At 72.3% G+C, this 57,329-nt stretch carries 50 protein-coding genes, 1 rRNA gene and 1 pseudogene (1 of these 52 running past the window's edge); 14 read left to right on the top strand and 38 right to left on the bottom strand.

The window, feature by feature from the left end:
• The 3 genes in view from IE267_RS28425 to IE267_RS28415 are tightly spaced (at most 38 nt apart) and all read right to left on the bottom strand, a layout consistent with a single transcriptional unit that may run on beyond the window.
• Positions 1-271, bottom strand: partial view of an amino acid ABC transporter permease gene (locus tag IE267_RS28425; RefSeq protein WP_167154319.1) — the start only. Its footprint begins 614 nt before the window's first position; only the first 271 of its 885 coding nucleotides appear in the window; it begins with the start codon at positions 269-271; its stop codon lies beyond the left edge, outside the window.
• 38 nt (positions 272-309) lie between these two features.
• Complete coding sequence (locus IE267_RS28420) at positions 310-2,082, bottom strand: FAD/NAD(P)-binding protein (RefSeq protein WP_189765192.1); 1,773 nt, start codon at positions 2,080-2,082, stop codon at positions 310-312.
• Complete coding sequence (locus IE267_RS28415) at positions 2,079-2,933, bottom strand: amino acid ABC transporter permease (protein WP_189765191.1); 855 nt, start codon at positions 2,931-2,933, stop codon at positions 2,079-2,081. Before IE267_RS28415 ends, IE267_RS28420 begins: the two co-directional genes overlap by 4 nt.
• A gap of 509 nt (positions 2,934-3,442) precedes the next feature.
• Here IE267_RS28415 and IE267_RS28410 point away from each other — a divergent pair.
• Together IE267_RS28410 and IE267_RS28405 are read left to right on the top strand one after the other, a co-directional pair.
• Positions 3,443-4,411: an ABC transporter substrate-binding protein gene (locus tag IE267_RS28410; protein ID WP_373304603.1), complete on the top strand. Its 969-nt coding sequence runs from the start codon at positions 3,443-3,445 to the stop codon at positions 4,409-4,411.
• Between the two features lie 449 nt (positions 4,412-4,860).
• Positions 4,861-5,298 (top strand): cell division protein SepF, encoded by a 438-nt coding sequence (locus IE267_RS28405; RefSeq protein WP_161249792.1) that lies wholly within the window; start codon positions 4,861-4,863, stop codon positions 5,296-5,298.
• 127 nt (positions 5,299-5,425) lie between these two features.
• Here IE267_RS28405 and IE267_RS28400 read toward each other — a convergent pair whose 3' ends face one another.
• Both IE267_RS28400 and IE267_RS28395 read right to left on the bottom strand, forming a co-directional pair.
• On the bottom strand, positions 5,426-6,619 hold the full coding sequence (locus IE267_RS28400) for an acyl-CoA dehydrogenase family protein (RefSeq protein ID WP_189765190.1): 1,194 nt from the start codon (positions 6,617-6,619) through the stop codon (positions 5,426-5,428).
• A 73-nt stretch (positions 6,620-6,692) separates the two neighbouring features.
• On the bottom strand, positions 6,693-8,369 hold the full coding sequence (locus IE267_RS28395) for an MFS transporter (RefSeq protein ID WP_189765189.1): 1,677 nt from the start codon (positions 8,367-8,369) through the stop codon (positions 6,693-6,695).
• Positions 8,370-8,895: 526 nt separating this feature from the next.
• On the opposite strand from IE267_RS28395, the gene IE267_RS28390 reads away from it, so the two are divergent.
• Positions 8,896-9,897, top strand: coding sequence for a phosphatase PAP2 family protein (locus tag IE267_RS28390; protein WP_189765188.1), 1,002 nt, complete (start codon positions 8,896-8,898; stop codon positions 9,895-9,897).
• Between the two features lie 171 nt (positions 9,898-10,068).
• On the opposite strand, the gene IE267_RS28385 is transcribed toward IE267_RS28390, so the two are convergent.
• Positions 10,069-10,284, bottom strand: coding sequence for an I78 family peptidase inhibitor (locus tag IE267_RS28385; RefSeq protein WP_161256253.1), 216 nt, complete (start codon positions 10,282-10,284; stop codon positions 10,069-10,071).
• A gap of 459 nt (positions 10,285-10,743) precedes the next feature.
• Here IE267_RS28385 and ctaD point away from each other — a divergent pair, with 459 nt between their 5' ends.
• Positions 10,744-12,450 (top strand): aa3-type cytochrome oxidase subunit I, encoded by a 1,707-nt coding sequence (gene ctaD, locus IE267_RS28380; protein ID WP_229861472.1) that lies wholly within the window; start codon positions 10,744-10,746, stop codon positions 12,448-12,450.
• 73 nt (positions 12,451-12,523) lie between these two features.
• Here ctaD and IE267_RS28375 read toward each other — a convergent pair whose 3' ends face one another.
• The 3 genes from IE267_RS28375 to IE267_RS28365 form a co-directional block, all read right to left on the bottom strand.
• On the bottom strand, positions 12,524-13,357 hold the full coding sequence (locus tag IE267_RS28375; RefSeq protein WP_189765187.1) for a hypothetical protein: 834 nt from the start codon (positions 13,355-13,357) through the stop codon (positions 12,524-12,526).
• A complete protein-coding gene (locus IE267_RS28370; protein ID WP_189765186.1) occupies positions 13,354-14,634 on the bottom strand; it encodes a glycosyltransferase family 4 protein in 1,281 nt (426 codons plus the stop codon). Before IE267_RS28370 ends, IE267_RS28375 begins: the two co-directional genes overlap by 4 nt.
• Before the next feature lie 229 nt (positions 14,635-14,863).
• Positions 14,864-15,538 carry a LysM peptidoglycan-binding domain-containing protein gene (locus IE267_RS28365; protein WP_189765185.1) on the bottom strand — a complete coding sequence of 225 codons (675 nt, stop codon included), beginning with the start codon at positions 15,536-15,538 and terminating at the stop codon, positions 14,864-14,866.
• 505 nt (positions 15,539-16,043) lie between these two features.
• Here IE267_RS28365 and IE267_RS28360 point away from each other — a divergent pair.
• Positions 16,044-16,823 carry a DUF8842 C-terminal domain-containing protein gene (locus tag IE267_RS28360; RefSeq protein ID WP_161256267.1) on the top strand — a complete coding sequence of 260 codons (780 nt, stop codon included), beginning with the start codon at positions 16,044-16,046 and terminating at the stop codon, positions 16,821-16,823.
• Between the two features lie 178 nt (positions 16,824-17,001).
• Complete coding sequence (locus IE267_RS28355; protein WP_202520027.1) at positions 17,002-17,337, top strand: hypothetical protein; 336 nt, start codon at positions 17,002-17,004, stop codon at positions 17,335-17,337.
• 62 nt (positions 17,338-17,399) lie between these two features.
• On the opposite strand, the gene der is transcribed toward IE267_RS28355, so the two are convergent.
• The 6 genes from der to IE267_RS28325 form a co-directional block, all read right to left on the bottom strand.
• The gene (gene der, locus IE267_RS28350; protein ID WP_161256273.1) at positions 17,400-18,854 is read right to left on the bottom strand and encodes a ribosome biogenesis GTPase Der; all 1,455 of its coding nucleotides are present in this window, start codon (positions 18,852-18,854) and stop codon (positions 17,400-17,402) included.
• Between the two features lie 70 nt (positions 18,855-18,924).
• Positions 18,925-19,575 carry a lysophospholipid acyltransferase family protein gene (locus IE267_RS28345; RefSeq protein ID WP_167154290.1) on the bottom strand — a complete coding sequence of 217 codons (651 nt, stop codon included), beginning with the start codon at positions 19,573-19,575 and terminating at the stop codon, positions 18,925-18,927.
• Positions 19,572-20,279 carry a (d)CMP kinase gene (gene cmk, locus IE267_RS28340; protein WP_167154286.1) on the bottom strand — a complete coding sequence of 236 codons (708 nt, stop codon included), beginning with the start codon at positions 20,277-20,279 and terminating at the stop codon, positions 19,572-19,574. Before cmk ends, IE267_RS28345 begins: the two co-directional genes overlap by 4 nt.
• Before the next feature lie 100 nt (positions 20,280-20,379).
• Positions 20,380-21,465, bottom strand: coding sequence for a prephenate dehydrogenase (locus IE267_RS28335; RefSeq protein WP_167154284.1), 1,086 nt, complete (start codon positions 21,463-21,465; stop codon positions 20,380-20,382).
• The gene (aroH, locus tag IE267_RS28330) at positions 21,462-21,824 is read right to left on the bottom strand and encodes a chorismate mutase (RefSeq protein WP_189765184.1); all 363 of its coding nucleotides are present in this window, start codon (positions 21,822-21,824) and stop codon (positions 21,462-21,464) included. Before aroH ends, IE267_RS28335 begins: the two co-directional genes overlap by 4 nt.
• 110 nt (positions 21,825-21,934) lie before the next feature.
• Positions 21,935-22,423: a YidB family protein gene (locus IE267_RS28325; protein WP_373304602.1), complete on the bottom strand. Its 489-nt coding sequence runs from the start codon at positions 22,421-22,423 to the stop codon at positions 21,935-21,937.
• Positions 22,424-22,502: 79 nt separating this feature from the next.
• Here IE267_RS28325 and IE267_RS28320 point away from each other — a divergent pair, with 79 nt between their 5' ends.
• The 3 genes from IE267_RS28320 to IE267_RS28310 all read left to right on the top strand — a co-directional run bounded on the left by IE267_RS28320 (position 22,503) and on the right by IE267_RS28310 (position 24,309).
• Positions 22,503-22,838: a DUF952 domain-containing protein gene (locus IE267_RS28320; protein ID WP_167154278.1), complete on the top strand. Its 336-nt coding sequence runs from the start codon at positions 22,503-22,505 to the stop codon at positions 22,836-22,838.
• 226 nt (positions 22,839-23,064) lie between these two features.
• Complete coding sequence (locus IE267_RS28315; protein ID WP_189765183.1) at positions 23,065-23,550, top strand: Rieske (2Fe-2S) protein; 486 nt, start codon at positions 23,065-23,067, stop codon at positions 23,548-23,550.
• Positions 23,551-23,568: 18 nt separating this feature from the next.
• Positions 23,569-24,309 (top strand): nucleotidyltransferase domain-containing protein, encoded by a 741-nt coding sequence (locus IE267_RS28310; RefSeq protein ID WP_189765182.1) that lies wholly within the window; start codon positions 23,569-23,571, stop codon positions 24,307-24,309.
• 125 nt (positions 24,310-24,434) lie between these two features.
• Here the strand turns inward: IE267_RS28310 and IE267_RS28305 are convergent, their stop codons facing one another.
• The 11 genes from IE267_RS28305 to pyrG all read right to left on the bottom strand — a co-directional run bounded on the left by IE267_RS28305 (position 24,435) and on the right by pyrG (position 37,464).
• Positions 24,435-25,448, bottom strand: coding sequence for an ADP-ribosylglycohydrolase family protein (locus IE267_RS28305; RefSeq protein WP_161256296.1), 1,014 nt, complete (start codon positions 25,446-25,448; stop codon positions 24,435-24,437).
• Positions 25,445-26,224: an NUDIX hydrolase gene (locus IE267_RS28300; protein ID WP_189765181.1), complete on the bottom strand. Its 780-nt coding sequence runs from the start codon at positions 26,222-26,224 to the stop codon at positions 25,445-25,447. Before IE267_RS28300 ends, IE267_RS28305 begins: the two co-directional genes overlap by 4 nt.
• 294 nt (positions 26,225-26,518) lie before the next feature.
• Complete coding sequence (locus IE267_RS28295) at positions 26,519-27,670, bottom strand: pseudouridine synthase (RefSeq protein ID WP_100576946.1); 1,152 nt, start codon at positions 27,668-27,670, stop codon at positions 26,519-26,521.
• Entirely contained in the window at positions 27,670-28,302 is a 633-nt protein-coding gene (scpB, locus tag IE267_RS28290) for an SMC-Scp complex subunit ScpB (protein ID WP_161249820.1), read from the bottom strand. Before scpB ends, IE267_RS28295 begins: the two co-directional genes overlap by 1 nt.
• Positions 28,299-29,357, bottom strand: a complete 1,059-nt coding sequence (locus tag IE267_RS28285; protein WP_189765180.1) for a segregation and condensation protein A — start codon at positions 29,355-29,357, stop codon at positions 28,299-28,301. The genes scpB and IE267_RS28285 overlap by 4 nt, the downstream gene beginning before the upstream one ends.
• A gap of 54 nt (positions 29,358-29,411) precedes the next feature.
• Positions 29,412-29,960 (bottom strand): hypothetical protein, encoded by a 549-nt coding sequence (locus IE267_RS28280; RefSeq protein ID WP_167154268.1) that lies wholly within the window; start codon positions 29,958-29,960, stop codon positions 29,412-29,414.
• Positions 29,945-31,150: a ParA family protein gene (locus IE267_RS28275; protein WP_167154266.1), complete on the bottom strand. Its 1,206-nt coding sequence runs from the start codon at positions 31,148-31,150 to the stop codon at positions 29,945-29,947. Before IE267_RS28275 ends, IE267_RS28280 begins: the two co-directional genes overlap by 16 nt.
• A gap of 350 nt (positions 31,151-31,500) precedes the next feature.
• Complete coding sequence (gene ald, locus IE267_RS28270) at positions 31,501-32,616, bottom strand: alanine dehydrogenase (RefSeq protein ID WP_167156378.1); 1,116 nt, start codon at positions 32,614-32,616, stop codon at positions 31,501-31,503.
• A gap of 162 nt (positions 32,617-32,778) precedes the next feature.
• The gene (locus IE267_RS28265; protein ID WP_189765179.1) at positions 32,779-34,806 is read right to left on the bottom strand and encodes a tetratricopeptide repeat protein; all 2,028 of its coding nucleotides are present in this window, start codon (positions 34,804-34,806) and stop codon (positions 32,779-32,781) included.
• 259 nt (positions 34,807-35,065) lie between these two features.
• Entirely contained in the window at positions 35,066-35,692 is a 627-nt protein-coding gene (locus IE267_RS28260) for an NUDIX domain-containing protein (RefSeq protein WP_189765178.1), read from the bottom strand.
• Between the two features lie 95 nt (positions 35,693-35,787).
• Positions 35,788-37,464: a CTP synthase gene (gene pyrG / locus IE267_RS28255; protein ID WP_161249810.1), complete on the bottom strand. Its 1,677-nt coding sequence runs from the start codon at positions 37,462-37,464 to the stop codon at positions 35,788-35,790.
• A 425-nt stretch (positions 37,465-37,889) separates the two neighbouring features.
• Here pyrG and IE267_RS28250 point away from each other — a divergent pair, with 425 nt between their 5' ends.
• Both IE267_RS28250 and IE267_RS28245 read left to right on the top strand, forming a co-directional pair.
• A complete protein-coding gene (locus IE267_RS28250) occupies positions 37,890-39,695 on the top strand; it encodes a glycoside hydrolase family 15 protein (protein WP_189765177.1) in 1,806 nt (601 codons plus the stop codon).
• Positions 39,696-39,831: 136 nt separating this feature from the next.
• Entirely contained in the window at positions 39,832-41,469 is a 1,638-nt protein-coding gene (locus IE267_RS28245; protein ID WP_189765176.1) for a PucR family transcriptional regulator, read from the top strand.
• A 76-nt stretch (positions 41,470-41,545) separates the two neighbouring features.
• Here IE267_RS28245 and IE267_RS28240 read toward each other — a convergent pair whose 3' ends face one another.
• A complete protein-coding gene (locus tag IE267_RS28240) occupies positions 41,546-42,625 on the bottom strand; it encodes a glycosyltransferase family 4 protein (RefSeq protein WP_167154258.1) in 1,080 nt (359 codons plus the stop codon).
• A gap of 282 nt (positions 42,626-42,907) precedes the next feature.
• Positions 42,908-44,626 (bottom strand): DNA repair protein RecN, encoded by a 1,719-nt coding sequence (gene recN / locus IE267_RS28235; RefSeq protein WP_189765345.1) that lies wholly within the window; start codon positions 44,624-44,626, stop codon positions 42,908-42,910.
• A 181-nt stretch (positions 44,627-44,807) separates the two neighbouring features.
• On the opposite strand from recN, the gene IE267_RS28230 reads away from it, so the two are divergent.
• Positions 44,808-46,160 (top strand): FtsX-like permease family protein, encoded by a 1,353-nt coding sequence (locus IE267_RS28230; protein WP_189765175.1) that lies wholly within the window; start codon positions 44,808-44,810, stop codon positions 46,158-46,160.
• A 63-nt stretch (positions 46,161-46,223) separates the two neighbouring features.
• Here IE267_RS28230 and IE267_RS28225 read toward each other — a convergent pair whose 3' ends face one another.
• Genes IE267_RS28225 through IE267_RS28215 form a run of 3 tightly spaced genes read right to left on the bottom strand, consistent with a single transcriptional unit; the run spans position 46,224 to position 48,326 of the window.
• Complete coding sequence (locus tag IE267_RS28225) at positions 46,224-47,153, bottom strand: NAD kinase (RefSeq protein WP_161245932.1); 930 nt, start codon at positions 47,151-47,153, stop codon at positions 46,224-46,226.
• On the bottom strand, positions 47,150-47,965 hold the full coding sequence (locus tag IE267_RS28220) for a TlyA family RNA methyltransferase (RefSeq protein ID WP_189765174.1): 816 nt from the start codon (positions 47,963-47,965) through the stop codon (positions 47,150-47,152). The genes IE267_RS28225 and IE267_RS28220 overlap by 4 nt, the downstream gene beginning before the upstream one ends.
• A gap of 7 nt (positions 47,966-47,972) precedes the next feature.
• Entirely contained in the window at positions 47,973-48,326 is a 354-nt protein-coding gene (locus tag IE267_RS28215; RefSeq protein ID WP_229861471.1) for a hypothetical protein, read from the bottom strand.
• 42 nt (positions 48,327-48,368) lie between these two features.
• On the opposite strand from IE267_RS28215, the gene IE267_RS28210 reads away from it, so the two are divergent.
• Positions 48,369-48,716, top strand: a complete 348-nt coding sequence (locus IE267_RS28210; protein ID WP_161245930.1) for an SCP2 sterol-binding domain-containing protein — start codon at positions 48,369-48,371, stop codon at positions 48,714-48,716.
• Positions 48,717-48,909: 193 nt separating this feature from the next.
• Here the strand turns inward: IE267_RS28210 and IE267_RS28205 are convergent, their stop codons facing one another.
• The 4 genes from IE267_RS28205 to IE267_RS28190 form a co-directional block, all read right to left on the bottom strand.
• Positions 48,910-49,710 (bottom strand): ABC transporter ATP-binding protein, encoded by an 801-nt coding sequence (locus tag IE267_RS28205; protein WP_189765173.1) that lies wholly within the window; start codon positions 49,708-49,710, stop codon positions 48,910-48,912.
• An 86-nt stretch (positions 49,711-49,796) separates the two neighbouring features.
• Positions 49,797-50,771 carry a FecCD family ABC transporter permease gene (locus tag IE267_RS28200; RefSeq protein WP_189765344.1) on the bottom strand — a complete coding sequence of 325 codons (975 nt, stop codon included), beginning with the start codon at positions 50,769-50,771 and terminating at the stop codon, positions 49,797-49,799.
• 50 nt (positions 50,772-50,821) lie between these two features.
• Positions 50,822-51,877 carry a FecCD family ABC transporter permease gene (locus IE267_RS28195; protein ID WP_373304607.1) on the bottom strand — a complete coding sequence of 352 codons (1,056 nt, stop codon included), beginning with the start codon at positions 51,875-51,877 and terminating at the stop codon, positions 50,822-50,824.
• 93 nt (positions 51,878-51,970) lie between these two features.
• On the bottom strand, positions 51,971-52,999 hold the full coding sequence (locus IE267_RS28190) for an HAD-IIA family hydrolase (protein ID WP_189765171.1): 1,029 nt from the start codon (positions 52,997-52,999) through the stop codon (positions 51,971-51,973).
• Positions 53,000-53,070: 71 nt separating this feature from the next.
• Here IE267_RS28190 and IE267_RS28185 point away from each other — a divergent pair, with 71 nt between their 5' ends.
• Positions 53,071-54,354, top strand: coding sequence for a DUF1015 family protein (locus IE267_RS28185; RefSeq protein WP_189765170.1), 1,284 nt, complete (start codon positions 53,071-53,073; stop codon positions 54,352-54,354).
• A 199-nt stretch (positions 54,355-54,553) separates the two neighbouring features.
• Here IE267_RS28185 and IE267_RS28180 read toward each other — a convergent pair whose 3' ends face one another.
• The 3 genes and pseudogenes from IE267_RS28180 to rrf all read right to left on the bottom strand — a co-directional run bounded on the left by IE267_RS28180 (position 54,554) and on the right by rrf (position 57,194).
• The gene (locus tag IE267_RS28180; protein ID WP_229861484.1) at positions 54,554-55,444 is read right to left on the bottom strand and encodes a tetratricopeptide repeat protein; all 891 of its coding nucleotides are present in this window, start codon (positions 55,442-55,444) and stop codon (positions 54,554-54,556) included.
• A 411-nt stretch (positions 55,445-55,855) separates the two neighbouring features.
• Positions 55,856-56,941, bottom strand: a pseudogene (locus tag IE267_RS40590) (hypothetical protein); the annotation flags it as partial.
• A gap of 136 nt (positions 56,942-57,077) precedes the next feature.
• Positions 57,078-57,194, bottom strand: a 5S ribosomal RNA gene (gene rrf / locus IE267_RS28170).
• Positions 57,195-57,329 lie beyond the last annotated feature (135 nt).

Below are 57,329 nucleotides of genomic sequence, written 5' to 3'. Positions count from 1 at the left end.
CGAAGCCGAGGGCCGTCCCGTAGAAGGTCAGCTGAAGGGTGATCCAGACGGCCTTGAGGATGGTCTCGGTGGTGAAGAAGCGGGCGAAGACGTCCCACTCCCAGGCCGGGTTGGTGAGCAGCCCGTGCCCGAACTGGGCGACGAGCACCGCGGTGACGGCGACGGCGACCCAGCGCCAGGGCCGGCGCACGGGCACCACCTTGAGCGAGGCGTAGTCGGGCCGCACGGCCACGGCGGCCGGGGCGAGGGGTGGATCGCTGGTGAGAGACATGGGGGTCCTTCGGGAACGCGGGGCGACGGGGACGGCGGTCAGGCGCTGACGGGACGACACGCGAGATCGCGCAGGAAGCTCAGCGCGGCGCGGGCCGTGGCGTCGTTCTGCCGGAACGCGGCGCCGCCGGTGCGGGGCCGGGTGAAGGCCCCCGAGGCCCGGGCGACGGTGAACGGGCCGAGCGCGAACCGGCGCGGATGGGGCTGCCCGTCGCGTCCGACGACCCGGCCGTCGGCGGGGTCCACCTGGAGCAGGCCGGTCTCGGCGGCGGCCGCCCCCTCCTCGTACAGGGCTTGCAGCAGGGGGCTGCCGGGGCGCTCCGCGCTGGGTTCGGGAAGCCGGGCCTCGATGAGGGCGGCCGTCTCGATCCACTGCCCGGGCACACTGGCGCTGCCCGCCCGGAAGACCCCGGCCGCCTCGTCGGCCTCGACGGTGACGCCCGCGCCGAGGAACCGTACGACGCCCGCGTCGGACAGGGCGAGCAGCTGCCGCAGCCTGGGCCCGGGCGGGCCGGAGGCCAGGAAGCTGAAGAACCCGTGCCACCAGCCGCCGACGTCCCCGATCCGCTGCAGCTGCCCGTAGACCGAGAGCAGGCCGAGGAACACCGCCAAGTCCACGCTGTGTTCGTCGTCATGACGCCGCGTCAGATCGTCGCCGATGTACGTCCGCAGCCCGTCCTGGAGGCTCGCGTACGAGCCGAAGCGCAGCCCGTCGAGCGGGTGGTCGAGCGCTTCGAGGTCGAGCCGGTCGGCGGGGTCGGGCACGGAGGCCGCGGTCAGGGCCTGGAGTTCGGGGCTGCCGGGGTCGGCCGCGGCGTACTTCTCCTCGAAGTCGGCCCAGCGGACCGCGGTGCGCTCCGGGTGGGCGTGGAAGAGGCGGTGGTAGTGCGCGAAGCCCAGCTCCTTGTCGATGAGGGGCCAGATGTCACGCCGGAAGTCGGGCCGGTCCGGGCGGCTCAGGAGCGCGTCCACCTCGGCGGGGCCGAAGAAGCGGGGCAGCGGCGGTCGCTCTCCGGTCCAGGTGTAGCCGATCTTCGAGTGGTAGGGCACTCCGCGCCGGGAACCGACGTACAGCACGGGTTCGCGGCCCGAGGGGTGGTAGGTGCCGTCCGCGTCGTAGCGGCCGCCGCGCCCTTCGGTGAGCAGGGCCATGAGGTCGACGAAGGCGAGCCCGAAGCCTCGGACGATCACCGGTTCGCCGGGCCGCACGGCCGACAGGTCGCTGTCGGCCGTGAAGGCGGGTGGCAGGTGGAGCAGGCCGTGGCGCTCGGCGAAGTGCGCCAACTCCTGCTGCTCCGGATCGAGTTCGGCGTCCAGGTGGCCGAGGGCGAGGACGACCAGGTCGGCGACGAGCGGCTCGGGTCGGCCCTCAAGCCACACCCGCTGCCGCCCGGCGCGCGGCCCGCCGACCCGGGTGGCCCGCGTGCGGTGCTCGTGCACGGTGACGTTCGGCGGCAGTGCGGCCACGGCGCCCTCGTACACCCAGCGCAGGTATGCGCCCTGGGCCCGCCTGCTGGGGAAGCTCCGGGCGTCCAGGCCGGACCATTCGGCGAGGGTGGGGCCCGGGCGGACCGGGCCCTCCTGCTGGACGGTGTCGTCGGTGAACATGGTGACGTCCTCGGCCATGGAGTTCATCCACAGCAGCGACGACTGGTCGGCCCGCCAGATCCGTCCGGCGCCCGCGGGATGCGGGTCCACCAGGTGGATGTCCAGGGGCTCGTCCCCGTACAGCAGGGGCAGGCTGGCGGCGAGCCGCTCCAGGAACCCGGTGCCGCGGGGTCCCGCTCCGACCACGACGAGGGAGGCGTTCACCGGGCGTCCGCCGAACCGCGCGCGTAGTGGCGCTCGACGTAGTACTGGACCACCGAGAGGAGCGAGGTCACCACGACGTACCAGAGCGTGGCGACGAGCAGCAGCGGGACCACCTGGTAGGTGCGGTGGTAGATCAACTGGGTCGAGTACAAGAGGTCGTTGACGGCGATGATGGAGACGATCGAGGTGCCCTTGAGGGTGCCGATCAGCATGTTCCCGGCGGGCGGCACGATGGAGCGCATGGCCTGCGGCAGCACGATCCTGTGCAGCCTGCGCAGCCGGCTCAGGCCGAGCGACTGGGCGGCCTCCAGCTGGCCGCGCGGCACCGAGAGGATGCCGCCGCGGACGACTTCGGCGGCGTAGGCGGCCTCGTGCAGGGTGAGTCCGACGACGGCGACGGTGACCGGGCCCATCAGATCGACCGTCCGCACCCCGAGGATGCGCGGGTACAGGGCTCCGATGTTGAACCAGAAGAGCAGCTGCACCAGGATCGGCGTCGACCGGAACAGCCAGACGTAACCCCAACTCACCGCCCGCAGAACGGGGTTGGTGGAGAGCCGCATGACCGCGAGGAGCGTGCCGAGCGCGAAGCCGAGGGCCATGACGAGGGCGGTGAGCCACACGGTGAGCCAGAGCCCGCGCAGGACGGCGGTGGTGGCGAAGTAGTCGGCGACCACGCCCCACTGGAAGGCCTCGTTGCGGACGACGGAGTTGATCGCGAGACCGAGCAGCACGAGGACGACAACGGCCGTGATCCGCTGGCCGGTTCGGCGTGCGGGGACGATGCGCGGGACTTCGGGGGCGTCGTCGTCGGCCGCCGTGGACGGGCGTTCGGGGAGGGTGAGGGACATGCGAAGGCTCCGTGGATACAGGGATCGAACACGGGAAAGGCCTTCACGGACACTTGGCGCGGTGGTGCGGGACCGAGCCCCTCAGCACGGTTTCCGGTCCCGAGGCTATGCGGTGCATGCTGGAGGTTGTCAAGCTTGTCCGCACTGTGGGCGTTACGTCTCAGCGCAGTTGACGCGGAAACGGATGCCTGTTCCACTTGGGCCATGCATCCGCAGCAGTGGCTGGTCACGCGCTCCCACATCGACTTCGGTCGAGTGTGGTCCTCTTCCTGTTGAGCTGACTCCCTGCGCGGTCTTCTCCGCGTCCCGCGCCCCGGCGCGCCCCGCGTCCTTCGTGCGCCTTCGCGCCGACCTTTTTCCGCGCCTTCACATCTCCGCTCACTCGCGCACCCCTCCCCTCGTGATGTACCGCGACGCCCCGTCGCCACGCACCGCGACGCCCCCGTCGCGCTGCCGCCCGTGCCACTCGGCCCTTTGGCCTGCCCTGAAACCCTGGAGCACACCCCGTCATGAGCCGGTCCCGAAGCCTGAGCAGATCGCGCAACCTCGCCGCGTTCGCCCTGATCACCGCCGCGGCCCTCGGTCTGACCGCCTGCGGGTCCGGGGACCCGGGCGGGACGGAGCCGGCGGGCGGCGCCGCGCCGGCCGCCGGCCAGAAGGGGAAGATCCCCACCGCCGACGTGGTGTCGGCCGTGCGGAAGGACGAGGCGGCCGCCGCGCTCCTGCCCGCGGACGTCCGCGCCTCGGGCACCCTCACCATCGCCACCAGCGTGGGCACCCCGCCGGGCGCGACCTACCTGGAGGACGGAAAGACGGTGGTCGGCCAGGACGTCGACTTCGCGGACGCCGCCGCCAAAGTGCTCGGCCTGAAGCTGAAGCGCGAAGTGGCCGCGTTCGAGGTGATCCTGCCCGCGCTCGACAGCGGCAAGTACGACCTGGGAACCGGCAACTTCGGCGTCACCGACGCCCGCCGCAAGACCATCGACTTCGTGACGTACATCAACGACGGCCAGGGCTTCGCCGTCCGCAAGGACAGCAAGCTGGCCTCCGTCACCGACCTCGCGCAGCTCTGCGGACTGAACGTGGCCACCGGGGCGGGCACCACGTTCGAGGCGACCCTGGAACAGAACAAGGCCACGTGCGAGGACGCCGGCAAGAAGCCGTACGAGGTGCAGACCTACAGCGACCAGGGCGCCCTGTGGATCTCGCTCCAGCAGGGCCGCAGCGATGTCGTCATGTCGACGATCAACGGGCTGCGGTACGCGGTGGGGCAGCAGGAGGGGCTGAAGTTCCTCAACGAGTACCACCGCCTCGACGTGGGCTTCGCCTTCAAGAAGGGCACCCCGCTGGCGCCGGCCTTCCAGGCCGCGGTGAACCGGCTCAAGCAGGACGGCACGTACGACAGGATCCTGGCGAAGTGGGGCACCACGGGCTCGGGCATCGAGCAGTCCCAGATCTCCCCGCCCGAGCACAAGTAGCTTTTCGCGGGGACGGATTGGGGGTGCCTTTCGGCCGCTCGCGCGGACGGCCGGGGCACCCTCGGCCGTTTCCGGACCCGTGCCCGCCCGCCTGAGCCTCCGTCAGGACCGGCGCGGGCAGGCCGCCCTGGGGTCTTCGGGGCCTGCCGGGGCCCCGACCAACCCCTCGTTCTTCAGTACGGCAGGCACCGTATCGAGCCATCCGTTCACCCGTACGACCCCTGTGTCACTCATGTGGAGGGACATACATAATTTTGTTACTCCGGGCTTCACGTACCGGGCGTATCCCAGAAGATTCCTGACGAATCGCCACATGATCTGTGCCAGTACCGTCACGAATCACCTGCGCGGCGACTATCCACTTGGCGCGGTATCCGCATCATGGACGACCATAGGGATAGGGAACTGAAGAAGCAGCAAGAAGCTGACCGCAGTGAGAGGAGGCGTCCATGGGATCGGTGCGCAAGGCCAGTGCCTGGCTGGGGCTTGTCGAGGACAACGACGACCGCTACTACGACGACGAGTACACCGAGGGTGCCGCCGAGTCCGGCGAGGCCTGGGTGACCGACCCGCGGGTGCGGGTGGCCTCCGAGTCGGCCGAGGAGCAGGGCCGCCGGATCGCCACCGTCACACCGGACGGCTTCCGGGACGCGCGGGGCATCGGCGAGCTCTTCCGTGAGGGCGTGCCGGTCATCGTGAACCTCACGTCCATGGACGCCGGCGACGCCAAGCGCGTCGTCGACTTCGCGGCGGGGCTCACCTTCGGGCTGCGCGGTTCCATCGAGCGCGTGGCGACGAGAGTCTTCCTGCTGACCCCGGCCGACACCCAGATCGTCAGCGGCGAGGCCGCGGGCCGCCAGACCGGCGGCTTCTTCAACCAGAGCTGAGCCCCGGTGCGTTCGGGGCGGGGGCCCTGGGTCGCTCTCCGGGGGAGACCGCGACCAGGGCCGAACCCCCCGGGGATTCCCCGGGGATTCCCCGGGGGAGACGGGCGGTCGCCGGGCCCGGGCGTTCCTAGCGGAACGCGTCGAGTCCGGTGAGCGCCTTGCCGAGCACCAGCTGGTGCATCTCCACGGTGCCCTCGTAGGTGAGCACCGATTCGAGGTTGGTGGCGTGCCGCATCACCGGGTATTCGAGCGAGATCCCGTTCGCGCCGAGGATCGTGCGTGAGGTGCGGCAGATCTCGATCGCCTCGCGCACGTTGTTGAGCTTCCCGAAGCTGACCTGCTCCGGCCGCAGCCGCCCCGCGTCCATGCGGCGCCCGAGGTGGTGGGCGAGCAGGATTCCCTTGTGCAGTTCGAGCGCCATGTCGGCGAGCTTGGCCTGGGTGAGCTGGAAGCCGCCGATGGGCCTGCCGAACTGCTCGCGGGTCTTGGCGTAGTCGACCGCCGCCTCGAAGGAGGCCCGGGCCGCGCCCATCGCGCCCCACACGATTCCGTACCGCGCGTGCGAGAGGCAGCTGAGCGGACCCTTGAGTCCGGTGACGTCCGGCAGCACGGCGTCGGCGGGCAGCCGCACCTCGTCCAGGACCAGCTCGCTGGTGACGCTGGCCCGCAGCGACCACTTGTGCTTGATCTCGGGGGCCGAGAAGCCGGGGGTGTCGGTCGGCACGGCGAAGCCGCGGATGCCGTCGTCGGTCTGGGCCCAGACCACGGCGACCCCGGCCACCGAACCGTTGGTGATCCACATCTTGCGGCCGTTGAGGACCCAGTCGGTGCCGTCCTTCTTGGCGTACGTGCGCATGCCGGCCGGGTCGGAGCCGTGGTCGGGCTCGGTGAGGCCGAAGCAGCCGATGATCTCGCCCGCCGCCATGCCGGGCAGCCAGCGCCGCTTCTGCTCCTCGGAGCCGAACCGCCAGATCGCGTACATGGCGAGCGAGCCCTGGACGGAGACGAGCGAGCGGATGCCGGAGTCGGCGGCCTCCAGCTCCAGGCAGGCGAGCCCGTACTGGACGGCACTGGCGCCCGCGCAGCCGTAGCCGGTCAGGGACATGCCGAGCGCGCCGATCGAGCCGAGTTCGCGGGCCAGTTCACGGATGCCGGGCAGCTCGCCGTTCTCGTACCACTCGGCGATGTGCGGCAGGACCCGGTCGGCGGCCCAGGAGCGCACGGTGTCGCGGACCGCGAGGTCCTCGGGGCTCAGCAGGTCGTCGATGCCGATCGGGTCGGCGGGATCGAAGGGGGGCAGCTTGGAGGAAGGAGCGGACATGGGGGCGCCTCCGCGGCTCTCGCTCAACTAAAACTAGCAGTGTTAGTTATTACCTGAGCGCTGACGTTACGGGTCAGTGTCGCGTGCGTCCAGACTCCGCGGTCGCCACATCGCCGGGCCGGGCCGGGGCGGGGACCTTCAGGGTGTGCTGCGCCGGGCGCGCCTGCTCCCCGCGGCCGGGCTCCGGCTCGGCGTCCCGGTCCTGCCCGGCCACCGAGCAGTCCATGATCCGGGGCAGCCGCAGACCGGCCACCGCGCCGAGGAGCAGCAGCGCGGCGCTGACGAACAGCGTGACGTGCACGCCGTGCACGAAGGAGGTGCGGGCCGCGGCGCGGAGCGCCTGACCGGCCGGGCCACCGAGGCGTTCGGCGACGTCGTAGGCCTCGCCGAGCGAATGGGCCGCGTCGGCGGAGGACTCGGCGGGGACTCCGCGCACGGACGTGAGCCCGGGCGCGTAGGCGGCGTTCATGACGCTGCCGAGGAGCGCGATGCCCATGCCGGCGCCGAGCTGGTAGGAGGTCTCGCCGATGGCGGCCGCGCCGCCGGCCCGCTCGGGCGGGGCCTCGCTGAGCATCGATTCGTACGCGGCGAACAGGGTCGTCTGAAGCCCGAAGCCGAGCATCACGAACGAGACGACCATCAGCGCCGGCCAGTCGGTCTGGCCCATCAGGACGAGGAGGAGCACGGCTCCCGCGGTCAATACGAAGCCCGTACAGACCATGCGGCGCGGGCCGAGCCATCGGATGGTGTACGACCCGGTCGCCCCGGCCGCCATTGCGGCGAAGGTCAGCGGCAGCATGCGCAGACCGGTCTGGAGCGGGGAGAGCCCGAGCACGAGCTGGAGGTACTGGACCGCTATGAGCTCCAGGCCGACGAGCGCCAGCATGGCGACGATGATGCAGCCGACCGAGGTGGAGAAGGCGGGCCGGGAGAACATCCCGATGTCGACGAGGGGGTGCTCGCGGCGGCGCTGCCTGCGGACGAACAGGACGAGCAGGGCGGCGCCGACGCAGAGGGCGGCCGGCGCGCGGCCGTCGAGGAGACCGGCTCCGGTGCCGAGCCGCTTCACGCCGAAGACCACCGCGAGGATGCCGCCTGCCGCCATCAGCGCGCCGAGCACGTCCCAGGGTCCGTCGGAGCTGCCCTTGGACTCGGGCAGGAGCCAGCGGCCCAGGGGAAGGATCAGCGCCATCAGCGGGATGTTGATGAGGAAGACCGAGCCCCACCAGAAGTGCTGCACGAGGAAGCCGCCGAGCACCGGGCCGGTGGCGGCACCGATCGCGGCGACCGCGGTCCAGATGCCGATGGCGGTGGCCCGCTCGCGGCGGTCGGGGAAGACGACGCGCAGGATGGAGAGGGTGGCGGGCATGATCATCGCGCCGCCGATGCCGAGCAGCGCGCGGGCCTCGATGAGCACCGACGCCGACTCGGCCAGGGCGGCGACCGCGGAGGCGGCGCCGAAGATCCCGTAGCCGAGCAGCAGCACCCGGCGCCGCCCGACCCGGTCGCCGAGGGTGCCGAAGAGAATGAGGAGGGCGGCGCAGACCAGCGGGTAGGCGTCGACGATCCACAGGAGTTCCACCGGGCCGGGCCGCAGATCCTCGGTGACCGAGGGGATCGCGACGTGCAGCACGGTGGCGTCGAGCGCCACGAACAGCAGGCTCACGCACAGGACGACGAGGATGACCCAGCGGTTGGCGCCGCCGGCACGGGCGCGCGGCTCCGCACCGGTCATGGTCGTCCCTGTCATGTACGTACCTCCCAGTACTGCGGACCCAGCGGATCCGGGACGGTTCGGCCGGTGCGGACCGTGCCGTCACCTACTCTCGCGGTCGGCGGGCCCGGTGGACCAGTGACCAGCCCCGATCGGGATTCCCGAAGGCCCGGCATCGACGGGCGAGTGGTTCGTCAGCGTACGCGAGTTCGCACCCGTGGCGCGTGGTCCACCTCTCACCGCACAGCCGGCCCCGGTGTGGCGTGCGCCACGCCCACCCGCGGGTCCGCGCCGGACCCCGCCGGCCCCGTGGGGTGATCTTTACGCTCCGTGCAGGACCGGTGACCGAAGCATGAATTCCGCCCGCCCGCCCGGCTAACGGAATTCCGCCGGATAGAAACAGACCTTCGGAGGGTGATCCGAATGAATAGAGGAGAAGGTCCGGGGTATTCGCAAGGGCTCGGGAATAAAGTGGGCCGTGAGACATACTCCACATCACGGCGGCATCACAAAGACCCGGGATCGGCCTGGGCCGTCACTCACTCGCTGTAACGTCGATTGAGTGCGTACTGACCGAATCTTCGCCCGCCTGGACCGGGAGCCCGAGCCACCGAAGATAGAGATCCCGCGGATGAGCCGTCACCGCGTGGTCCTCTTCGGGGCGACGATGGCGTTCTACCTCGCCATCGTCGTCGCTGTGCTGGGCTCCTCCTGGCTCGTCGAGCTGGACTGGAAGGTCATGCTGTACCGGCCGTACGAGCAGTGGCCGCAGCTGCACGCCTTCCTGGACTACTTCGTGGTACTCGGCCAGCGCGGTCCCACCGCGGTGATGGTGATGGCCTGGCTCGGCTGGCGCTCCTGGCGCCAGCACACACTGCGGCCGCTCCTGACCCTCGGGGCGGCCCTTCTGCTGCTCAACATGACGGTCGGTTCGGTCAAGCTCGGCCTCGGACGCCTGGGGCCGCACTACGCCACGCAGATAGGGTCCGCCGAGCTCTTCGCCGGCGGCGACATATTCCCTTCGGGGCACACCGCCAACGCGGTCGTGACCTGGGGCATCCTCGCCTACCTCGCCACCACCCCCCGCGCCAGACGCTGGCTCTCGGTCATTTCGGCCATGGTCGCCCTGGGAGTCGGGGCGACCACCGTGTACCTGGGCACCCACTGGGTGAGCGACGTGCTCCTCGGCTGGGCGGCCGGGCTGCTCATCCTCCTCGCCCTGCCCTGGTTCGAGCCGCTGATCGCCCGCGCGGAGGCCCTCGTCTTCGCGGTGCGCGCGAAGGTGCGCGAGCGCCGTCGGCCCAGCACCACCACCGCGCCGGCCCCGGTGCCCGCCCCCGCGGCGCCCGCGATGGTCCCCCAGCGCGGCCACGACGAGGACGACGTCCCGGTGCGCGAGCCGGTCGGCGCCGCCAGCGGGCGCGGCTCCGGCCGCCCGCTCCCGGCCCGGCCCTACCAGCCGGCCCGTTCGGAGCGGCCCCCGGTCATCCCCTCGGGCACCCGGCGCCCCCCGCACACCGAGCGCTCGCCGCGCACCGCCCCGGCCCGCCCCCTGGGCGGCTGACGGCACCGCGAGCGACGCGCACGGCACCCACGCGGCACGAAGGCCCCCGGCAGCTCGCCGGGGGCCTTCGTCGTGCTCCGCGGGACAGCGGGGGTGGAGGGGCGGAGGGGCGGAGCCCGGCGGGTGGGAAGCGCCGGCGCCGGGCGGGCCGTGCCGGCGGCCGGGGAAGCCTCAGCCGTGCCAGCAGCGCCGCACCCTGCCGTTGTCGACCTCGAAGTTCAGCCGGCCCGCGAGGTACTCCATGGTGATGATCGAGCCCGGCGGCAGCGACCTGACGGTGGACCAGCCGCGCTCCCCGGCAAGGCGCTCGGCCTCCTCGGCGTCGAGGCCCACATAGGACTCGGGGGCGTCGTCGGGATGGGCGGAGTGGGACGGTATGGGTGCCATGCACCCCACCGTAGGCGGGCCGCGGTGCGGACGGAAGCGCGGGGCCCGGCGGGCCGCCGGCCCCGGACGAACCTGCCGGTTGTCCGTCCCCGGTACCCCACCAGTCACACTTCTGTCACAGGATCGGGGGTCGAGTTCGCCTCGAACTCCGTCACTCGTACGGGCAGTTCCTGACCCCTTGCCCAGTTATCGCACGCCATGGTTCCGGCCGGTCGAACGCATTCCCCGAATTGATTCAATTCGCCCGCGGAGCATTGGATCAATTCCCACGCGGCGGCTCCGCGGGCGAAATTGACGGGGCGTAGCCAATTCGCCGCCCCCTTATACGATCCCTACTTCCGACCCCCTGCCCGGCACGGGTCCGCAGCCCTGGCCGGATGACGTACGCCCTCTGTTGCGCCGGCCCTGAGCGCGAGCATCATGTCCCCTGGCCTGACGCCAGACACCTCTGGGGGTGCGATGGGTACGGAGACGGTGACCCCGGCGGCGGAGCCCGCACGGGCCGGCCGGCCGGGTGCGGTGATCGTCGACTGGCTGACCACCACGGACCACAAGAAGATCGGGCACCTCTACCTGATCACCTCGTTCGTCTTCTTCCTGATCGCGGGCCTGATGGCGCTCCTGATGCGGGCCGAACTGGCCCGGCCCGGGCTCCAGCTGATGAGCAACGAGGAGTACAACCAGCTCTTCACCATGCACGGCACGATCATGCTGCTGCTGTTCGCGACGCCGACCTTCGCCGGGTTCGCCAACGCGATCATGCCGCTGCAGATCGGCTCCCCCGACGTGGCCTTCCCGCGCCTGAACATGCTCGCGTACTGGCTGTTCCTGTTCGGCGGCCTGATCGTGCTCGGCTCGGTGCTGCTGCCGACGGGACCCGCGAGCTTCGGCTGGTTCGCCTACGCGCCGCTCAACTCGCTGACCCGCTCCCCCGGCGCGGGCGCCGACCTCTGGATCATGGGCCTCGCGCTCTCCGGCTTCGGCACGATCCTCGGTGCGGTCAACTTCGTGACCACCATCATCGGGATGCGCGCCCCCGGCATGACGATGTTCCGGATGCCGGTCTTCACCTGGAACGTCCTGTTCACCTCGGTCCTGGTGCTCATCGCGTTCCCCGTGCTGGCGGCGGCACTGCTCGTCCTGGAGGCGGACCGCAGATTCGGGTCGATGGTTTTCGAGGCGCAGTACGGAGGCGCGCTGCTGTGGCAGCACCTCTTCTGGTTCTTCGGCCATCCCGAGGTCTACATCATCGCGCTGCCGTTCTTCGGCATCATCACGGAGATCATCCCGGTCTTCTCGCGCAAGCCGATCTTCGGCTACACGACCCTGATCGGGGCGACGGCGGCCATCACCGGGCTCTCCGTCGTGGTGTGGGCGCACCACATGTTTGCGACCGGGGCGGTGCTGCTGCCGTTCTTCTCGTTCATGTCGTTCCTGATCGCGGTGCCCACCGGCGTGAAGTTCTTCAACTGGACCGGCACGATGCTGAGGGGCTCGCTGAGCTTCGAGACCCCGATGCTGTGGGCGGTCGGCTTCCTGGTGAGCTTCCTGTTCGGCGGCCTCACCGGAGTCATCCTGGCCTCGCCGCCGCTGGACTTCCACGTCACGGACTCGTACTTCGTGGTGGCCCACTTCCACTACGTGGTGTTCGGCACGGTGGTGTTCGCGACCTTCGGCGGCTTCTACTTCTGGTGGCCGAAGCTGACCGGCCGGATGCTCGACGAGCGGCTCGGCAAGATGCACTTCTGGACGCTCTTCATCGGCTTCCACACCACCTTCCTGGTCCAGCACTGGCTGGGCGCGGAGGGCATGCCGCGGCGGTACGCGGACTATCTCGCGGCGGACGGCTTCACGGCGCTCAACACGATCTCGTCGATCGGCGCGTTCCTGCTCGGCCTGTCCACGCTGCCGTTCTTCTACAACGTCTGGAAGACGGCGAAGTACGGCACGAAGGTGGAGGTCGACGACCCGTGGGGGTTCGGCCGCTCACTCGAGTGGGCGACCTCCTGCCCGCCGCCCCGGCACAACTTCGTGACCATCCCGCGCATCCGCACCGAGTCCCCGGCGTTCGACCTGCACCACCCCGAGTTCGCGCCGTTCCGCGACGACTTGGAGCCGCCCGCCGAGCCGGTGGCCGTGCCGGGGCCGGAGAAGCCCGTGGCCTAGCCGGGTGGCCGCACCCGGGCCGAAGGAGCGGGGCCCGAGGGGCGCGAGCGGGGCCCGGGGGCGCCGCTCCCGCTCAGGTGCGGACCGCGTCGACCCGCACGCTCAGGTCGTTCGCACCGGTGTAGTACGGGCGCACCACGGCGGAGCCGGCCTTCGTCCCCGGGTACACGAAGATCGCCTGCTTCAGCGGGACGTCGTCGAGGATGCGGGCCAGGCGGACGGCCGGGCAGCCCGAGCCGGGCAGCAGCCACAGGTCCCAGAGCCACTCCTTGGCGTCGAGCCCGTCGGCGAGCGGCGCGTAGGGCAGCGTGAAGGTGAAGTCCCCGCCGCCGCCCCCGGTGCTCGCCGCGACCCGGTGGACGCGGCCGCTGCCGCCCCGCAGGCGCGCCTCGACGGCCGCGTCGGGTCCGAACTCCGATCCGTACAGACGGCCCTGGACGGTGACCGAGGGCCCCTCGAAGCCGAGGGTGCCGGTCTCGGCGTGCGGCCTGCGCAGCCAGCTGCGGACCGCGAGTTCACCGGAGCGGACCGGGTAGGGGATGCGGACCGCGATCCGCTCGGCGTCCGGCCCCGGCTCCCGGTCGACCAGCGCGCGCAGGTCCCGTACGCCGGGCTGCAGGCGCTGCCCGGGGCCCGTGCCGAAGCTCAGGCACACGTCCCAGAGGCCTTCGGCGAGGTCGACCGTGCTGGGCAGGACGGCCCGCAGCAGTCCCTCGGCGGCCGGGGTGAGCGGCAGCCGTACCTCGCCGCCGGGATTCGCGCCGTGGCGGCGCAGGACGAGCGTGGCGTCCGTGTCCGAGGTCGCGACGACGTCGAAGGTCAGCCCGCCCGCGGAGTCGGCCGTGCAGTCGACGCGCGGGGCCGCGGAGGTGCTGCCGGTGTCCGGCGACTCAGCTGTGGTGGTCATGCGGTCTGCCCTTTCCGGAGCACGGAGGCGGCCTTGTGGCGCAGGGCGTAGGCCCCGTCGAGGGCCGCGCCGCGGGCCCGGTGGAGGCCTTCGCGCAGCGGCCCGGCGGAGCGGTCGCCCGCGCCGCGGGCGTGCAGTTCGCCGAAGACCGCCTCGTGCCGCTCGGCGATCGCGGCCGGGTCGAAGCGCCGGGAGCTGTCCAGGGCCGCCTTGGCCATGCGCAGGCGCAGTGCGTCGTCCTGGATCAGTTCGAGCAGGCCCGCGGCCACCGCGTCGACATTGCCGCTCTCGACGAGCCGGCCGTCCACCCCGTCGTCGATGATCTCGCGTGGACCCTGGGGGCAGTCGGTCGAGACGACCGGGAGGCCGCAGCGCATGGCCTCGACGATGGTCATGCCGAAGGACTCGTGGCTGGAGGTGACGGCCGCGAGCGATCCCTTGATCCACTCGCCGTCGAGGTCGCCGGCCACACCCATGAGGAACACATGGTTGTAGAGGCCGAGATCGTCGATCAGGTTGCGCAGGGCGCCCCGTTCGTTGCCGAAGGCGTCGCCGGCGCCGTGGATGCGCAGCCGCCAGTCCGGCCGTACGGCGACCACCTGCGCGAACGCCCGTACCAGCAGGTCGTACCGCTTGACCGGAGTGAGCCGCCCGGCCGCCACCACCAGCTTGCTCTCGCCGGAGGCGGGCTGTACGCGGGGCGTCGGCACCGAGTTGGGCACCGCGTCGACGCGGACGCCGCGCAGCCGCAGGGCCCGGTAGGCGTCGGCGTCGGCCCGGGTGACCGTGGTGATCGCGTCGAGCTGCGGATAGGAGTGGGCTATCTCGCTGCGCAGCCGGTAGCTGTGGCCGGTCAGGGTCAGGTGTTCCTGGCCGACGCGGACCACGCCGGGGCGCGTCTCGCGCGCGATGTGGACGTTGAGGCCCGGCCGGGTGCCTATGACGACGTCGGCCTCGATCGCCGCGAGGTGGGCGCCTATGCGGGCGTCGGTGAGGCGGCTGTACTGGCTGTGGCGGCCGTCGCCGCGCGGGAAGACCTTGGCGGGCCGCAGGTGATCGGGGTGGTCGCCCTCGTATCCGGGGCCGTTCTTGCGGAGGTCGATGAGGTGCCGGAGACGGACGCCCTCGGGGGCGGGCAGGGTGGGCTCGTCGTGGTGGCGGAAGACGGAGACGATCTCGACGTCGTGCCGCCGGGCGAGCTCGCCCGCGAGGTTGAAGGTCGACCGTATGGTGCCGCCCAGGCTGTACGCGTTGTGCAGCAGGAACGAGATGTGCATGGGCCGGGCATCCCTTGGTCGTTCGATCGGTCGGTGGATCGCGGACTTGATCATTTGACCATCAGCGCGGACGGAAACCGAAATCCAACGGTCGGATACGGACTGTACTTGGCCAGTCCGTCCTCCGTACTCCAGAACCGGGTCCCCACTGGTCCACCCGGGACCGGGGCGCGCGGTGGCCGGGGCGGCACCGGGCCCCGTCCGGGCGGCCGGACGGGACCTTCGGGCCTCAGAGCCTGAGCTGCTGCCCGGGCAGGATGAGATCCGGGTCGGCTCCGATGACGGCCCTGTTGGCCGCGTACAGCGCCTCCCATGCCGTGCCGTGGGCCGCGGCGACGGCGGACAGGGTGTCCCCGCTCCGGACCGTGTAGGAGCCGGCGTGCGCGCTCTCGGCGCGGAGCGGGGCGACGGACTGTTGCTCGGCCTTCGCGTGCCGCTGCGGCGCCGGCGCCTCGTGCTGTTTCGGCGCCGCCCGGCGGGGGCGCTCGGCCTGCTTCTTCGGCCGGGCCGGTGTTCCCGCCCCGGGTGCTCCGCCGGACGCGCCCGCCCGGCGCGAGCAGACCGGCCACGCCCCCCAGCCCTGTGCGTGCTGAACCTTGGCGGCGATGGCGATCTGCTCCGCCCTGCTGGCCCGGTCGGCGGTGGCGGCGTAGGCCCCGCCGCCGTGCGCCCGCCAGGTCCCGGCGGCGAACTGGAGCCCGCCGTAGTAGCCGTTTCCGGTGTTGATGTGCCAGTTTCCACCGCTTTCGCACTGGGCGATGCGGTCCCACACACCGGCGTCAGCCGCGGCGGCCGGGCCGGTCGCGACGCCGAGCAGGGCGACCGGGGCCGCGACCGCGGCGCCGATCAACGCTGCCGTGGCACGCCTGCGTGCGGAGCTGGAACCACTGGTACCAACGGACATGAAATCCCTCTCGAAGGACCCGGGGTCCCCCTGGGCGGTCCGGCCCTCGGCGCGTCCGGCGCCTCGTTCCGTGCCGCCCCCGCCCGCCGGAGGGTCGTAGCTGGCTGTGCGGCCGGCGGGCGGTCCCGGGCGGTGCGAGATGCACACGGCGCTGGAATCTAGGGACCCGCGGGACCCGCCCACAACCAACTCCCCGTCCTGCAAGGCCAGTTGCCCGTTACCAGCAGTAGCGGCTGTTTCAGGTCACCCACTGAATCGCAGGATTTCACCATTTGTCGACCTGTCGGTGAAGTGATCTGTGAGCCAGCTCACCGCCCCAACTTCCATGTCCCCCGCATGCGTTGACGGGGAGTGAGCGGTTCCGGGGGTGAATTCACCCTCCGCTGGGCGCGGTTCGATTCCGTCCGGCGCCGCGCGTGACTCCTGCCACAGATCACCCGTTGTCGTTTGTACGAGAGAAGCCGGGAACCGCCCGGCGCATCCACTCAGTTCCTAGGAGCCACCCGTGCCGCGCATGCTCGACGTCAGTGAGGACGTCCGCGCCGAGATCGGCGACGAAGAAGCCGAGCGGCTGCTCGCCGGTGAGAACGCCCCGGGCAGCTACGACTGCACCTCCTGCCGCACGCCGGGCGACTCCGAGCAGGAGCGCACCAGCACCGTCCTGTTCGTCGGCGAGGAAACGGCCGTGCTCGCCTTCGCCCACGCCAGCTGCATCCCCTCCCAGGTCGTCCAGGTCGCCGAGGAGCAGCTCCAGGGCGCCGTACGCTCCATCACCGGCGAGGACCCGGCGGCGGTCGGCGGCTCGCCCGAGCAGGCCGTGCTCGGCATCACCAGCGGCCTGGTCCTGATCGAGGGCGATCTGCATCCCGCGCTCGTCGTCGAACCGACCGGCCCGATCGCCCGGGCCGGTTCGGGCGGCAGCACCGACGAATTCCTGCCGCTCCTCATCGAGCAGGGCTTCGTGCCGGTGACCGACATGGCCCGGCTGCCCGCGGTGCTGCCGGGCTGGTCCGTACTGCTCGCCATGGGCCAGCTGCACGCGGTCCTGCAGCCCGGTACCGGCGGCGGCAGCAGCTCGGTGTCGTGGTGGCAGGCCCACCAGCCGCTCCAGGTGACGGAGGGCTGGCGCGCCGCCGCCAACAAGTCGCAGCGCGTGCTCGTCTTCGCGGCCCCGGTCGGCATGATCGGCCAGCAGCCGCGCGAGGACCTGCTCAGGGACGCCCTGGAGAAGGCCGCGGCCGACGGCCGCCTGGTCGCCGCGGCCATGCCGCTGGCCGGCACCTGACGGTCCCCGCGCGCCCGTCCCGGCAGGCCCGGGGCGGGCGCGGAAGGGGCGTGGAGCGCCCGGCGGCGCGCAACCGATAAGCCGGAACGCCCCGCATCCCCGGGCGTACGGGGTCGTTGGCACATACGTGCACACATACGACTCCCCCCGCCAGCCGTACCCGTCACAGATCCCCGCCATGCGCCCCTCGGGCGAGGCGTCGGGAACCCACTCCCCCACGCCGATCTACGACGCGTTGTACTCGGAGTACCTCCGGTCCTTCCGCGCCCTGCCCGGTGACCGGTCCGGCGAGGAGGATCTCGGCTTCACCGGGTTCGGTGCCATCGGCGGGTTCGGGACGGGCACGCACGGCGCCCGCACCGGTCACCAGACGGGCCACCAGACCCAGCACTTCCCGGCCACCTACGTCGGCAACTGGCACGTGCACCCCGCGATGAACGCGAACGGGCGGCAGTACGCCGGGCAGCACCAGCTCCCGGCGGCACTGCCGCCCGGCCCCCGCAGGGGGCTCTGAACCCGCTCCCGCAAGGGAGTCGCTCCCTTGCGGACCCCGTGCGGACGGGGCCCGTGAGGGAGTTACTTCTTGTTGTTGCGGCCGCGCTTCTCGCGCACCCGGACCGAGATGTGGATCGGGGTGCCCTCGAAGCCGAACTCCTCGCGCAGCCGGCGCTCGATGAAGCGCCGGTAGCCGGCCTCGATGAAGCCGGAGGCGAAGAGGACGAACCGCGGCGGCTTGGTGCCGGCCTGGGTGCCGAACAGGATGCGCGGCTGCTTTCCGCCGCGGATCGGGTGCGGGTGGCCGGCCACGAGCTCACCGAGGAAGGCGTTGAGGCGTCCGGTGGGGACCCGGGTCTCCCAGCCCGCGAGCGCGGTCTCGATCGCCGGGACCAGCTTCTCCATGTGGCGGCCGGTCAGCGCGGAGACGTTGACCCGGGGCGCCCAGGCGACCTGCTGCATCTCGGTCTCGATCTCGCGCTCCAGGTAGTAGCGCCGCTCCTCGTCGAGGGTGTCCCACTTGTTGTACGCGATGACGAGCGCGCGCCCGGCGTCGACGGCCATCGTGATGATGCGCTGGTCCTGCACGGAGATCGACTCGCTGGTGTCGATGAGGACGACCGCGACCTCCGCCTTCTCGACGGCGGCGGCGGTACGCAGCGAGGCGTAGTAGTCGGCGCCTTCCTGGAGGTGGACGCGGCGGCGGATGCCGGCCGTGTCGACGAACTTCCAGGTGATGCCGCCGAGTTCGATGAGCTCGTCGACCGGGTCGCGGGTGGTGCCGGACTGGGCGTTGACGACGACCCGGTCCTCCTTGGCGACCTGGTTCAGGAGCGAGGACTTGCCCACGTTCGGACGGCCGATGAGGGCGATGCGGCGGGGGCCGCCCACCGAGGTGCCGAAGCGCTGCGGCGGGGCCTCGGGCAGGGCCTTGAGGATCTCGTCGAGCAGGTCGCCGGTGCCGCGGCCGTGCAGCGCCGAGATCGGGTAGGGCTCGCCCAGGCCGAGCGACCACAGGGCGGCGGCGTCGGACTCGCCGGACATGCCGTCGACCTTGTTCGCGGCGAGCACGACGGGCTTGCCGGCCCGGCGAAGCAGCCGGACGACGGCCTCGTCGGTGTCGGTGGCGCCCACGGTGGCGTCCACGACGAAGACCACGGCGTCGGCGGCCTCGATGGCGTACTCGGCCTGGGCGGCGACGGAGGCGTCGAGGCCGAGGACGTCCTGCTCCCAGCCGCCGGTGTCGACGACCTTGAAGCGGCGCCCCGCCCACTCGGCCTCGTAGGTCACGCGGTCACGGGTGACACCGGGCTTGTCCTGGACCACGGCCTCGCGGCGACCGATGATGCGGTTCACCAGGGTCGACTTGCCGACGTTGGGGCGGCCGACCACGGCGAGGGCCGGCAGCGGGCCGTGGCCCGCTTCGCCGAGGGCCTCCTCGACGTCCTCGACGTCGAAGCCCTCTTCGGCGGCGAGCTCCATGAACTCCGCGTACTCGGCGTCGCCGAGCGCTCCGTGTTCGTGCTGGTCGTTCATGAAGTCCGTACCTCGTTCATCGTGGTGATCGGTGGATCGCGATCGAGCGGTCCACTACTGAAAGTCTGGCCTAGCGCCCGGTCAGGCGCCTGGCGGTCTCCAGGTGGCCGGTGAGCCGGTCCTGGATGCGGACGGTGGCCTCGTCCAGGGCTTTGCGGGTGCGTCTGCCGCTGCCGTCGCCCGCTTCGAAGGGGTCGCCGAACACGACGTCGACCCGGCTGCGCAGCGGCGGCAGCGCCTTTATCAACCGGCCGCGGCGCTCGGTGCTTCCCAGGACCGCCACCGGCACGATCGGCGCCCCCGACCGTACGGCGAAGTAGGCGAGGCCCGCCCGCAGCGAGGCGAAGTCGCCGTCGCCCCGGGTGCCCTCGGGGAAGATCCCGAGGACGCCGCCGCCGTCGAGCACGGCGAGCGCGTCGGTGATCGCGGTGCGGTCGGCGACCGCCCGGTCCACCTTGAGCTGGCCGATGCCTTCGAGGAACGGGCCGAGCGGCCCGACGAAGGCTTCCTTCTTGATCAGGAAGTGGGTGCCGCGCGGGGCGGTGCCCATGACCATGGGACCGTCGATGTTGTGCGAGTGGTTCACGGCGAGGATCACCGGGCCGGCCGACGGAACCCGCCAGGAGCCCAGCACGCGCGGCCGCCACAGGCCGTACATCAGGCCGACACCGATGCGGCGCCCGATCTCCGCGCCCCGCTCGGAGACAGGAACTGCTGTCACTTGGCGGCCCGCTTCTCCTCGATGAGGGTGACCACGCACTCGATGACCTGGTCCAGGGTGAGCTCGGTGGTGTCCACCTCGACCGCGTCGTCCGCCTTGGCCAGCGGGGAGGTCTTGCGACCGGAGTCCGCCGCGTCCCGCTTGATCAGGGCTTCCCTGGTGGCTGCCACGTCGGAGCCCTTGAGCTCGCCGCTGCGGCGGGCCGCCCGCGCCTCGGGGGACGCGGTGAGGAACACCTTGAGGTCGGCGTCGGGCAGCACGGTGGTGCCGATGTCACGGCCCTCGACCACGATGCCCTGACCGGCGGCCGCCGCGATGTCGCGCTGGAGCTGGGTGATCAGGGCCCGCACCTCGGGCACGGCGCTGACCGCGCTGACCTTGGAGGTGACGTCCTGGGTGCGGATCGGCCCCGAGGCGTCCTCGCCGTCGACCGTGATGGTCGGCGCCGACGGGTCGGTGCCGGAGACGATCACGGGCTTGGCCGCCGCGACGGCGATCTCCGCCGGGTCGCCGATGTCGATCCCGTTGCTGATCATCCACCAGGTGATCGCCCGGTACTGGGCGCCGGTGTCCAGGTAGCTCAGGCCGAGCTTGGCGGCGACGGCCCTGGAGGTGCTGGACTTGCCGGTGCCGGAGGGGCCGTCGATGGCGACAATCACTGCTGCCGGGGCGGTCCGGGCGGCGGTTTCCACGGTGACGGACACCTTCCTGGTACGGGGCGGGGATGCTCGGGGCGCAAATCCGCCCCCCACAAGGTTACTGGCTCGTGCGAGCCCCCCGTCCCGCCCGGTCGGGACGACCGCGTCACTGCCGGATGGACCAGCCCCGCTCCCGCAGTGCCGCGGTCAGCCCCGGGGCCGCGGCCGGCTCGACCATCAGCTGGACCAGGCCCGCCTGCTGGCCGGTGGCGTGCTCGATGCGGACGTCCTCGATGTTGACCCCGGCCCGCCCCGCGTCCGCGAACAGCCGCGCGAGGCCGCCCGGCTCGTCGCTGAGGAGCACGGCGACGATCTCGTACGTGGCGGGCGCCGCCCCGTGCTTGCCGGGGACCCGGACCCGGCCCGCGTTGCCGCGCCGCAGCACGTCCTCGATGCCGGCCGCGCCGCCGCGCCGCTTGTCCTCGTCGGCGGACTCCAGGGAGCGCAGGGCCCGCACGGTCTCGTCGAGGTCGGCGGCGATCCCGGACAGGACGTCGGCGACCGGGCCCGGGTTGGCGGAGAGGATCTCCACCCACATCCGGGGGTCGGAGGCCGCGATGCGGGTGACGTCCCGGATGCCCTGCCCGCACAGCCGTACCGCCGTCTCGTCGGCCTCTTCGAGCCGGGCGGCGACCATGGAGGAGACCAGCTGCGGGGTGTGCGAGACGAGCGCGACGGCCCGGTCGTGGGCGTCGGCGTCCATGACGACCGGCACGGCACGGCACAGCGCGACCAGTTCGAGCGCCAGGTTGAGCACCTCGGTGTCGGTGTCCCGGGTCGGCGTGAGCACCCAGGGCCGTCCCTCGAAGAGGTCGGCGGTGGCCGCGAGCGGGCCGGAGCGCTCCTTGCCCGCCATGGGGTGCGTACCGATGTAGGAGCTCAGGTCGCAGCCGAGCGCGAGCAGCTCGCGGCGCGGGCCGCCCTTGACGCTGGCGACGTCGATGCAGGCGCGGGCGATCCCGCCCCGGATCGCCTCGGCCAGGGTCGCGGCCACGTGCGCGGGCGGCACGGCGATGACGGCGAGGTCGACGCGCCCCTCGGGCGCCTCGTCCGTGCCGGCTCCGAGGGCCGAGGCGGTGCGGGCCTGGTCCGGGTCGTGGTCGACGAGGTGGACGGTGACGCCGCGGCCGGCGAGGGCCAGGGCGACGGAGGTGCCGATGAGTCCGGTACCGATGACGAGGGCGGTTCTCACTGGGCGATGTCCTTGCGCAGGGCGGCGGCGGAGCCGAGGTAGACGTGGGCGATCTCGGAGCGGTCGAGATAGGTCTCGACGTGCGCGAGGATCCGCACCACGCGGGGCATCGCGCCCGCTATGTCGAGCTCCTGGGCGCAGATCAGCGGCACGTCGGTGATGCCGAGGCCGCGCGCGGCGGCGGCCGGGAAGTCGCTGTGCAGATCGGGGGTGGCGGTGAACCAGATGCTAATGAGGTCGTCCGGGGTCAGGCCGTTGCGCTCCAGGACCTCGGTGAGCAGTGCGCCGACCTGCTCGTCCATGTGTCCGGCCTCGTCCCGTTCCAGCTGGACTGCCCCCCGGACCGCTCGTACCGCCACGACGTGCTCCTAGCCTCGGTCTTCGTTCCCGTTCAGCGTAGTCAGCGCCGCCGGAGGACGTACGCGGCGGCCGCCCTCCGGACGAGGACGGCCGCCGGATGGGGTGCTCGTTACAGGTTCTGCTGCTTGATCAGGTCCTCCAGCGAGGTGCCCGCCTGCGGCAGCTGCCCGCCCGGGGTCAGTTTGTCGACGGCCTGCGGCAGGTGCTGCGCGATCTGGTTCGCGGCCTCCTCGGGGGAGACGCCGGCCTGCTGGGCGGCCTGCTGGAGCGCGTCGTTCGGCAGCGCGTCGGCGATCTGGGCGCCGCTCACCGGCTGGTTGTCGCCGTTGCCGACCCAGGACTGGGCCTGGTCGACCAGCCCGGACTTGGTGAGCATGTCCATGAGGCCGCCGAGCGGATTGCCGCCGTTGCTCTGGCCGCCGCCGCTGCCGCCGAGAGCGCCGAGCAGCGCGCCGAGGATGTTCCCGGCGCCGCCGGAGCCCGAGGCTCCGCTGCCGCTGCCGCCGAGGAGGCCGCCCAGAAGGCTGCCCAGGTCATTTCCCGCCATTGTCGTGCCTTTCGGATGGGGGGGTACGCAGGAGAACAGGGCCAATCTCACCCAAGCGGGGCGCCTGCGCCACCTGGGCGAACCGCCCCCGCCGGGAGCGCCCGGGCCGGGTCCGGGGTAGAACCGACGGATGATCCTGCATGTGGTTCCCCTGGTCGAGTGGTCGGCCCGGCCCGACCGGCTTTACCGCCCGCCCTCGCTCGCCGCCGAGGGTTTCGTGCACTGCTCGGCCGACGAGACCTCGGCCCTGGCCGTCGCCGACGCCCGCTACCGCGATGTGCCGGGTCCCCTCGTGGTGCTGTGCATCGAGGAGTCGGCGCTGGCCGCCGAGGTCCGCTGGGAGGGCTCGGGGGACGTGCTGTTCCCCCATGTGTACGGGCCCGTCGAGCGGGCGGCCGTGACGGCGGTCCTGGAAGTGCGCCGGGATGCCGAGGGGCGTGCGCTGGGCCTCGCGCCCCGGGCGTGACGCACCTCGGACCCGGCACACCCCGGGTGTGACGTCCCTCGAACCCGACGCGCCGCGGGCGTGGTCGGCACGGGGGACATGCGACCCGTCGGTGCTTCGCCCCGGGCCCCTTCGGCGCCAGGATGCTCCTGGCCGCGTGCGTCGCCCGGGCGCCCGGTCCGACGGCTTCACGTGCGGCGTGCCGGTTACGCGCCCGGCGTGACCACGACTTCATGAGGAGCACACGGTGGACGCAGTCAACAGCCGCAGGACGGTACTCGTGGCGGCAGCAGGGGCGGCGGCCCTCGCCGGTTGCTCCAACTCCGGTGACAGCGCCGGGAGTTCGACCCCCACGCCCGGCGCGCCGAGCGGCAGCGCGTCCGCCACCCCCAGTGCGTCGAGCCCGCCCGCGGCCTCCGGCGAGTCGAGCCCGCCCGCGCAGGCCGGGCAGGTTCTCGCCAAGGTTTCGGACATCCCCGTCGGCGGCGGCAAGATCTTCGCGGAGCAGAAGGTCGTCGTCACCCAGCCCACGGCCGGCACCTTCAAGGGCTTCTCGGCGATCTGCACCCACCAGGGCTGCACGGTCTCCACCGTCGCGGACGGCACCATCGACTGCCCCTGCCACGGCAGCAAGTACCGGATCGCGGACGCCTCGGTGGCCAACGGCCCGGCCACGCGTCCGCTGCCCGCCCGGCGGATCACCGTGGATAAGGATTCGATCCTGCTGCCCTGACCGGCCACACTGACCGCCATGATGCCCGAGGAGTTGATCGCAGACCACACCGTGTACTCCTGTGTCATGGGCTCGCGCGCCTTCGGCCTCGCGACCGAAGGCAGCGACACCGACGTGCGCGGGATCTACCTCGCACCGACCCAGCTGTTCTGGCGCTTCGAGAAGCCCCCGACCCACATCGAGGGCCCGGCCGACGAACAGTTCAGCTGGGAGCTGGAGCGCTTTTGCGAACTGGCCCTGCGCGCCAATCCGAACATCCTGGAGTGCCTGCACTCCCCGCTGGTCGAGCAGCTCGACGACACCGGGCGTGAACTCCTGTCCCTGCGTGGGGCGTTCCTCTCGCGCCGGGCCCACGGGACCTTCGCGCGCTACGCGCTCGGCCAGCGCAAGAAGCTCGACGCCGACGTACGACAGCACGGCGCGCCCCGCTGGAAGCACGCCATGCATCTGCTGCGGCTGCTGATGAGCTGCCGCGATCTGCTGCGCACGGGGGTGCTCAGCATCGACGTGGGCGCCGAGCGCGAGCCGCTGCTCGCGGTCAAGCGCGGCGAGGTCTCCTGGCCGGAGGTGGAGTCGTGGATGGCCCGCCTCGCCGCCGAGTCCGACGAGGCGGCGTCCGCCTCTCCCCTGCCGTCCGAGCCCGACCGGGCCCGGGTCGCCGACTTCCTGTACCGGGTGCGCCGCGCGTCAGCCCTGAAGGCGGACGCGTACGACGAAGTCGTGCAGCGCGTCGTGCCCGGCGGCGGCCTCGGGCAGTAGCGAGGCGGCCCGCACCACGTACGGGACCGCCCGCGGCGCCCCGACGTCCCCGGCCACTCGCTCCCGCCCCGGCCCGCCCGCGCCCGCCCGCTGCGCAGGCCGGCGGCGTGGAGGTCGATCATGACTCAAGCGTCCCAGAGCGCCCCCAGGGTCAGGAGTTCGCTGCGGTACTCGATGCGCTCGGCCCACTCCTTCGGCCAGGCGGCGGCCCCCAGATGGGCACCCGCGAACGCCCCGGCCAGGCAGGCTATGGAGTCCGAGTCGCCCTGGGTGCAGGCGGCGCGGCGCAGCGCTGTGAGCGGCTCGTCGGGGAAGAGCAGGAAGCACAACAGGGCGGTGGCGAAGGCCTCTTCGGCGATCCAGCCGTCGCCGGTCTCCAGGCACGGGTCGGTCTCGGGCGAGGGGTCGCGCAGCGCCTTGAGCACCCGGTCGAGGACGTCCAGGCACTCGTCCCAGCCGCGCGCGATGAAGTGGCCGGGCGTCGGGTCGTGCGAGTGCGCCCACAGGTCGCCGAGCCAGCGGTCGTGGTAGCGGGTGCGGTTCTCGTACGCGTACGAGCGCAGCTGACCGACCAGGCCCGTCGGGTCGGCACCCTGGGCGAGCAGGAACACCGCACGTGCGGTGAGGTCGGACGCGGCGAGCGCGGTGGGGTGGCCGTGGGTGAGCGCGGACTGCAACTGGGCGGCGCCCGCCCGCTGTTCCTCGCTCAGGCCCGGCACCAGGCCCACGGGCGCGACCCGCATGTTGGCGCCGCAGCCCTTGGAGCCGTGCTGGCTGGCCTGCTGCCAGGGCAGCCCGCTGTCCAGCTGCGCGCAGGCGACCAGGCAGGTCCGGCCGGGTGCCCGGTTGTTCTCGGGCGAGTGGTACCAGTCGATGAACTCGGCACGGACCGGACCTTCGAGCCGCTCGGGGCCGAGCAGCCCGCGGTCCATCGCGGTGCGGATGCCCCGGCCGAGCGCGAGCGTCATCTGGGTGTCGTCGGTGACGACGGCCGGGGTAGGCAGCGCCATCTCGCGCCAGGGTCCGCACTTGGTGAGGATCGCCGGCACGTCGTTGAACTCGGTGGGGAAGCCGAGCGCGTCCCCCAGTGCGAGGCCGATCAAGGCGCCGGTCGCCGTCTGCTTGGCAGCGCGGTTCATGTCTGTCGTCCCTCCGGGCGCAGAAGGGGCGGGTGCAGCGCGGTGGCCGGACCCGCCCGGTGGAGCGCGGCCGGCTTGCCCCGGCCACCGGTCAGCCGTGAGGCGCCTGCCACTTGCTCGACGAAGCCGGGCGTGGCAAGCACCTTGCGGCGGAAGTTGGGGCGGTCGAGGACGGTGCCCCAGACCGTCTCGTACACCTGCTGGAGCTCGCCGAGGGTGAACTCGGGCGGGCAGAACGACGTGGCCAGGCAGGTGTATTCGAGCTTGGCGCCGATGCGTTCACGGGCGTCGGCGAGGATCTCGGCGTGGTCGAAGGCGAGTTGCCCGCAGCCGCCGAGGGCGACCCACTCGGCATGCGCCGCGTCGCCGCCGCCGTGCGGTTCGGGCAGGTCGGGCACGAGCGCGGTGTACGCCACCGACACAACCCGCATCCTGGGGTCGCGGTCCGGCTCGCTGTAGGTGCGCAGCTGTTCCAGGTGCAGACCGGCCACCAGGTCGTCGGGCAGGCCGGTCTCCTCGGCCAGTTCGCGCCGGGCCGCGAGCTCGGTGGACTCGCGCGGCAGCACGAATCCGCCGGGCAGCGCCCACGCCCCCGCATACGGCTCCTGGCCGCGCCGGATGAGCAGGGCGTGCAGGACACCCTCGCGCACGGTGAAGACCGCGAGGTCGACGGTGACCGCGAACGGTTCGAAGGCGTGCGGGTCGTACCCCTGCGGGGCCGTGCCCCGGGGCCCCCGGGCTCCCCCCTCCCGGGCCCGGGGGCCGACCGCGGTCATCGTCGCCCCGCGCTCGCGGCCGGGCCGGCGCCGGGACCTGGTCCACCCCCGTGGGCCCAGGTCCCCCGGCCGTGCCCGGCGGGGCCGAGGGCCCGGCTCCAGGTGAGGCTCATCGCCGTACCCCCTTAATGGTCACTGTGACTATAAAGGCGTTCGGGCCGGGCGCACAAGGCCGTTCGGGCGGGCGCGCAGGCCTTCGGGGGCGCACGGGGCCTCGGGGGGCGCACACGAGAAAAGAGCCCGGCTCCCCCGCGAGACGGGGGAACCGGGCTCTTCGCCGGGTGTGCGGGACGCCTAGAGGTCGACCTCGCGCATCAGCATGCCGACCTCGGTGTTGGTGAGGCGGCGCAGCCAGCCGGACTTCTGGTCGCCGAGCCCGATCGGGCCGAAGGCGACGCGGACCAGCTTCTCCACCGGGAAGCCCGCCTCGGCCATCATGCGGCGCACGATGTGCTTGCGGCCCTCGTGCAGCTCGATCTCGACGAGGTAGTTCTTGCCGGTCTGCTGGACGACGCGGAAGGCGTCGGCCCGCGCGTAGCCGTCCTCCAGCTGGATGCCCTCCTTGAGCCGCTTGCCGATCTCGCGCGGCAGCGGGCCCGTGATGGCGGCCAGGTAGGTCTTCTTCACGCCGTACTTGGGGTGGGTGAGACGGTGGGCCAGCTCGCCGTGGTTGGTGAGCAGGATGATGCCCTCGGTCTCGGTGTCGAGCCGGCCGACGTGGAAGAGCCGGGTCTCGCGGTTGGTGACGTAGTCACCGAGGCACTGGCGGCCGTCCGGGTCCTCCATGGTGGAGACGACACCGGCCGGCTTGTTGAGCGCGAAGAACAGGTACGACTGGGTGGCGACGGTCAGGCCGTCCACCTTGATCTCGTCCTTCTCGGGGTCGACGCGCTTGCCCTGTTCGAGCACGATCTCGCCGTTGACCTCGACGCGGGCCTGCTCGATCAGCTCCTCGCAGGCGCGGCGCGAACCCATGCCGGCCCGGGCGAGGACCTTCTGCAGCCGCTCGCCCTCCTGCTCGGCGCCCGGGAAGGTCTTCGGCGTCTTCACGTCCGGCTTGTCCGCGTACCGGTCGCGGTTGCGCTGCTCGATCTTGGCGTCGAGCTCGCGCGGGCGGGCCTGGCCCAGGCGCTGGCCGTGCGGGCCGCGGCGCACCGGGGTGCCGCCCTGCGGCGACTTGGGGCCGCCCTTGGCGCCGCCGCGCGCCGAGGCGCCGCGGCCGCTGCGGGGGGCGTCGTTGCCCACGTCGTAGGTGCGCTCCTCGGGGCGCAGAGGGCGCGGCTTGCCGCTGCCGCTCTGGCGCGGGCCGCCGCCCTGGCGCTGGCCGTCCCGGCCACCTCCGGAACCGCCCCGGCCGCCACCACTGCTGCTGCCGCGGCCGCCGCTGTTGCCACCACGGCTCCCGCCGTTGTTTCCGCTGCTGTTCCTGCCGCTGCTGCTTCGCATCACATTTCCGTCTTGTCGTCTGCGTGGGTTTCCGGGGCGTCAGGCGCGTCCGGATCGAACGACGGAACACCCTCCAGCGTCTCGGCCTCGATGGCGTCCGCCTCGGGGAGGAAGGGCGCCAGCTCCGGGAGCTCGTCCAGGCCGCGCAGGCCCATCCGCTCCAGAAAGTAGTTCGTCGTCCTGTACAGGATCGCACCTGTTTCGGGTTCCGTGCCCGCCTCGTCGACCAGACCCCGCTGGAGCAGGGTCCGCATGACCCCGTCACAGTTCACTCCGCGCACCGCGGAGACCCTCGACCGGCTCACCGGCTGGCGGTACGCGACCACCGCCAGGGTCTCCAGGGCCGCCTGGGTGAGCCGGGCGTGCTGGCCGTCCAGGACGAAGCCCTCGACGGCGTCCGCATAGGCGGCCCGGCTGTAGAAACGCCAGCCGCCCGCCACGAGCCTCAGCTCGAAGCCGCGGCCCTGGACGGTGTACTCGTCCGCAAGCTCCCGCAGGGCGTCCGCCACGGCCCTTCTGGGCCGCTCCAGGACCTTGGCGAGGTGTTCCTCGGTGGCGGGCTCGTCGACGACCATGAGGACGGCTTCCAGGGCCGGTTTCAGCTCCAGCTCTTCACGCAGGCCCTCGCTCACGCCTTCTCCTCCGTCACGACTCGGTCGAACTCGTCGGTCACCGTCGGCACCCCGTCGCCCTCGCCCCCGCTCCAGCGGACCATCAGCTCCCCCAGCGCCTCGTCCTGGTCCAGGACGACGGCCTTCTCCCGGAACAGCTCCAGGAGGGCCAGGAACCGGGCCACCACGGTGAGGGTGTCCGGGGCGTCCTCGGCGAGCACCCGGAAGCTGGTCTCGCCCGCCTCCCGCAGCCGGGCCACCACGATCTCGGCCTGCTCCCGCACCGAGACGAGCGGGGCGTGGATGTGGTCGACGTACACCTGCGGCTTGGCCCTGGGCTGCATGGCCTTGACGGCCAGCTTCGCGAATCCCTCGGCGCCGATGCTGATGACGACGTCGGGCAGCAGCTCGGCGAGGTGCGCCTCCAGGCCGACGGTGCGCGGGTACCGGCGCGCCTCGGTGTCGAGCCGTTCGCTGAAGATGTCCGCGATCCGCTTGTACGCCCGGTACTGGAGCAGCCGCGCGAACAGCAGGTCCCGGGCCTCCAGGAGAGCGAGGTCGGCCTCGTCCTCCACCTCGGCGACGGGCAACAGCCGGGCCGCCTTGAGGTCGAGCAGGGTGGCCGCGACGACGAGGAACTCGGTGGTCTGGTCCAGGTCCCAGTCCGGCCCCATGCCCCGGATGTGCGCCATGAACTCGTCGGTCACCTTGGAGAGGGCGACCTCGGTGACGTCCATCTTGTGCTTGGAGATGAGCTGGAGGAGCAGGTCGAAGGGCCCTTCGAAGTTGGCCAGCCGAACGGTGAACCGCCCGTCACCGGGTTCGGCTTCGGGTTCGGGTGCGGTACCGGCTTCGGAACCATCCGGTTCGGCTTCGGCATCCGGTTGAGCTTCGGCTTCGGCTTCGGCGAGCATCAACTCGTCCTCGGCCGCGGGCGGTTCAGCCCCGGCAGGCTCAAAAGGAGTCCCTCCGGCGTCCGAGGAGCGGGGGTCTGGGGGCGGCGCCCCCGCCCCCCGCCCCAGCGCACGGCGTGCCGCACGCGCAGCGGGAACGGGGGGCTCGTCAGCAGTCGGCAAGAGTGGTCCAGGGGAGAAACGGCGGGCGGAGAAGGCTCCGCCGCAGGCTAACGGCTACCGCCCCCGAAGACGCCGTACGAGAATGCTCGCGTCGCCCCGCGACTCCAGGTCGGCGAGGACGACCGCAACCGCCTCGCGGACGATTCGCCCGCGGTCGACCGCGAGCCCGTGCTCCCCGCGCAGGACCAGGCGCGCGTGCTCCAGATCCATCAGCTCCTCGGCGGAGACGTACACCGTGATCTTCTCGTCGTGCCGCTCCCGCCCGCTGGGTCGCCGGTTGGCGGCCCGCTGGCGGCGCCGCTGCTGCGCGGTGCCGGAACCGGAGCCGGACCCCGTGCCGGAGACCTGGGCCGTCGCCCGGCGGGCCTTGGCGGCCTCCTCCGCGGCACCCCGGCTGCGCGGCTCGCCGGAGCCGGAGTCCTCGTCCGCGGCGGTGTGCTCCGCCTCGGCGGGCTCGGCGGCGACGGAGTCGCTCTCGCCCGCCGGGGACGGCACCCGGGCCTCGCCGTTGGTCCCCCGGCGCGGGGCGGACGGCGAGAGCGCCATCCCCCCGGTCGTACGGAACAGTTCGTCGGCCCCGGGCAGACTCACTCGGCGTGACACCGGGCGAGCACCTCCCTGGCGAGCTGACGGTAGGCGGCCGCGCCGACGGAGTTGGAGGCGTACGTCGTGATCGGCTCGCCGGCGACCGTGGTCTCCGGGAAGCGCACGGTCCGGCCGATGACCGTGTGGTAGACGTGGTCGTCGAAGGCCTCGACCACACGGGCCAGGACCTCACGGCTGTGCACCGTGCGGGAGTCGTACATCGTGGCGAGGATGCCGTCCAACTCCAGGTCGGGGTTGAGGCGTTCCTGGACCTTCTCGATCGTCTCGGTGAGCAGCGCGACACCGCGCAGCGCGAAGAACTCGCACTCCAGCGGCACGATCACCTTGTGAGCCGCCGTCAGGGCGTTCACGGTGAGCAGGCCGAGCGAGGGCTGACAGTCGATCACGATGTAGTCGTAGTCCTGCATCAGCGGCTTGAGCGCCCGCTGGAGCGTGGACTCGCGCGCGACCTCGCTCACCAACTGCACCTCGGCGGCGGACAGGTCGATGTTGCTCGGCAGCAGGTCCATGTTGGGGACCGCGGTCTTGAGCAGCACCTCGTCGGCCGACATGCCCCGCTCCATGAGCAGGTTGTAGACGGTGAGGTCGAGTTCCATCGGGTTCACACCGAGGCCGACCGACAGGGCTCCCTGCGGGTCGAAGTCGACGAGCAGCACGCGCCGTCCGTACTCGGCGAGCGCGGCACCCAGGTTGATGGTCGACGTGGTCTTGCCCACGCCGCCCTTCTGGTTGCACATCGCGATGATCTTCGCGGGACCGTGGTCGGTCAGCGGACCCGGGATCGGGAAGTACGGCAGCGGCCGTCCGGTCGGGCCGATCCGCTCGCGGCGCTGGCGGGCGGCGTCGGGGGCGAGGGTGGCCGCGTACTCGGGGTCGGGCTCGTACTCGGCGTCGGGGTCGTAGAAGTGCCCCTGGGGCACCTCGTCAAAGTCGGCGAGAGCGGCGGTGTCCCGGCCGCTCTCGTTGCCGGCCGTGGCGTTCACGTGTAGGCCGTCCATCATCCGTGGGGCTGTCGTCATGTGCTGGGTGGGGACCATCCCCGCGTGGGCGGGGAGCGGAGTGGTTTCGAAGGTGCGGACCGCGACGGAGCCGACAGCCTCGGGCCCCGAAGGGCTCTGGCCCCGTACGGACGTCCCCGCAGGGAATCCTGGCTGACCACCTCCGGGAGTAAATGTCGACTCATTCACAAGTCGTCTTACCTCCTTGGACGTGACCAGGAAACTTTATCGATAGGTCAGCGTGGCACCATGCCGACGGTTGGCGACTCTATGGCGTGTCACCGGTCCGCAGCAACACAATCCGCCGGACCCGGCCCGATGTGTCGGCAACCGAACACCGCTCTGTCAAGGGCGTACGGGCACTCAGGCACACGTTTCACCAGTGCGCGAAACGGTTAAAGGGTTACGTTCGAGGCGAGTTGAGCAAGCCCGGCGCAGGGGGGCGGAAGTGTCGCGACACACATCCGGCCGGACCTTGGTCGACAAGGTCCGGCCGGATGTACGAGGTTGACGGTCCGGGTTGACGAACCGGCTTTTGACTAGCCGATGAGCGTGTGCAGGTCGGTCTGCTCCAGGCCGTGCGCCTCGGCGACGGGGCCGTAAACGACCTGGCCGTCATGGGTGTTGAGGCCCAGGGCGAGGGCGGCGTCGCGGCGCAGCGCCTCGGCCCAGCCGTTGTTCGCCAGCGACACGATGTAGGGCAGCGTGGCGTTGGTGAGCGCGTAGGTGGAGGTGTTCGGCACCGCGCCCGGCATGTTGGCGACGCAGTAGAAGACCGAGTTGTGGACCATGAAGGTCGGCTCGGCGTGGGTGGTCGGACGCGAGTCCTCGAAGCAGCCGCCCTGGTCGATCGCAATGTCGACAAGAACACTTCCGGGCTTCATCTTGGCGACGAGCTCGTTGGTGACCAGCTTCGGGGCCTTGGCGCCGGGGATGAGCACCGCGCCGATGACGAGGTCGGCCTCGACGACGGCCTTCTCCAGCTCGAAGGCGTTGGAGACGATCGTCTGCACCTTGGTGCCGAAGACCTTGTCGGCCTCGCGGAGCTTGTTGATGTCCTTGTCGAGCAGGGTCACGTGGAAGCCCATGCCGACCGCGATCTGCGCCGCGTTCCAGCCGGAGACGCCGCCGCCGATGACGACGGCCTTGCCGGCGTGGGTGCCGGGGACGCCACCGGGGAGCACGCCGCGGCCGCCGGCCGAGCGCATCAGGTGGTAGGCGCCGACCTGCGGGGCGAGCCGGCCCGCGACCTCGGACATCGGGGCGAGCAGCGGCAGCTGGCGGCCCGCGGTCTCGACCGTCTCGTACGCGATCGCGGTGGTGCCGGACTCCAGGAGGGCGTCCGTGCACTCGCGGGAGGCGGCCAGGTGCAGGTAGGTGAAGAGCGTCTGGTCCTTGCGGAGGCGGTGGTACTCCTCCGCGATCGGCTCCTTGACCTTGAGCAGCAGGTCGGCGATGGCCCAGACCTCGTCGGCGCTGCCGAGGATCTCCGCACCGGCGGAGACGTACTCGGCGTCCGTGATCGAGGAGCCGACGCCGGCGTTCTGCTCGACGAAGACCTGGTGGCCGTGGCGCACCAGCTCGTGCACGCCGGCGGGGGTGATGGCCACCCGGAACTCGTTGTTCTTGACCTCGCGGGGGATACCGACCTTCACGTCGATCACGGTCCTTGGCTCAGGGAAAAAGGGGGCAATGCCATACATACCCGGAAGCACGACGGCACACCGGGAGGTACCGCAGGACGTTGCGGCAGAGCCAGTCTAATGAAGGTTTTCTCGCTGTCTACCCTTACAAAGCTTCAATCTTTGGCTGAAGCGCTACGGATTTCGCAGGTCCCCCGGGGTCCCAGCCTCATCTTCCAGAAGGCGGTCGGCCGTCGCGCGGTGCAATCGTGCGGCCGCCGGGTCGCCGAGCCGGTCCAGGGTGTCGGCCAGCCGGAGCTGGAGCGCGGCCTGGAGTCGCAGATCACCGGCCGTTCGGGCCAGCTCGACGGCCTCGCGGCAGGTGCGCAGCGACTCCTCGGGCCGCCCCGCGTACTCCTGGACCCGGGCCGCTTCGCTCAACGCCCTTGCCTGGCTTGGCAGATCACCGAGTCGCCGGTATCCGGCCACCGCCGCGCGCCAGCACCGCAGCGCCTCGCCGTAACGGCCCGCGTACGTGTGCACGGTGGCGAGCCGGCCGTACAGCCGGGCCTCGTCGGGGCGCTCGCCGCGGGCGAGCCGCTGGGACAGCGCGCGCCCGTACCAGTCGGAGGCCCGCTGCCAGTCCCCCAGCTCCTGGTGGGCCCCGCCTACGGATTCCATCGCGCGGCCGGTCGCGTACGGGTCGTTCGCGGCCCGGCCCGCGTCCAGGGCGAGGCGGTAGCGGGCCAGCGCCTCGGCCGTGCGCCCGGTTCCGGCGTCGAGGTCGCCCAGGTTGAGCAGGGCCGCGGCCTTCGCGCGGTGCAGCTCGCGGCGCTCGGCGACGTCCAGGACCAGCTGGTGCAGGCCGTACAGCTCGGGGGCGGCGGCCTCGGCGCCCCGATGGGCGGCGAGCGCGCGGACCAGCGCGGCCACCAGGCGCCGGGCCAGGGTGTCGAGCTCGCCGTCCGCCACGGCGAGCCGGGCCGAGGCGAGCAGCGCGGGCCGGCGGGTGCCGAGCCAGGCGTCGGCGACGGCGGCGCTGGGGAAGCGCAGGGCGCGCGGCAGGCCGGCGAGCTTGCGGCGGGCGGGCGATCCCTCGGGCTCGGTGACCGCGCGGCAGGACTGGAGCAGCCGTACCGTCCGCTCCAGCATGCGGGCGCGGGCCAGCTGCACCTCGCCGGGCCGGTCGACCCGCTCGCAGAGCGCGCGGAGCAGCGGCGCGAGCGCGCCGGGCACCCGGTACTGCTCGGGCACGCCGGGGTCGTGGCGCAGCAGCCCGTACGTCACGAAATCGGCGAGCGCCGTCTGGGCGCCCGAGACCGAGCAGCCGGCGAGGGCGGAGGCGGTGTGCGCGTCGGCGATCCCGGCGGGAGCGAGCGCGAGCAGTCGCAGTATCCGCGCGGCCGGCTGCGAGAGCGACTCGTACACGAGCCGGAAGGAGCGCGCCAACGGCCGCACCGCGTCCGGGACTTCGTCCTCGCCGTCGGACATCGCGCGCAGCCGCTTGGCCACGTCGGCGACGGCGGCCTTGGGGCGGGCCGCGAGCCAGCCGCCGACCAGGACGAGGGCGGCGGGCTGCCCGCCGCAGACCTCGACGAGGGTTTCGGCGGCGCGCGGGTCGACGGTGACGCGCACCGATCCGGTGTAGCCCTCCAGGAGCTCGACGGCCGACTTCACGTCGAGCCCGCCGAGCGTGCACGGGCGGACGTCGGGAATCCCGGTGAGCGGGCCCCGGGCGGTCGCCACGATCAGGCACCGGGAGGTGTCGGGGAGCAGCGGGCCGACCTGTTCGGCGTCGGCCGCGTCGTCGAGCAGCACGACCGCCCGGCGGCCCGCGAGCGCCCCGCGGACCAGTTGGGCCAGCTCGTCCTCGCCGGCTCCCGGCGGCGCCGGGACCTTCAGGGTGTCCAGCAGGTCGCGGGCCACCCGGTCGACGGGGACCCGGGCGCCGCCGGGTTCGGTCAGCGTGGCGCGCAGCACGCCGTCGGGGTAGTCGGCGGCCACCTTGCGGGCCAGCTCGTCGGCGAGTGCGCTGCGTCCCGATCCGGGGCGGCCCGCGATCAGCAGGACCCTGGCCCGGGGCGACTTCTTTCCTGACAGAGTGTCAAGTCCGGCCCGTTCGATGTCGGCCCGAAGCTCCTTCAACTCCCGCTGCCTGCCCAGGAATTGGTACGTGCACTGCCCGGCGGCAGCGCCACCCACGTCCACCGCCTGATCCGTCACGGGCCACGCTCCGTCCGCCTGAGCACCTGGAGACCGTGCGGGTCTCCGCACGGGCAGTCCGAGCGTAGTTCACGCTTCGTGACCGTTTGGGTGGAGCGTGGCGGGGATGTCGCCCGATCGGATCAGCGGATTTTCAGATCGGAAGGGATCGGGTGGGATCGCATGTGACCGAAGGCACGGCTCGGCTCACCCCTCGGCAGCAGGGGTGCCTCACCGTTCGGAAGCCGTGATGCCCCACCGCTCGGAGGCACGGCTCCGCTCACTCCTCGAAGGGCCGGGCCGGCCAGGGCGCGCCGGCCGGGCGCAGCGCGTCCACGCCGTCGTCCCGCAGCACGGCGGCCAGGGCGAGCGCGCCGATCACCAGGCAGGTGTTGTGCAACTCCCCCGCGAGGGCGCCGCGTACGAGCTCGTCGAGCGGAACGCGGGCCAGCTCCATGTCGGCCTCCTCCTCGGAGACCTCGAAGCGCTCGCCGTCCGCCTCGGACAGATCCCGGGCCAGGAAGATCCGTACGGCCTCGTCGCTGCCGCCGGGCGAGGTGTACACGTCGGTCAGGACGTGCCACTGCTCGGCCTTGACGTGCGCCTCCTCGTACAGCTCGCGCTGGGCGGCGTGCAGCGGGTTCTCGCCGGGCACGTCCAGGAGCCCGGCCGGGATCTCCCAGAGCTTGTGGCGCACCGGGTGGCGGTACTGGCGCAGCACCAGGACCCGGCCCTCGTCGTCGAGGGCGCAGATCGCCACCGAGCCGGGGTGGACCTGGTAGTCGCGCTGGTGGACCGCGCCGTCGGGCATCACGACGTCGTCGGTGCGGACGCTCGTCTTGTGGCCGGTGAAGGGGGTGGTGCTCGCCACGACCTGCCAGTGCTCGGCGGTGTCCTCGATGGCCATGTCGGCGTCCTCCCACAGTGCGCGCGCAAAAACAGAAACCGGGGTACGGGCCCTGGTGAGGACCCTGTACCCCGGCAACGTTAACTCGCGCGGGACTACTTGACGGGCTTGCCCGTCTTGCGCTCGACGGCGGCCTTGACCAGGCCCGCGAAGAGCGGGTGCGGGCGCGTCGGACGCGAGCGCAGCTCCGGGTGCGCCTGCGTGGCGACCAGGTAGGGGTGGACCTCGCGCGGGTACTCGACGTACTCCACGAGCTTGTTGTCGGGGGACGTGCCCGAGAAGACGAGGCCCGCCTTCTTCTCCAGCTCCGCGCGGTAGGTGTTGTTCACCTCGTAGCGGTGGCGGTGGCGCTCCTCGACGTAGGGCTGGTCGTCGTAGACCTCCCGCACGATCGAGCCCTCGGCGAGCTTCGCCGGGTACAGGCCCAGGCGCATCGTGCCGCCCAGGTCGCCCGCGCCCTCGACGTAGGCCAGCTGCTCCTCCATCGTCGAGATGACGGGATGGGCGGTCGCCGCGTCGAACTCGGTGGAGTTCGCGTCCGGAATCCCGGCCAGGTTGCGGGCGGCCTCGATCACGATGCACTGCAGGCCCAGGCAGATGCCGAGCAGCGGCACCTTGTTCTCACGGGCGTACTGGATCGCGCCGATCTTGCCGTTCACACCGCGGTCGCCGAAGCCGCCGGGGACCAGGATCGCGTCCACGTCGCCGAGGTGCTTCTTGGCGCCGGCCGGCGTCTTGCAGTCGTCGGACGTGACCCACTTGACCTTGACCCGGGCCTTGTTGGCGAAGCCGCCGGCCCGCATGGCCTCGGTGATCGAGAGGTAGGCGTCGGGCAGGTCGATGTACTTGCCGACCAGCGCGACCGTGACCTCGTGCAGCGGGTTGTGGACCCGGTCCAGCAGGTCGTCCCACTGCGTCCAGTCCACGTCCCGGAACGGCAGGTCCAGCTTGCGGACGACGTAGGCGTCCAGGCCCTCGGTGTGCAGCACCTTGGGGATGTCGTAGATCGACTTGGCGTCGATCGCGGCGACCACGGCCGCCTCGTCGACGTCGCACATCAGCGAGATCTTGCGCTTGATGGACAGCGGCACCTCGCGGTCGGCGCGCAGCACGATCGCGTCGGGCTGGATGCCGATGTTGCGCAGGGCGGCGACCGAGTGCTGGGTCGGCTTGGTCTTCAGCTCGCCCGAGGGGCCGATGTAGGGCAGCAGCGAGATGTGCACGACGAAGACGTTGTCGCGGCCGACCTCGTGGCGGACCTGGCGGACGGTCTCCAGGAACGGCAGCGACTCGATGTCGCCGACCGTGCCGCCGACCTCCGTGATGACGACGTCGACGTCATCGGTCGCCATCCGGCGGATGCGGTGCTTGATCTCGTTGGTGATGTGCGGAATGACCTGGACGGTGTCGCCGAGGTACTCGCCGCGCCGCTCCTTGGCGATGACCTGCGAGTAGACCTGACCGGTCGTCACGTTGGCGGACCCGTCGAGGTCCACGTCGAGGAAGCGCTCGTAGTGGCCGATGTCCAGGTCCGTCTCGGCGCCGTCGTTGGTGACGAACACCTCACCGTGCTGGAACGGGTTCATCGTGCCGGGGTCGACGTTCAGGTACGGGTCGAGCTTCTGCATCGTGACCCGCAGGCCCCGGGCCTTGAGGAGCGCACCCAGGCTGGAGGCAGTCAGACCCTTGCCGAGGGAAGAGGCGACACCCCCGGTGACGAAGATGTGCTTGGTCGTCGTGGCTGCGCTGTTTCGCAAAGCCGTGGGCTGCATGGCCAAGAGGGGGCTCCCGTGGTCGCTGTCTGGAGTGCGTACCGGTCACCCTGTGTGGATCTTGTGCGAGATTACGCGAGATCTCAGAGGGTGCCGTCGCTGCGGTTCGGGGCTTTTTTCAGCACCCGGCCACGGGCTACCAGGGTATCAGCGACGGCGGGAGACCGCGTCCGGCCACGCTCTGTATGCCGCTGGTCAGCCCTGAGTACGAGCCTCACCCGTTCGGCCCAGCGGCGTTCGAGGAAGGCTTAAGCGGATCTCCAGGGTGCGTCGTATCCTGCTCGGACACTCGCTTGCGGAGCCACCTGGTAGCACGGCACCACCCAGCCCGTCACCCGGAACATGCGCTCGTTGGCGAACCCTTGACCGCTGTCGCTGTAAGCGCCCCCAGGGGGCGGACGTGGCCGTTCGACTGGAGATTGCACGTGGCCGGGCGCATCGAGGATTACGCACTCATCGGAGACATGCAGACCGCCGCACTGGTCTGCCGGGACGGCACGGCGGACTGGCTCTGCCTGCCCCGCTTCGACTCGCACGCCGTCTTCGCCGGACTGCTCGGCACCGAGGAACACGGCTTCTGGCGGGTCGGCCCCGCACACGGGACCGACGATCCGCCCCCGGCGGCCGACCGCCGCCGCTACCGGGGCGACTCGCTCATCCTGGAATCGGAGTGGGACACCCCGCGCGGCACGGTCCGGGTGACCGACTTCATGCCGCCGCGTGACGGCGCCCCGCAGCTGATCCGCATCGTGGAGGGCGTCAGCGGCCGGGTCCCGATGCGCTCCATGCTGCGCATGCGGTTCAGTTACGGGCGGATCACCCCCTGGGTGCACAAGGTCGACTCGCGCACGGTGGCCGTCGCGGGCCCCGACTCGGTCTGGCTGGACACCGAGGCCGAGACGTACGGAAAGAACCTCACGACGTACTCCGACTTCACCGTCTCGCCCGGTGAGCGGGTCGCGTTCACCATCAGCTGGCAGCCCTCGCACCAGAAGCCGCCGGCGCTGCCCGAGCCCGAGGCGTCCCTGGAGGCGACCGAGGACTTCTGGCGGGAGTGGGTGGACCACTGCACCTACCACGGGCCCTACCGCGAGGCCGTGGTCCGCTCCCTGATCACCCTCAAGGCGCTCACCTACGCGCCGACCGGCGGCATCGTGGCCGCCCCCACCATGTCGCTGCCCGAGCACATCGGCGGCGAGCGCAACTGGGACTACCGCTACACCTGGCTGCGGGACGCGGCGATCACCCTGTCCTCGCTGCTGCGCACCGGCTACCGCGAGGAGGCCCGCGCCTGGCGCGAGTGGCTGCTGCGCTCGGTGGCGGGCGACCCCGAGAACCTCCAGATCATGTACGGGATCGCCGGTGAACGGGAACTCGGCGAGACCGAGCTGGACTGGCTGCCCGGATACGAGAACTCCACGCCCGTGCGGGCCGGAAACGGCGCCGCCCACCAGCTCCAGCTCGACGTGTACGGCGAGGTCACCGAGGCGCTGCACCTGGCGCACATGACGGGCCTCGCGCGCAACGACTACGCGTCGCTGCTCCAGCTGAAGCTGATCCGCTACCTGGAGAGCCACTGGGACCAGCCGGACGAGGGCATCTGGGAGGTGCGCGGCCCGCGCCGCCACTTCGTGCACTCCAAGGTGATGGCGTGGGTGGCCGTGGACCGCACGATCAAGCTCATCGAGTCCGGCGACGCGGACGGCCCGCTCGACAAGTGGCGCGAGCTGCGCGACGACATCCACCGGGACGTCTGCGAGAAGGGCTACGACAAGGAACGCAACACCTTCACGCAGTCCTACGGCTCCCAGGAGCTGGACGCGTCCTTGCTGCTCATCCCGCAGATGGGCTTCCTGCCGCCGGACGACAAGCGGGTGATCGGCACGATCGAGGCGATCCAGCGCGAGCTCTCCACGCCGGACGGTTTCATCCTTCGCTACCCGACGACGGGCGGCGACTCGGACAACCTGGACGGCCTGCTGGGCGAGGAAGGGGCCTTCCTGGCCTGCTCGTTCTGGATGGCGGACGACCTCGCGATGATCGGGCGGGTCGACGAGGCCCGCAAGCTCTTCGAGAAGCTGCTCGCCCTGCGCAACGACCTCGGGCTGCTCGCCGAGGAGTGGGACCCGCACCTGCAGCGCCAGGTCGGCAACTTCCCGCAGGCCTTCAGCCACGTCCCGCTGATCGACACCGCCCTGCGGCTGACCGCGTCGGGCGCGTACGGCGGCTGACGGAACGACCCGGTCCGCCCCAACGTGACGTATGCCACAAGGGGCGGATTTCGGGGCGTAACCGCAGGTAGCGTCCGCCGCATGCGGTGTCGTCCCGGGTTCGGGCCCGGGTCCCGCGGGACGAGAGGTGGGCGCAGTGGACACGCAGGGCGGGATCACCGTGCAGCGGGCCCTTGAGCTGCCGGGCCTTCGCGGCGGCCTCCCGGAGGTCGTCGCCGGTGCCGACCGGCTCCAGCGCACGGTGCGCTGGGTGCACGCCGGCGAAGTGCCCAACATCGCCTCGCTGCTCAAGGGCGGCGAGCTGCTCCTGACCACCGGCCTCGGCCTCGGCACCCGCCCCGCGGAACAGCGCGCGTTCGTGCGGCGGCTCGCGGACCGGGGCATCGCGGCCCTCGTCGTCGAGCTCGGCCCGCGCTTCGCCCGCCTTCCGGCCACCCTCGTGGAGACCGCACGGGCCGCCGGACTCCCCCTGGTCCAGCTGCACCGCGAGGTGCCGTTCGTGACGGTGACCGAGGAGATCCACACCGAGATCGTCAACGGTCATTACGCCCTGCTCCAGCGCGCCGAGGAGGTCCACCGGCGCTGCACCGGAGCGCTCCTCGGCGGCGGCGGAATCCCCCAGGTCCTCGGCATCCTGGCCGACTTCACCGCCAACCCGGTCTTCCTCGAAACCCCCGACGGCCAGCTCCTGTACGCGGCGGCCTGCGACTCCGGCGAGGCGGCGGCCGATCCGCTCCAGGTGTGGGAGGGGCTGCGCGGCCAGCGCGAGGCCCGCGCCTCGGGGCCGCCGACGGGCGCGGTCCTGGTGGACGTGCCGGGCGGCGGCCACGGGGTCGGCTCGGTGCGGGCCCGCCTCGCGCTGCTCGCGGTCGGCCCGCCGCTGCTCCCGGTGCACCGGATGGCGGCCGAGCGGGCGGCGGGCATCCTCGCGGTCGTCCTCATGCAGGCCCGCCAGGAGGAGGAGCTGGCCGCACGCGGGCGCGGCGACTTCCTCACCGACCTCGCCGAGGGCCGGATCACTGCCGAGGACGCGCCCGGCCAGGCCAAGGTGCTCGGTTTCAAGCCGGGTGACGGGCCGCTCCTGCCGGCCGTGATGCGCCTCGCCTCCGAACTCGCCCCGACGGGCAACTGGGCGGTCCTGGCAAGGGCGGTCCTGGAAGAGCTGTCCTCGGTGGGCGTGCCGGTCCTGCTCGGCGTACGCCCCGTCGAGGGCCGGGTGCCGCTGCTGCTCGGGCTCCGCTCGGAGACGGAGCGCACCGCGGTCGCCGACCGGGTCGCGGCCGCGCTGCGGGCCGGCGTCGAACGGGCCGGACTCATGGGCGCGCGGGCCGGGACGCAGCCGGTGGTCGTGGTCGGGGTCGCGGGCGGCTGGGCAGCGGCCGGGGCGGGGCTGCGGCACGCGGCGGAGACGGCGGCCGCGGCCCAGGGCCTGCCCGAGCGGCCCTGGTACGACGCCCGGCGCCTGGACATCGACCTCCTGCTGTGGCGGCTGCGCGAACACCCCGACCTCGCGGCGTTCGTGGAGCGGGCGATCGGCCCGCTCCAGACGCACGACCGGGCCTCGCGCCCGTCGCTGCTGCCGACCCTGGAGACCTATCTCGCGCACGCGGGCCGCAAGGCCGAGACCGCCCGCGAGCTCCACCTCAACCGGCAGACCCTCTACAACCGCCTGGCCCGCATAGCGGACCTCCTCGGTACCGATCTGGACGACCCGCAGACGGTCCTCGCGCTCTCCCTCGCGCTGCGGGCCCGTCGGCACGCGCCCGGCCAGTAGCCCGGAACGGGCGTCCCGTGGCGCACGCCAGAGGAGGGCTCCGCCCAGGTGCCGCGGCGCCCGCCCGCGCAGACGCTCAGGTACCGGCCAACTCGTCGTAGACGGAGAGGACTTGGGCCACCGTCTCGTCCTCGGTGGGCCAGGTCCCGGCCTGCGCCCGCCCCGCCTCGGCCAGCGCCCGGCGCACCCCGGGGTCGCCGAGCAGGCCCACGACCGCGTCCGCCAGCGCCCCGGGGTCCCCGTACGGCACCAGCAGGGCCGCGTCCCCGACCAGCTCGGGCACCCCGCCCACGGCCGTCGCGACCAGCGGCACGCCCAGGCGCAGCGCCTCCTGGGCGAGCAGCGAACGGGCCTCCCAGCGGCTGGGCAGCACCGCGACGTCCGCGGCGGACAGCAACTCGGTGATGTCGTCGCGCCGCCCGACCAGGCGCACCGGAAGGGCCTCGTCCTCGATGCGGCGCTGGAGCGCGGGGCGGCCGGGCCCTTCCCCCGCGATGACGAGCAGCGGCGCCGGGTCGAGGTCGCGCCACGAGCGGGCGGCGTCCAGGAGCACCTCGTAGCCGCGGTGGGCGACGAGGCTGCCCACCGCCATCACCAACGGCCGCTCCACGGCGCCCAGTTCGGCCCGCGCCTTGCCGTCGAGCAGGCCGGGAGCCAGACGCGGCGCGGGGACCGCGACCGGGGCGAGCCGGGCATCGCGGGCGCCGCGGCTGCGGGCCCGGTCGACCAGGTCGGACGAGGTGGCGAGGACCACCGCGGCGGCCCGCGAGACCCTGCGCTCGAGAAGGCGCAGGACATGACCGCGGGCGCCTTCGGCGTGCGCGCGGGTGTGCCAGGTGACGACCAGCGGGACGCCCTTGCGGCCGCGCAGCGCGAGGGCCGCGCGGACAGCCGCGTGCAACCCGTGCGCGTGCACCACGTCCGCGTCGGCGCAGGCCGCCCGCAGCGCGCCGACGGCCGCCGGATCGGCGCGGCGCGGGACGGCCACGAAACGGGCCCCCGCGGCGGGGAAGTCGTACTCCCGCTCCAGTTCCGCGGGGGCGCAGACGGTGACGCGTACGCCCCGTGCGACCAGACCGGCCGCGAGCGACCTGACATGCGCGCTGCTGCCCGCACTGCCGCCGCCCAGCACTTGGACCGTACGCAGCTGTGACACGTGAACAGGCTCCCGGAGCGGCCGAGTCGGCGGGTGGAGGTCGGTGGTTCCCGGCCAAGGATGCCAGTCCGTACGGGCGTTCCGGCGCCGTCCGGAGGTTCCTCCCGTGTCGCGCCGGGAAGATCACCGCACCGGAAACACCCCCACGGGTGAACCCGGAGGTGCCGGGCGACGTCACGGCGGGCCCACCGTGCCGCCCGCCCGCCCCAACGTCCCTATCCCGCCCGCCACTTCAGCCGTACGGGTCACGCCACGAGGAACGCGGGGTGACCCGGACCGGCCCTATCCGTCGGCGCGGGCGGTGGCGAGGAGCTCCTCGGCGTGCGCCCGGGCCGTCTCCGAGTCCTCCTGGCCCGCCAGCATCCGCGACAGCTCGCGCACCCGGTCCTCGCCCTCCAGGACGGTGACGCCGGAGCGCGTGACGCTGCCGTCGTTGGTCTTCTCGACCAAGAGCTGGCGGTCGGCGAACGCGGCCACCTGCGGCAGGTGGGTCACCACCACGACCTGCGCGGACTTGGCGAGCTTGGCGAGCCGGCGGCCGATCTCGACCGCCGCCTTGCCGCCCACGCCCGCGTCGACCTCGTCGAAGAGGTAGGTCGGCACCGGGTCCGTGCCGGCGAAGACGACCTCCACCGCGAGCATCACCCGCGACAGCTCACCGCCGGAGGCGCCCTTGGCGATGGGCCGGGGCGGGGCGCCCGGGTGCGGGGCGAGCAGCAGCTCGACCTCGTCGGCACCGGTCGGCCCGTACGCCACGGTCCGGCCGCCCACCTCCACGCCCTCGGGGTCCTCGCTCTGGCCGACCGCGAACGAGACGCGCGCGTGCGGCATCGCAAGGGAGGCGAGCTCGGCGGTGACGGCCTCGGCGAACCGGGCCGCGGCCTCGGTGCGGGCGTCCGTCAACTCCTGCGCCAGGACGGATAGTTCGGCGCGCAGCCCGTCCCGTTCGGCGGTCAGCTGCTCGATCCGGTCGTCGTCGCCGTCGAGTTCGGTGAGCCGGGCCGCGCCCTCCTGCGCCCAGGCGAGCACGGCCGTGATGTCCTCGCCGTACTTGCGGGTGAGGGCGGTCAGGGCGGCCCTGCGCTCCTCCACCGCGGCCAGCCGCAGCGGGTCGGCGTCCAGATCGTCGGCGTATCCGGCGAGTTCGCCCGCCACGTCGCCGAGCAGGATCGCGACCTCGCCGATGCGTTCGGCGAGCGCCGCGAGAGCCGGGTCGTGCGACCGGACGCTCTCCAGGGCCCGGTGCGCACCGGCCACCAGGGTCGCCCCGTCCACGCTCTCGGGGTCCTCCGGGTTCCCGGCGAGCGCCGAGTGCGCGAGGGCGGCGGCCGATGCGAGCGCCTCGGCGTGCCCGAGCCGCTCGGCCTCGGCCGCGAGCTCCGCGTCCTCGCCGGGCAGCGGCTCGACGGCGGCGATCTCGTCGAGCCCGAACCGCAGCAGATCGGCCTCCTGGGCACGCTCGCGGGCCCGCGTGATCAGCTCTTCCAGTTCGACGGCCACGGCCCGCAGCCGCCGGTAGGCCCCGGCGTACTTGGCGAGGGGGCCCGCGACCGCGTCACCGGCGTACCGGTCGAGGGCCTCGCGCTGTCTGGCCGGGCGCAGCAGGCCCTGCTGGTCGGTCTGGCCGTGCACGGCGACGAGTTCGTCGGCGAGTTCGGCGAGCACGCCGACCGGCACCGACCGCCCGCCGAGGAACGCCCGTGAGCGGCCCTCCGCGGAAACGGTACGGCTCACGAGCAGGGTGCCCTCGTCGAGCTCGGCCCCGGCCTCCTCGGCCCGCAGCACCGCGGAGCTGCCGGGGCGCAGCGCGATCCGGCCCTCGACGACCGCCGCCTTGGCGCCGATCCGCACCAGGGCGGGGTCGGCGCGTCCGCCGAGCAGCAGCCCCAGGCTGGTGACGACCATGGTCTTGCCGGCGCCCGTCTCGCCGGTCACCGCGGTGAAACCGGGTGACAGCTCGACGACAGCGTCGTCGATGACCCCGAGCGACCGTATCCGCATCTCCTCCAACACGGACACGACCTTACGAGGTCCGAGGCCCTGTGTGCGACGCCCCCCGTACCGTCACTCTCTCGTGGGGCCCCCGCGTGGTGCCCGGACGGGCGGTGCGGGGGAAAACCCCAGCATGATCGGGAGGCCCGCCGGATGGTCCCGGCACCACCGCCGGCGCGAGCCTTGGCCCATGAGTACAGGACTGGCCCACTCCGCCCTGCGCGGCCACCGCCCGGCTTTCGTCGGCACGTTCGTGGCGGCGCTGTTCGCGGCGACCGTGGTGAGCGCGTCGATGACCCTTCTCCTCAGTACGTCGACACATCGCCTCTCTGCCCGGGCACGTGCCGAGATGTCGGCGAATGGCATAGGCGACATGGCGGTCGTGATGCTCATCGGCTCCATCTACATGTCGATCTTCGTGATCGCTTCGACGATGGGCACCGCGGTGACCCAGCAGCACCGCGAGTTCGCCCTGGTGCGGGCCATCGGCGCCCGGCCCCGGCAGGTGCGGCGGGCCGTGGTCGTCCAGGCGGTCGCCGCCGCCCTGCCGGCCGCGGCGGCCGGGTTCCTGCTCGGCGGCGGCCTGTTGAGCCGGGTCTGGTTCGCCGGTCTCGTCGACCACGGCCTGGTCCCGGCCGAGGTGTCGTACCGCTTCACCTGGTGGGCGCTGCCGGTCTGTCTGGCCGTAGCCGTGGTCACCTCGGCGCTCGCCGCGTTCCTGGCCGCGCTGCGCTTCTCGGTCCTGCGCCCGGCACGGGCCCTGGCGGAGGCGTCCGCGGGCCGGCGCCGGCTCGGGAAGGTGCGGGCCCCGCTGGGCGTGCTGGCGGTGGCGGGCGGCGGCGCGCTGTCGGTGACGCTGGCCCACCGGTCCTCCGACGACGCGGCCCAGGCCTCGTTCCTCGTCCTGCTGCTGTTCTGCGTCGGTACGGGCCTGCTCGGCCCGAAGGTGGTGGGCCCGGCCGCCCGGCTCGTGTCGGCGCCGGCCCGGCGGTTCGGCGGCAGCGCGCGCCTGGCGATGCTCAACGTCCGCTCGCAGCCGCGCCGCTTCTCGGCCGCGGTGGTCCCGCTGGTCCTGGTCACCGGCTTCGGCCTCACCAAGATCGCGATGCATACGACGGCGGCCCATTACACGGGCTCGGCCGGCAGCGCGGGCGAGGTCTGGCTGGACTACTTCGGTACGGGTCTGTACGCCGGCTTCGCCGCGATCGCGGCGGCCAACACCCTGGCGATGATCTCCTTCGAGCGGCGCCGGGACATCGCCCTGCTCCGGGTGGTGGGCACCCTGCCCCGCCAGGTCCGCTCGATGGCCGCGTGGGAGGCCGGCATCGTCGCGGCCACCGCCCTGGTGCTCGGCGCGGTGGTCGCGCTCGCGACACTGGCCCCGATGCTGGTGGCCGCCTTCGGCTCGTGGATGCCGTTCCTGCCGTGGCCGACGGCCCTGGCCATCACCGGCGGGACGCTCGCCCTGACGCTGCTCGCCACCGGCATCCCGGTGCGCGCGGCGCTGCGCGGGCGGGCGATCAGGACGCTGGCCACGTCCTGAAGCCCGCCGCGCGCGGACCGGTCACCGCGGACCGATGACTGCGGACCGCCCCATGCGGACCGCTCAGTGCGGGGCGCCGCGCCAACCCGACACCGGCAGGGCGAACTTGGCGACGAGCCGGTCGGTGAACGAGGCGTGGTGCAGCCGGGCGAGCCGCACCGGAACGGCCCCGCGGCGCACCTCCACCCGCGCGCCCGACGGCAGTTCGACCGTGCGGCGCCCGTCGCACCACAGCACGCCGTGTGGGGTGCCCGGCTGCACCTCGACCGCGAGGACCGAGGTGGGCGAGGTCACGAGCGGCTTGGCGAACAGCGCGTGCGCGCTGATCGGCACCATGAGCAGCGCCTCGACCTCGGGCCACACCACGGGCCCGCCGGCCGAGAAGGCGTACGCGGTCGAGCCCGTCGGGGTGGCACACACGATGCCGTCGCAGCCGAACCCGGTGACGGGACGGCCGTCGATCTCGAGGACGACCTCCAGCATCCGCTCGGGCGACACCTTCTGGACGGCTGCTTCGTTGAGCGCCCAGTCCTCGTGCACCACATCGCCGTTGTTGTGCACGACGACGTCGAGCGTCATGCGTTCCTCGACCTCGTAGGCCCGGGTCACGACCCGGTCGACGACCTTGTCGAGGTCGTCCCGCTCGGCCTCCGCGAGAAAACCGACCCGGCCCAGGTTGACGCCGAGCATCGGCACGCCGGACGCGCGGGCCAGCTCGGCGCCGCGCAGCAGGGTCCCGTCGCCGCCGAGGACGATGAGCAGTTCACAGGCGTCGAGGCACTCGGGGGTGGCTTCCTCGACGATGTCCGCCTCGGCGGGCAGCGGCAGATCGGCCGCCTCCGCCCGCAGCACCCGCACGCCGAGGCCGCTGCGCAGCAGCCCCCGTACGACCAGCTCCGCGCTGCGGATGGCGGCGGGTCTGCCGGTGTGCGCGAGCAGGAACACGGTACGGGTCGCCGTGCCGCTCTCCGGGTTGTTCTCCAACGAGCTCAACGAGGTCCCTCCGCCACTGCGCGTTCCACGTCCGCGGGATCCAGTGCGGGCGCCCCGGCCCGCAGCCACAGAAAGTACTCGACGTTGCCGGAGGGCCCGGGCAGCGGGCTCGCGGTCACCCCGGCCACGCCGAGGCCGAGCCCGGCCGCCTGGGCCGCCACGGTCCGCACGGTCTCGGCCCGCAGCTCGGGGCTGCGCACGACGCCGCCGCTGCCGAGCCGGTCCTTGCCGATCTCGAACTGCGGCTTGACCATGAGGACCAGGTCCGCGTCGGGCGCCGAGCAGCGCACCAGGGCGGGCAGGACCAGGCCGAGCGCGATGAAGGAGAGGTCGCCCACGACGAGGTCCGCGGGCTGTCCGTCGATGTCGTCGAGCGTCAACTCGCGTACGTTCGTACGGTCCTTCACGGTGACCCGGTCGTCGCTCTGCAGGGACCAGGCCAGCTGTCCGTAGCCGACGTCGACGGCGACCACGTGGCCCGCGCCGGCGCGCAGCAGCACATCGGTGAAGCCGCCGGTGGAGGCGCCCGCGTCGAGCGCCCGGCGGCCCTCGATCTTCAGGCCCTGCGGGACGAAGGCCGCGAACGCCCCGGCGAGCTTGTGCCCGCCGCGCGACACGTAGTCCGGATCGCTGTCGTCCTCGACGACGACGATGGCGGCAGCGGTCTCGACCTGGGTCGCGGACTTCGTGGCGACGGTCTTGCCGACGCTCACCCGCCCCGCGGCGATCAGCTGGGCGGCGTGCTCCCGCGACCGCGCGAGTTTCCGGCGCACCAGCTCGGCGTCGAGGCGGCGGCGTGCCACTCCTGCCACGTTCGGTTCAGCTCCTGTGGTCGTAGTTCGTCGGCGGTCCGGCGGACCGCTGGGGGCGTTGCCCGGCCAACGGCCGGCCCGGCCCGGAGGTTCCCCCCTGGCCGGCGTCCAGCGCGGTCAGCGCGTCGCGCAGCCCCCGGTGTACATCCTCGTACACCTCCAGGTGACCGTCCGTACCGAGGTGATCCACGTCCCCGAGCCGGTCGACGAGGGCGTCGATGTCGGCGTCGCCGGTGGCCGTACGGGCCACGCCCAGCGGAAGGGGCCCGCCCCCATCGGATTCCGCCCTGGACTCCGCCTCGGATTCCGTCCGGAGTTGCCCCTCGGGTTCCGCCGCGGAGCCCGGCATCGAGTCGCTCATGCCAAGACGCTACCGCGAAGCCCTGGGGTACGGTCGGTCACGATGGCGACCATGGAGGAGTGCCGCAGCGCACTTGACAAACTTTCGGACAATCTGGCCCGCGCGGGGGGCGACGTGCGGGCGGCGGCCGCGCTCGACCGCTCGCTGAGCTGCCACATCACGGACCTGGACGTCACGTTCTCGGGCCGCTTGCGGGGCGGCCGCATCGAGGTCCTCGACACCGCGCCGGGCCGGCCCCGCGAGAAGGCCCAGATCCGTCTGGCGATGAAGGGCGACGACCTGGTCGCCCTGGTCGCCGGCGACCTCAACTTCGCGAAGGCGTGGGCCTCGGGCAGGGTCCGCCTGGAGGCCGGCATCCGTGACCTCCTCCACCTCCGAACCCTGCTCTGACCCGGGGCCGGGGGGCGATCGCGGACCGTGTGCGCATCTGCAACAGCGCGAGGCCGTTCGCGCAGTTTTCCCCGCGCCCCCAACCCCCGTTTTCGCCCCTCCACCGTGCGTGGCTGGTCGCGCAGTTCCCCGCGCCCCTCAGCGGAGCTCTCAGGAGGCCGGCTCAGCCGGGAAGGGGCGGGGTGGGGGGATATCAGCCCACCAGCGCGGCCCGCCGGGGCGCGGCCGGCACCACCAGCGGTGTCCCCGTCTGCGGGTCCGGGATCACCTGGCACCGCACCCCGAACACCCGCTCCACCAGCTCCGCCGTGACCACGGAGGACGGCGTCCCCTCAGCCACGACCTCCCCGTCCCGCATCGCGATGAGATGCGAGGCGTACCGCGCGGCCTGGTTGAGGTCGTGGAGGACGGCCACCAGCGTCCGCCCCTGCTCCTCGTGGAGCTGGGCACACAGATCCAGCACCTCGATCTGGTGCTGGATGTCCAGGAACGTCGTCGGCTCGTCCAGCAACAGAAGCGGCGTCTGCTGAGCCAGCGCCATGGCGATCCAGACGCGCTGGCGCTGCCCGCCGGACAGCTCGTCGACGTACCGCTCCCCCAGCTCGCCGACCCCCGTCGCCGCCATGGACTCCTGGACGATCCGCTCGTCCTCCGGCGACCACTGCCGCAGCAGCCCCTGGTGCGGGTAGCGTCCGCGCGCCACGAGGTCCCCCACCGTGATCCCGTCCGGGGCGATGGACGACTGCGGAAGCAGGCCGAGGGTCCGTGCGACCTTCTTCGCGGGCAGCGAGTGAATGGCCTGCCCGTCGAGCAGCACCTGCCCCTCGCTCGGCTTGAGCATCCGGGACAGGGCACGCAGCAGCGTGGACTTGCCGCAGGCGTTGGGCCCGACGATCACCGTGAAGGAGCGGTCCGGGATCTCGACCGACAGGTCCTTGGCGATCACCCGCTGGTCGTAGCCGAGGGTGACCGATTCCGCGCTGAGGCGCTGCATGCTCGTACTCCTGCCGGAACTGCCGGAATCCGTAAGGGAATCGGGGATGAGGGAATCAGGGGTGGCGGTGGGTGCGGGCCGGCGTCTCATATCCGGCCCGCCCGGCGCTCGGTGACGAGGAGCCACAGCAGATAGACGCCGCCGACCATGCCGGTCAGGACCCCCACCGGCAGCGTGCTCTCGCCGAACAGCCGCTGCGCCCCCCAGTCGGCGACGACCAGGAGCGCCGCGCCCATGCACGCCGAGGCGAGGATGTTCGGCCCGGTGGCCCGGGTGAGCCGACGGGCCAGCTGCGGCGCGGTCAGCGCCACGAAGGAGATGGGCCCGGCCGCCGCGGTCGCCGAGGCGTTGAGCAGCACGGCACAGAGCATCAGGACGGTACGGGTGCGCTGCACCGGCACGCCGAGCGCGTACGCCGCGTCGTCACCCATCTCCAGCATCCTGAGCGGCCGCCCGTACACGAGGACCAACGGGAGCAGGACCACGAACAGGACGAGCAGCGGCCAGACCTGGGCCCAGTCGCGCCCGTCGAGGGAGCCGGTGAGCCAGACCATCGCGCGGGTGGCGTCCACCAGGGTGGACTTGGTCAGGAGGTAGTGGATGCACGCGGTGAGCATGGCCGCCGCGCCGATGCCGACGAGCACGAGCCGGTAGCCGTGCACGCCCTTCTTCCAGGCGAGGAGGTAGACGGCGACGCCGGTGGCGAGTCCGCCGACGAGCGCCCCGAGGGAGACCGCGACCGTGCCGCCGTGGAGGAACACGATGACGATGAGCGCGCCGACCGAGGAGCCCTGGCCGAAGCCGATGACGTCCGGACTGCCCAGCGGATTGCGGGAGATCGACTGGAAAAGTGCCCCCGAGATCCCGAGCGAGGCACCGACCAGGAGCGCCACGAGCACGCGCGGCAGCCGCAGCTCGTTGATGATGAAGTCCTGCGCGGGCGAGCCGGAGCCGAGCAGGCTGCTGATCACGTCCGCGGGCGGGATGGTGAAGTCGCCGGTGCCGATCAGGACCACGCCGGCCGCGAGGGCCAGCACCGCGAGCCCGCCGACCACGGCCATCGCCCGCGGCTCAGCCCGGAACGAGAGGCCGCCGGGGATGCGTATCGCCTTCACAGCTGGGCCATCCTCTTGCGCCGTACGAGACAGATGAAGACGGGCCCGCCGATGAGCGCCGTGACGATGCCGACCTGGAGCTCGGCGGGCCGGGTGATCACGCGGCCGACCACGTCGGAGCCGAGCAGCAGCACGGGCGAGAGCACGGCCGCGTACGGCAGGACCCACCGCAGGTCGGGCCCGGTGATGGCGCGCACGATGTGCGGGACCATGAGCCCGATGAACACGATGGGCCCGCAGGCGGCCGTCGCGGCCCCGCACAGCAGGGTGATCACGGCCATCGACAGGACGCGGGTGCGGGTCGGACGGGCGCCGAGCGCGCGGGCGGTGTCGTCGCCCATGGCCATCGCGTTGAGCGGCCGTGCGAGCAGCAGCGCGACGACGATCCCGACCAGGATGAACGGCGCGACCTTGGTGACGGTCGCCGCGTCCGCCGCGGCCAGCGAACCGACCTGCCAGAACCGGAGCTGGTTGAGGGCGGCCGAGTCGGTGAGCTGCACGGCGTTGATGTAGCCGTACAGCGCGGCGCTGGCGGCCGTTCCGGCGAGCGCGAGCCGCACGGGTGTGGCGGCCCGGCTGCCGCCCAGGAGGTACACCGCCGACGACACGACACCCGCGCCGAGGAACGCGAACCACACGTATCCGGTCAGGGAGGTGACCCCGAGGAAGCTGATGGCCGACACCACCGCGGCGGCCGCCCCCGCGTTGACGCCGAGGATGCCGGGTTCGGCCAGCGGATTGCGGGTGAGGGCCTGCATGACCGCGCCGGCGAGTCCGAGCGCGGCCCCCACGAGCAGTCCCAGCAGCGTCCGCGGCACCCGTACGTCATGGATGAGCACGTCGTTGGCGGTGCCGGAGGAGTGGAGGAGACCGTGCCACACGTCACCGAGCGGCATGGGCTTCGCGCCGATCGCGATGCTGGCGACGGCGACGAGCACGAGCACGCCCACGGATGCGAACAGACCCGCGGCGCGCAGGGTGCGGCGCTTCGCGGTCGGGGCCGGGGGCGCGGACGTGGTCCCGTCGCGCGACTGAGGGGGGCTGTCTACCAACACGCAGGTTAGGTTAGCCTACCCTCCACTTTGCCGACGGCCCCGTACCCGGCCCACCGGCGGCGCCCCGTATTCGGCCGCCCCGCTCCGGGCTCAAAGACCCAGTCGCTCCAGGACCTTCGCCGCGTCCAGGTCGCAGACCCCGTCACCGGCGTGGCTCCACGCGGCCGCGCACAGCGCCCGCAGCCCGTCCAGCGCCTCCCCGTCCCCGTCGAGCGCAAACTCCCCGTCCGTCACGGACGCGGTCCAGCCGCCGCACCCGAAACGGCCGTCGGCGCCCTTGACTTCGGGCTGCCCGGTCAGCAGCCCGCGCAGGTCCGCGTCGACATACGTGGGCCGGTGCTCGGGCCGCGCGGCCAAGAGCTGCGCACCGTCCGTCACACCGGTCAGCACAAGCAGCGAGTCCACCTTGCCGTTGAAGGCGCCCTCGATGTCCGTGTCGAGCCGGTCCCCCACCACCAGCGGCTTCTTGGCGCCGGTCCGCAGCACCGTCTCGCGGTGCATCGGGGGCAGCGGCTTGCCCGCCACCTGGGGTTCGGCGCCGGTCGCGATGCGTACGACCTCGACCGCCGCGCCGTTGCCGGGCGCGATGCCCCGGCCGCTCGGAATGGTCAGGTCGGTGTTGGAGGCGAACCACGGCAGCCCGCGGGCCACCGCGTAGGAGGCCTCCGCGAACCGCGACCAGGTGATGTCCGGGCCCCCGTACCCCTGCACCACGGCGGCCGGATCGTCGTCCGCCGAGTCCACCGGAACGAGCCCGCGCTCGACGAGCGCGACCCGCAGGCCCTCACCGCCGATGAGCAACACCCGTGAGCCCTGCGGCAGTTGATCCGACATGAGCCGGGCCACCGCCTGCGCCGAGGTGATCACATCGCCGGCCTCGGCGGGCACGCCCAGCTCGGTCAGGTGCTCGGCCACCGCGTCCGGCGTCCGCAGCGCGTTGTTCGTCACATACGCGAGGTGCATCCCGCCGTCCCGCGCATCGGCCAGCGCGTCCACGGCATGGGCGATCGCCTCACCGCCCGCGTAGACGACCCCGTCCAGATCCAGCAGCGCCGTGTCGTACGCCTCGTTCAGCGCCCGCTCGCTGCCGCTCGTCATGATCCGGCCGGTCTGGCTCATCCTCATCCACTCCTCTTTCGATGCTCTGCCCCGATCATCGCGCATACCCGACTCCCACATACGATGCACGGATGAGCACAACTGGGCGTGCGGACCTCGGGCTGCGCCTGATCCCGTTCCGCGGACTGCGCTACGTTCCCGAGCGGGTGGGCAGCCTCGCCGCGGTGACCTCCCCGCCGTACGACGTAGTCGTACGCCCGGACGGGCTGCTGCACCTGGAGTCGGCCGACCCCTACAACATCGTGCGGCTGATCCTTCCGCAGGCCTCCTCCCCGGCCGCCCGCAACCAGAAGGCCGCCCTGACCCTCGACGACTGGCTCGACGAGGGCGTCCTCGCGCCCGACCCGGTGCCCGCCCTCTACGTGTACGAGCAGGAGGGCGACGGCATCCTGCAGCGCGGGCTCATCGGCGCGCTCGCCCTCTCCGAACCCGCCGAGGGCATCGTGCTGCCGCACGAGGACGTGATGCCGCACGTCGTCGAGGACCGCGCGGCCCTCATGCGGACCACCGCCGCCCACCTCGAACCGCTGCTCCTGACCTACCACGGCAGCAGCACCCCGGTCGGCGCCACCGCGGTCATCGAGCGCACCATCCTGCGCGAACCGCTGCTGCGCACCACCACCGAGGACGGTTTCCGCCACCGGCTGTGGGCGCTCACGGATCCGGCCGATCTCGCGGAGGCGCAGGCCGACCTCGCGACCCACCAGGCGGTGATCGCCGACGGACACCACCGGTGGGCCACCTACCTGCGGCTGCGCGACGAGCAGGCCTCACCGGGCCCCTGGGACTTCGGCCTCGTCCTCCTGGTGGACACGGCCCGCTATCCGCTGCGGGTCCGCGCGATCCACCGCCTCCTGCACCGGCTCCCGGTGTCCAAGGCCCTCGCGGCGGTCACCGCATCCGGCGCCTTCCGCGTCCGCACGCTCGACGTGCCGCTCGCAGGCGCCCTGGAGTCGCTCGCCGAAGCGGCCGCGCAGGGCAACGCCTTCCTCCTCGCGGGCGACGGCGGCTTCCACCTCCTGGACCATCCGGACGAGGCGCTGCTCGCCCGCACGATCCGCGCCGACCGGCCCGAGGCCTGGCGCTCCCTCGACGCGACGGTCCTGCACTCGACCCTGCTCGACGACATCTGGCACACGCCCGACACTCCCGAAGACATCGCGTACATCCACGACACGGCGGCAGCGGTCGAGCAGGCGGAGCGCCACAACAAGACGGCGGTCCTGATGCATCCGGTACGCGAGGAAGTCGTACGGGACCTGGCCCGCCAGGGCGTGACGATGCCCCGCAAGTCGACGTCCTTCGGCCCGAAGCCGGCGACGGGCCTGGTCCTGCGCAGCCTGACGGTGAACTGACGACGCGGGAACGGAACAGTCGGCGGAAGGCGCTGGCGCAGAACGAAAAGAGGCGGTGCCCCGAGTGGGGGCACCGCCTCTTCTGCTCTTCCTCGGCAGTCTTCTTCTCGGCAGCCGACCGACAGCCGACCCGACAACCGGCGCCCGGCCAAAGCCAGATGCCGACTATCAGCGGTCAGCTGTCAAACACCGACAGCTGTCAGGCGTTCTTCTCGCCCTCGCCCGTCGGAGCCGACTCGTCCGCCGCGGCGGACTCGGTCGACGCGACGGACTGGGTCGCCGGGGCAGAGCCGGCCTCGCCGGGCGCGGGCTCGACGAGGTCGGCGTCGACGATCTCCGCAGCGCGGACGACATCGGTGTCGTCACCCTCGAAGTCGTCCTCTTCCTCACCCTCGTCGTCGAAGTCGGGCTCGACCTCGGCGCGCGGCGCGTCGAGGTCGCCGTCCTCGTCGTCCTCCACCATGGCGTCGACGAAGTCGACACCATCCAGCTCGGCGAGCCGGTCCGATGCGTCGGTCGAACCGTCCTTGTCCGCCTCGAGAGCCTTGGCGAACCACTCACGGGCCTCGTCCTCACGCGTGGCCGCCAGCAGCGCATCGGCATAGGCGTAGCGCAGTCGGGCGGTCCACGGCTGTACGGAGTTCGACGCGAGCTCGGGGCTCTGGAGGGTCACGATGGCGGCGTCCAGCTGCCCCATGTCCCGGCGCGCACCGGCCGCGACCAGGCGCATCTCCACCTGCCCGGCCTTGTCGAGCTTCTGCACCTCGGGCTCGCCGGCCATGGCGAGCGCCCGCTCGGGACGGCCGAGCCCACGCTCGCAGTCCGCCATGACGGGCCACAGCTCGACGGTGCCGGTCATGCGACGCGCGGCACGGAACTCCGCGAGCGCCTCCGAGTACTTCTGCGTGGCGTACGCGGCGAAGCCGGCCGCCTCGCGAACGGCGGCGACGCGGGAGGCCAGCCGCAGCGCGATGCGGGAGTAGGCGTAGGCCTGCTCGGGGTCCTCGTCGATGAGCCGCGCCACCATGACCAGGTTGCTCGCGACGTCCTCCGCGAGGCCCTTGGGCAGGCTCATCAGCTCCTGGCGCACATCGGCGTCGATCTCGTCGCCGGTGATGTCCTCGTCGATCGGCAGCCGCTTGATGGGCTCGCGCTCACGATCCCGGTCCCGGTCGTCCCGACGCCCGTAGCCGCCACGGTCGTCCCGGCCGCGGTCACCCCGGTCGTCGCGGCCACGGTAACCACCGCGGTCACCCCGGTCGTCACGTCCGCGGTAACCACCGCGGTCGTCGTCGCGGCGGGGAGCCGGACGGTTGTCGTCACGACGGAAGCCGCCACGGTCGTCATCGCGGCGCGGGGCCGGACGGCTGTCATCGCGACGCCCGTAGCCGCCGGAAGACCCGCCGCGGTTGTCGTCGCGGCGGCCGTAGGAGCCACCGCGGTCGTCGTCGCGACGGGGAGCCGGACGGCTGTCGTCACGACGGAACCCACCACGGTCGTCGTCACGGCGCGGGGCCGGACGGTCATCACGACGGGGGTACGAGCTGCCACCGCCACGGTTGTCGTCACGGCGGAAACCGCCGCCACCACCGCGGTTGTCATCGCGACGGAACCCACCGCGGTCGTCATCGCGACGCGGGGCCGGACGGTCATCACGACGGCCGTACGAGCTACCGCCGCCACGGTTGTCGTCACGACGGCCGTAACCACCACCGGACGAACCACCGCGGTTGTCATCGCGACGGAAGCCGCCACGGTCGTCATCGCGGCGCGGGGCAGGGCGGTCGTCACGGCGACCGAACGAGCTACCGCCGCCGGAAGACCCACCACGGTTGTCGTCACGGCGGCCGTAGGAGCCACCGCGGTCGTCGTCGCGACGGGGAGCCGGACGGTTGTCGTCACGACGGAACCCACCGCGGTCGTCGTCACGGCGCGGGGCCGGACGGTCATCACGACGGGGGTACGAGCTGCCACCGCCACGGTTGTCGTCACGACGGAAACCGCCGCCACCACCACGGTTGTCATCGCGACGGAACCCACCACGGTCGTCATCACGGCGCGGAGCCGGACGGTCATCACGACGGCCGTACGAGCTACCGCCGCCACGGTTGTCGTCACGACGGCCGTAACCACCGCCGGACGAACCACCGCGGTTGTCATCGCGACGGAAGCCGCCACGGTCGTCATCGCGGCGCGGGGCAGGGCGGTCGTCACGGCGACCGAACGAGCTACCGCCGCCGGAAGACCCACCACGGTTGTCGTCACGGCGGAAACCGCCGCCACCACCGCGGTTGTCATCGCGACGGAATCCACCGCGGTCATCATCGCGGCGCGGGGCAGGGCGGTCGTCACGGCGACCGAACGAGCTGCCGCCGCCGGCGGGGCGACCGCCGCGGTCATCGCGGCGGGGGTAGCCACCACCGGTGGAGCCACCACGACTGTCGTCACGACGCCCGCCGTAACCGCCCCGGTCGTTGTCGCGACGCGGAGCGCGGTCGTCTCGACCACCGCGGTAGCCGCCCCGGTCGCCACCGTCCTGACGGCGCGGCTCGCGCTCCGGACGGTCGTCGGGAGAGTTGGTGGACATCGTGACTCCTAGTCTTCGGGTACTGCAGTCATTCTCGCGCAGTCGGCTGCCCGACGCGCTTCGGCAAAACAAAGCGGAAAAACAAAAGGACCCTTGGTCCCAGCGTGAACGCTGGGACCAAGGGTCCTGAAATATTGTTCGGCGGCGTCCTACTCTCCCACAGGGTCCCCCCTGCAGTACCATCGGCGCTGAAAGGCTTAGCTTCCGGGTTCGGAATGTAACCGGGCGTTTCCCTAACGCTATGACCACCGAAACCCTATCGGTTTCGAGCGAACAAGCACACTTTTCAATTAAGTGGGTTCTGCTCAACCAGCAACTGTTCGTTGCTTCAGAACAAACACAGTGGACGCGAGCAACTGAGGACAAGCCCTCGGCCTATTAGTACCAG

Origin of the sequence: Streptomyces xanthochromogenes, assembly GCF_014650455.1 — a bacterium.
GTDB classification, from domain to species: domain Bacteria; phylum Actinomycetota; class Actinomycetes; order Streptomycetales; family Streptomycetaceae; genus Streptomyces; species Streptomyces xanthochromogenes.
Note: the sequence above shows the minus strand (reverse complement) of the source record. Positions and strands in the feature narration are given on the sequence as shown.

Coding starts and splice junctions, on each gene's coding strand:
- IE267_RS28415 (WP_189765191.1), bottom strand. CDS start 2,933: ATGTCCCTCACCCTCCCCGAACGCCCGTCCACGGCGGCCGACGACGAC.
- IE267_RS28410 (WP_373304603.1), top strand. CDS start 3,443: ATGAGCCGGTCCCGAAGCCTGAGCAGATCGCGCAACCTCGCCGCGTTC.
- IE267_RS28405 (WP_161249792.1), top strand. CDS start 4,861: ATGGGATCGGTGCGCAAGGCCAGTGCCTGGCTGGGGCTTGTCGAGGAC.
- IE267_RS28400 (WP_189765190.1), bottom strand. CDS start 6,619: ATGTCCGCTCCTTCCTCCAAGCTGCCCCCCTTCGATCCCGCCGACCCG.
- IE267_RS28395 (WP_189765189.1), bottom strand. CDS start 8,369: ATGACAGGGACGACCATGACCGGTGCGGAGCCGCGCGCCCGTGCCGGC.
- IE267_RS28385 (WP_161256253.1), bottom strand. CDS start 10,284: ATGGCACCCATACCGTCCCACTCCGCCCATCCCGACGACGCCCCCGAG.
- ctaD (WP_229861472.1), top strand. CDS start 10,744: ATGGGTACGGAGACGGTGACCCCGGCGGCGGAGCCCGCACGGGCCGGC.
- IE267_RS28375 (WP_189765187.1), bottom strand. CDS start 13,357: ATGACCACCACAGCTGAGTCGCCGGACACCGGCAGCACCTCCGCGGCC.
- IE267_RS28370 (WP_189765186.1), bottom strand. CDS start 14,634: ATGCACATCTCGTTCCTGCTGCACAACGCGTACAGCCTGGGCGGCACC.
- IE267_RS28365 (WP_189765185.1), bottom strand. CDS start 15,538: ATGTCCGTTGGTACCAGTGGTTCCAGCTCCGCACGCAGGCGTGCCACG.
- IE267_RS28355 (WP_202520027.1), top strand. CDS start 17,002: ATGCGCCCCTCGGGCGAGGCGTCGGGAACCCACTCCCCCACGCCGATC.
- der (WP_161256273.1), bottom strand. CDS start 18,854: ATGAACGACCAGCACGAACACGGAGCGCTCGGCGACGCCGAGTACGCG.
- IE267_RS28320 (WP_167154278.1), top strand. CDS start 22,503: ATGATCCTGCATGTGGTTCCCCTGGTCGAGTGGTCGGCCCGGCCCGAC.
- IE267_RS28310 (WP_189765182.1), top strand. CDS start 23,569: ATGATGCCCGAGGAGTTGATCGCAGACCACACCGTGTACTCCTGTGTC.
- IE267_RS28305 (WP_161256296.1), bottom strand. CDS start 25,448: ATGAACCGCGCTGCCAAGCAGACGGCGACCGGCGCCTTGATCGGCCTC.
- IE267_RS28300 (WP_189765181.1), bottom strand. CDS start 26,224: ATGACCGCGGTCGGCCCCCGGGCCCGGGAGGGGGGAGCCCGGGGGCCC.
- IE267_RS28295 (WP_100576946.1), bottom strand. CDS start 27,670: ATGCGAAGCAGCAGCGGCAGGAACAGCAGCGGAAACAACGGCGGGAGC.
- IE267_RS28260 (WP_189765178.1), bottom strand. CDS start 35,692: ATGGCCATCGAGGACACCGCCGAGCACTGGCAGGTCGTGGCGAGCACC.
- pyrG (WP_161249810.1), bottom strand. CDS start 37,464: ATGCAGCCCACGGCTTTGCGAAACAGCGCAGCCACGACGACCAAGCAC.
- recN (WP_189765345.1), bottom strand. CDS start 44,626: ATGCGGATACGGTCGCTCGGGGTCATCGACGACGCTGTCGTCGAGCTG.
- IE267_RS28230 (WP_189765175.1), top strand. CDS start 44,808: ATGAGTACAGGACTGGCCCACTCCGCCCTGCGCGGCCACCGCCCGGCT.
- IE267_RS28215 (WP_229861471.1), bottom strand. CDS start 48,326: ATGAGCGACTCGATGCCGGGCTCCGCGGCGGAACCCGAGGGGCAACTC.
- IE267_RS28210 (WP_161245930.1), top strand. CDS start 48,369: ATGGCGACCATGGAGGAGTGCCGCAGCGCACTTGACAAACTTTCGGAC.
- IE267_RS28205 (WP_189765173.1), bottom strand. CDS start 49,710: ATGCAGCGCCTCAGCGCGGAATCGGTCACCCTCGGCTACGACCAGCGG.
- IE267_RS28200 (WP_189765344.1), bottom strand. CDS start 50,771: ATGGCCGTGGTCGGCGGGCTCGCGGTGCTGGCCCTCGCGGCCGGCGTG.
- IE267_RS28190 (WP_189765171.1), bottom strand. CDS start 52,999: ATGAGCCAGACCGGCCGGATCATGACGAGCGGCAGCGAGCGGGCGCTG.
- IE267_RS28185 (WP_189765170.1), top strand. CDS start 53,071: ATGAGCACAACTGGGCGTGCGGACCTCGGGCTGCGCCTGATCCCGTTC.